This window comes from Adlercreutzia sp. CNCM I-6216, from assembly GCF_977113345.1.
Genome location: NZ_CDSBIE010000002.1, coordinates 343,451 through 401,121, shown reverse-complemented (window position 1 = coordinate 401,121; position 57,671 = coordinate 343,451). Strand labels below are relative to the sequence as shown.

45 protein-coding genes and 1 pseudogene (2 of these 46 running past the window's edge) are annotated in these 57,671 nt (G+C 61.3%); 30 read left to right on the top strand and 16 right to left on the bottom strand.

The annotated features are described in order from the left end of the window. Positions 1-47: the 3' end of an Abi family protein gene (locus tag ACYVRU_RS03490; protein ID WP_288219600.1), read on the top strand. 943 nt of this gene lie to the left of the window's left edge; only the last 47 of its 990 coding nucleotides appear in the window; its start codon lies beyond the left edge, outside the window; the stop codon is at positions 45-47. Here ACYVRU_RS03490 and ACYVRU_RS03485 read toward each other — a convergent pair. The 3 genes from ACYVRU_RS03485 to ACYVRU_RS03475 all read right to left on the bottom strand — a co-directional run bounded on the left by ACYVRU_RS03485 (position 16) and on the right by ACYVRU_RS03475 (position 2,681). After that, a complete protein-coding gene (locus tag ACYVRU_RS03485) occupies positions 16-507 on the bottom strand; it encodes a hypothetical protein (RefSeq protein ID WP_461185722.1) in 492 nt (163 codons plus the stop codon). The genes ACYVRU_RS03490 and ACYVRU_RS03485 overlap by 32 nt on opposite strands. 80 nt (positions 508-587) lie before the next feature. After that, complete coding sequence (locus tag ACYVRU_RS03480; protein WP_461185721.1) at positions 588-1,997, bottom strand: RNA-binding domain-containing protein; 1,410 nt, start codon at positions 1,995-1,997, stop codon at positions 588-590. A 159-nt stretch (positions 1,998-2,156) separates the two neighbouring features. Next, positions 2,157-2,681, bottom strand: coding sequence for a ferredoxin domain-containing protein (locus tag ACYVRU_RS03475; protein WP_461185720.1), 525 nt, complete (start codon positions 2,679-2,681; stop codon positions 2,157-2,159). 81 nt (positions 2,682-2,762) lie between these two features. On the opposite strand from ACYVRU_RS03475, the pseudogene ACYVRU_RS03470 reads away from it, so the two are divergent. The 4 genes and pseudogenes from ACYVRU_RS03470 (at position 2,763) to ACYVRU_RS03455 (ending at position 7,601) form a co-directional block, all read left to right on the top strand. Continuing rightward, positions 2,763-4,492 (top strand): annotated as a pseudogene (locus tag ACYVRU_RS03470) (helicase HerA-like domain-containing protein). 98 nt (positions 4,493-4,590) lie between these two features. Continuing rightward, positions 4,591-5,382, top strand: coding sequence for a glycoside hydrolase family 25 protein (locus ACYVRU_RS03465; protein WP_461185719.1), 792 nt, complete (start codon positions 4,591-4,593; stop codon positions 5,380-5,382). A gap of 185 nt (positions 5,383-5,567) precedes the next feature. After that, complete coding sequence (locus ACYVRU_RS03460; RefSeq protein WP_114549349.1) at positions 5,568-6,629, top strand: nucleoid-associated protein; 1,062 nt, start codon at positions 5,568-5,570, stop codon at positions 6,627-6,629. Positions 6,630-6,743: 114 nt separating this feature from the next. Further along, positions 6,744-7,601, top strand: coding sequence for a pyridoxamine kinase (locus ACYVRU_RS03455; RefSeq protein WP_114549348.1), 858 nt, complete (start codon positions 6,744-6,746; stop codon positions 7,599-7,601). A 348-nt stretch (positions 7,602-7,949) separates the two neighbouring features. Here the strand turns inward: ACYVRU_RS03455 and ACYVRU_RS03450 are convergent, their stop codons facing one another. Beyond that, entirely contained in the window at positions 7,950-8,489 is a 540-nt protein-coding gene (locus ACYVRU_RS03450; RefSeq protein WP_114538972.1) for a winged helix-turn-helix transcriptional regulator, read from the bottom strand. 127 nt (positions 8,490-8,616) lie between these two features. On the opposite strand from ACYVRU_RS03450, the gene ACYVRU_RS03445 reads away from it, so the two are divergent. The 5 genes from ACYVRU_RS03445 (at position 8,617) to ACYVRU_RS03425 (ending at position 13,500) form a co-directional block, all read left to right on the top strand. Continuing rightward, positions 8,617-9,018, top strand: coding sequence for a pyridoxamine 5'-phosphate oxidase family protein (locus ACYVRU_RS03445; protein WP_114538973.1), 402 nt, complete (start codon positions 8,617-8,619; stop codon positions 9,016-9,018). A gap of 131 nt (positions 9,019-9,149) precedes the next feature. Further along, on the top strand, positions 9,150-9,704 hold the full coding sequence (locus ACYVRU_RS03440; protein WP_114538974.1) for a flavin reductase family protein: 555 nt from the start codon (positions 9,150-9,152) through the stop codon (positions 9,702-9,704). A gap of 130 nt (positions 9,705-9,834) precedes the next feature. Next, complete coding sequence (locus ACYVRU_RS03435) at positions 9,835-11,358, top strand: ATP-binding protein (protein WP_461185718.1); 1,524 nt, start codon at positions 9,835-9,837, stop codon at positions 11,356-11,358. After that, positions 11,345-12,088: a response regulator transcription factor gene (locus ACYVRU_RS03430; protein WP_173114898.1), complete on the top strand. Its 744-nt coding sequence runs from the start codon at positions 11,345-11,347 to the stop codon at positions 12,086-12,088. The genes ACYVRU_RS03435 and ACYVRU_RS03430 overlap by 14 nt, the downstream gene beginning before the upstream one ends. Before the next feature lie 152 nt (positions 12,089-12,240). Next, positions 12,241-13,500, top strand: a complete 1,260-nt coding sequence (locus tag ACYVRU_RS03425) for an ammonia-forming cytochrome c nitrite reductase subunit c552 (protein ID WP_114538977.1) — start codon at positions 12,241-12,243, stop codon at positions 13,498-13,500. A 119-nt stretch (positions 13,501-13,619) separates the two neighbouring features. Here the strand turns inward: ACYVRU_RS03425 and ACYVRU_RS03420 are convergent, their stop codons facing one another. From ACYVRU_RS03420 to ACYVRU_RS03410, 3 genes are read right to left on the bottom strand one after another with little or no spacing between them, the layout of a single operon-like run. Continuing rightward, positions 13,620-14,789 carry an ABC transporter substrate-binding protein gene (locus ACYVRU_RS03420; RefSeq protein WP_461185717.1) on the bottom strand — a complete coding sequence of 390 codons (1,170 nt, stop codon included), beginning with the start codon at positions 14,787-14,789 and terminating at the stop codon, positions 13,620-13,622. A 33-nt stretch (positions 14,790-14,822) separates the two neighbouring features. Further along, complete coding sequence (locus tag ACYVRU_RS03415; RefSeq protein WP_418914770.1) at positions 14,823-15,608, bottom strand: ABC transporter ATP-binding protein; 786 nt, start codon at positions 15,606-15,608, stop codon at positions 14,823-14,825. After that, on the bottom strand, positions 15,605-16,585 hold the full coding sequence (locus tag ACYVRU_RS03410; protein ID WP_302222730.1) for a FecCD family ABC transporter permease: 981 nt from the start codon (positions 16,583-16,585) through the stop codon (positions 15,605-15,607). The genes ACYVRU_RS03415 and ACYVRU_RS03410 overlap by 4 nt, the downstream gene beginning before the upstream one ends. 216 nt (positions 16,586-16,801) lie before the next feature. On the opposite strand from ACYVRU_RS03410, the gene ACYVRU_RS03405 reads away from it, so the two are divergent. Next, positions 16,802-17,665: a Rossmann-like domain-containing protein gene (locus ACYVRU_RS03405; RefSeq protein WP_461185716.1), complete on the top strand. Its 864-nt coding sequence runs from the start codon at positions 16,802-16,804 to the stop codon at positions 17,663-17,665. Between the two features lie 91 nt (positions 17,666-17,756). Then, positions 17,757-18,440, top strand: a complete 684-nt coding sequence (locus ACYVRU_RS03400) for a hypothetical protein (RefSeq protein ID WP_461185715.1) — start codon at positions 17,757-17,759, stop codon at positions 18,438-18,440. A 39-nt stretch (positions 18,441-18,479) separates the two neighbouring features. On the opposite strand, the gene ACYVRU_RS03395 is transcribed toward ACYVRU_RS03400, so the two are convergent. Then, the gene (locus tag ACYVRU_RS03395; RefSeq protein ID WP_270356826.1) at positions 18,480-20,153 is read right to left on the bottom strand and encodes an FAD-dependent oxidoreductase; all 1,674 of its coding nucleotides are present in this window, start codon (positions 20,151-20,153) and stop codon (positions 18,480-18,482) included. Between the two features lie 158 nt (positions 20,154-20,311). Next, positions 20,312-22,243, bottom strand: coding sequence for an FAD-dependent oxidoreductase (locus tag ACYVRU_RS03390; RefSeq protein ID WP_022741461.1), 1,932 nt, complete (start codon positions 22,241-22,243; stop codon positions 20,312-20,314). A 59-nt stretch (positions 22,244-22,302) separates the two neighbouring features. Between ACYVRU_RS03390 and ACYVRU_RS03385 the strand changes: the two genes are divergently transcribed. From ACYVRU_RS03385 to ACYVRU_RS03375, 3 genes are all read left to right on the top strand, one after another. Further along, positions 22,303-23,367: a LysR family transcriptional regulator gene (locus tag ACYVRU_RS03385; protein WP_461185714.1), complete on the top strand. Its 1,065-nt coding sequence runs from the start codon at positions 22,303-22,305 to the stop codon at positions 23,365-23,367. Between the two features lie 1,769 nt (positions 23,368-25,136). Beyond that, positions 25,137-26,780: an FAD-dependent oxidoreductase gene (locus ACYVRU_RS03380; RefSeq protein ID WP_223901340.1), complete on the top strand. Its 1,644-nt coding sequence runs from the start codon at positions 25,137-25,139 to the stop codon at positions 26,778-26,780. A gap of 152 nt (positions 26,781-26,932) precedes the next feature. Then, entirely contained in the window at positions 26,933-27,478 is a 546-nt protein-coding gene (locus ACYVRU_RS03375) for a hypothetical protein (protein WP_181869648.1), read from the top strand. Positions 27,479-28,017: 539 nt separating this feature from the next. On the opposite strand, the gene ACYVRU_RS03370 is transcribed toward ACYVRU_RS03375, so the two are convergent. Next, positions 28,018-29,334, bottom strand: a complete 1,317-nt coding sequence (locus ACYVRU_RS03370) for an MFS transporter (RefSeq protein ID WP_223901342.1) — start codon at positions 29,332-29,334, stop codon at positions 28,018-28,020. 610 nt (positions 29,335-29,944) lie between these two features. Between ACYVRU_RS03370 and ACYVRU_RS03365 the strand changes: the two genes are divergently transcribed. The 5 genes from ACYVRU_RS03365 to ACYVRU_RS03345 all read left to right on the top strand — a co-directional run bounded on the left by ACYVRU_RS03365 (position 29,945) and on the right by ACYVRU_RS03345 (position 38,379). Next, the gene (locus ACYVRU_RS03365) at positions 29,945-31,303 is read left to right on the top strand and encodes a C45 family autoproteolytic acyltransferase/hydolase (RefSeq protein ID WP_223901344.1); all 1,359 of its coding nucleotides are present in this window, start codon (positions 29,945-29,947) and stop codon (positions 31,301-31,303) included. Positions 31,304-31,390: 87 nt separating this feature from the next. Continuing rightward, entirely contained in the window at positions 31,391-32,737 is a 1,347-nt protein-coding gene (locus tag ACYVRU_RS03360; protein WP_223901345.1) for a C1 family peptidase, read from the top strand. 178 nt (positions 32,738-32,915) lie between these two features. After that, positions 32,916-35,204 carry an APC family permease gene (locus ACYVRU_RS03355; RefSeq protein WP_461185713.1) on the top strand — a complete coding sequence of 763 codons (2,289 nt, stop codon included), beginning with the start codon at positions 32,916-32,918 and terminating at the stop codon, positions 35,202-35,204. 75 nt (positions 35,205-35,279) lie between these two features. After that, positions 35,280-36,797, top strand: a complete 1,518-nt coding sequence (locus tag ACYVRU_RS03350) for an APC family permease (RefSeq protein WP_114549425.1) — start codon at positions 35,280-35,282, stop codon at positions 36,795-36,797. A 688-nt stretch (positions 36,798-37,485) separates the two neighbouring features. After that, positions 37,486-38,379 (top strand): hypothetical protein, encoded by an 894-nt coding sequence (locus ACYVRU_RS03345; protein ID WP_241521399.1) that lies wholly within the window; start codon positions 37,486-37,488, stop codon positions 38,377-38,379. Between the two features lie 468 nt (positions 38,380-38,847). Here ACYVRU_RS03345 and ACYVRU_RS03340 read toward each other — a convergent pair whose 3' ends face one another. Further along, the gene (locus ACYVRU_RS03340; RefSeq protein WP_114538992.1) at positions 38,848-39,885 is read right to left on the bottom strand and encodes a threonine aldolase family protein; all 1,038 of its coding nucleotides are present in this window, start codon (positions 39,883-39,885) and stop codon (positions 38,848-38,850) included. Between the two features lie 84 nt (positions 39,886-39,969). On the opposite strand from ACYVRU_RS03340, the gene ACYVRU_RS03335 reads away from it, so the two are divergent. Beyond that, complete coding sequence (locus ACYVRU_RS03335; protein WP_114538993.1) at positions 39,970-40,452, top strand: YbaK/EbsC family protein; 483 nt, start codon at positions 39,970-39,972, stop codon at positions 40,450-40,452. Between the two features lie 80 nt (positions 40,453-40,532). Here ACYVRU_RS03335 and ACYVRU_RS03330 read toward each other — a convergent pair whose 3' ends face one another. Beyond that, on the bottom strand, positions 40,533-42,086 hold the full coding sequence (locus ACYVRU_RS03330) for a helix-turn-helix transcriptional regulator (RefSeq protein ID WP_114549426.1): 1,554 nt from the start codon (positions 42,084-42,086) through the stop codon (positions 40,533-40,535). Between the two features lie 357 nt (positions 42,087-42,443). On the opposite strand from ACYVRU_RS03330, the gene ACYVRU_RS03325 reads away from it, so the two are divergent. Beyond that, positions 42,444-44,111: an FAD-dependent oxidoreductase gene (locus tag ACYVRU_RS03325; protein WP_114549427.1), complete on the top strand. Its 1,668-nt coding sequence runs from the start codon at positions 42,444-42,446 to the stop codon at positions 44,109-44,111. Next, positions 44,111-44,704 carry a hypothetical protein gene (locus ACYVRU_RS03320; RefSeq protein WP_114549428.1) on the top strand — a complete coding sequence of 198 codons (594 nt, stop codon included), beginning with the start codon at positions 44,111-44,113 and terminating at the stop codon, positions 44,702-44,704. The genes ACYVRU_RS03325 and ACYVRU_RS03320 overlap by 1 nt, the downstream gene beginning before the upstream one ends. 598 nt (positions 44,705-45,302) lie before the next feature. Here ACYVRU_RS03320 and ACYVRU_RS03315 read toward each other — a convergent pair. Both ACYVRU_RS03315 and ACYVRU_RS03310 read right to left on the bottom strand, forming a co-directional pair. Next, complete coding sequence (locus ACYVRU_RS03315; RefSeq protein ID WP_114540579.1) at positions 45,303-46,184, bottom strand: Fic family protein; 882 nt, start codon at positions 46,182-46,184, stop codon at positions 45,303-45,305. Between the two features lie 60 nt (positions 46,185-46,244). Next, positions 46,245-47,711 (bottom strand): helix-turn-helix transcriptional regulator, encoded by a 1,467-nt coding sequence (locus ACYVRU_RS03310; protein ID WP_114540578.1) that lies wholly within the window; start codon positions 47,709-47,711, stop codon positions 46,245-46,247. 218 nt (positions 47,712-47,929) lie between these two features. Here ACYVRU_RS03310 and ACYVRU_RS03305 point away from each other — a divergent pair, with 218 nt between their 5' ends. Together ACYVRU_RS03305 and ACYVRU_RS03300 are read left to right on the top strand one after the other, a co-directional pair. Next, positions 47,930-49,447, top strand: a complete 1,518-nt coding sequence (locus ACYVRU_RS03305) for a molybdopterin-dependent oxidoreductase (protein WP_114549431.1) — start codon at positions 47,930-47,932, stop codon at positions 49,445-49,447. 12 nt (positions 49,448-49,459) lie between these two features. Then, entirely contained in the window at positions 49,460-49,951 is a 492-nt protein-coding gene (locus ACYVRU_RS03300) for a hypothetical protein (protein WP_114540576.1), read from the top strand. 137 nt (positions 49,952-50,088) lie between these two features. Here the strand turns inward: ACYVRU_RS03300 and ACYVRU_RS03295 are convergent, their stop codons facing one another. After that, on the bottom strand, positions 50,089-50,454 hold the full coding sequence (locus ACYVRU_RS03295) for an arsenate reductase family protein (RefSeq protein ID WP_114549432.1): 366 nt from the start codon (positions 50,452-50,454) through the stop codon (positions 50,089-50,091). Positions 50,455-50,731: 277 nt separating this feature from the next. Between ACYVRU_RS03295 and ACYVRU_RS03290 the strand changes: the two genes are divergently transcribed. Beyond that, on the top strand, positions 50,732-51,478 hold the full coding sequence (locus tag ACYVRU_RS03290) for an SOS response-associated peptidase family protein (RefSeq protein ID WP_461185712.1): 747 nt from the start codon (positions 50,732-50,734) through the stop codon (positions 51,476-51,478). Here the strand turns inward: ACYVRU_RS03290 and ACYVRU_RS03285 are convergent. Then, on the bottom strand, positions 51,475-52,071 hold the full coding sequence (locus tag ACYVRU_RS03285) for a TetR/AcrR family transcriptional regulator (protein ID WP_173114840.1): 597 nt from the start codon (positions 52,069-52,071) through the stop codon (positions 51,475-51,477). The genes ACYVRU_RS03290 and ACYVRU_RS03285 overlap by 4 nt on opposite strands. 273 nt (positions 52,072-52,344) lie before the next feature. Here ACYVRU_RS03285 and ACYVRU_RS03280 point away from each other — a divergent pair, with 273 nt between their 5' ends. The 4 genes from ACYVRU_RS03280 to ACYVRU_RS03265 all read left to right on the top strand — a co-directional run. Continuing rightward, positions 52,345-54,744, top strand: a complete 2,400-nt coding sequence (locus ACYVRU_RS03280) for a molybdopterin-dependent oxidoreductase (protein ID WP_114549435.1) — start codon at positions 52,345-52,347, stop codon at positions 54,742-54,744. Between the two features lie 2 nt (positions 54,745-54,746). Further along, positions 54,747-55,364, top strand: a complete 618-nt coding sequence (locus ACYVRU_RS03275; RefSeq protein WP_461185711.1) for a 4Fe-4S dicluster domain-containing protein — start codon at positions 54,747-54,749, stop codon at positions 55,362-55,364. Positions 55,365-55,373: 9 nt separating this feature from the next. Then, positions 55,374-56,534 carry an NrfD/PsrC family molybdoenzyme membrane anchor subunit gene (nrfD, locus tag ACYVRU_RS03270; protein ID WP_114549436.1) on the top strand — a complete coding sequence of 387 codons (1,161 nt, stop codon included), beginning with the start codon at positions 55,374-55,376 and terminating at the stop codon, positions 56,532-56,534. Positions 56,535-56,983: 449 nt separating this feature from the next. Beyond that, positions 56,984-57,671: the 5' portion of a MerR family transcriptional regulator gene (locus tag ACYVRU_RS03265; protein WP_231699535.1), read on the top strand. The gene runs 68 nt beyond the window's last position; only the first 688 of its 756 coding nucleotides appear in the window; the start codon lies at positions 56,984-56,986; the stop codon falls past the right edge of the window.

Here is a 57,671-nt window from a genome sequence, read left to right as displayed (position 1 = left end):
ACGAGCCGGATCGACCTATATGGACGAGGAAGGTGCGGCGGGGGTAGCCGTTCGACGGTAGGCGATGATGGCGGCGAGGGTGATGTCGGCGAAGTGCTGGATGGCGCCGACTTGGACCCAGCGGCCGTCTTCGCGGTAGCGCAAGGAAAGGTTGGCGTCGCGGCCACGGCGCAAGTGCCCGATGGAAAGCGTCACGTTGCCGGGGATCTCCCGCGTGTCGATGTGGGTTTCAATGCTCGTGCCGCCCAGGGCCCAGGCGGCGAGACCTGCGTCGGTGAGGCTGCCGGTCTCCTGGTAGACGGCGAGCGCCGCCCACAGGCCGAAGTCGTCGTCTTCCTCGGTTTGGTAGACGTGCTTCTCGGTGCGCCCGGGCAACCCAGCGCATACGATATGGGACCGCTTGGTGAAGTAGTAGCGCTGGCCGTTGGCGATGATCCCCCAGGTGAAAACCTCCCACCGGCCCGTGCCGTCCTTCGCTTCAAAGCTTGCGAGTGCGTATTCTGCCATGGCTGGCCTTTCTGATCGTTTCTGCTTGCGCGGGAAGGTTGGCCGCTGCGGGCCAGGCACCTCGTCTTCTCAGATCGCATCTACTCACGGGTTCGGCGATAAACACGACTCGGGCCGTTGCCCTGCGGGACAAGTAGCCCCTGACTAACAAGCTCCCCTATGATGCGCTGGGCCGTGCGGCGAGAAACGCCCGCACCGACCAAGTCAGCAGTTCTCATGCCACCACTGTTTTCGGCCAGTTTCAAGGCAAGAGCTGAGGCTTCATCGGCGTTCTTTGCTTGGGCGTCGTATCTGTCGGATGTGCCGCCCATCGGCTCAGCCGCAGGAACGGTCGGCACGAATGCCCTGAAAATCAAGCCCTCTTCCAGTTCGGGGTCGCGTCCTGTATAAAGGCGAGAGTTCCTGAACAGCTCGCGCGTGCCGCTGCCCAGCTCTTCGGCCAGACCAATGTACACGAAGAAGGAAGCGATGAGGGGATTCTTCGGAAGGGGGCAGAAAGTGTCAGGTTCCAAGGGACCTTCGAAAGAGGCGCGGCTGGCGTTCTCGGTTCGGATACCCTCGTTGTCGATGATGACCTTCGCCGGGAAGGGGCTGGTGAATTCGCGATGGATGAGACAGTTGACGACCAGCTCGCGTACGATGGTATCGCGGGGGCTGACGGCAAAGTCGCCTTCCATGAGGAAGCGGTCGGGAAGGTGCTTCCTGCAGAAATCGGCAATTTGAGCATAGGCATCTATGAGGTTGGTGGTTGTTACGAGCCGGTCGTCGTGGCGATCCGTGTCGTGCTGGCGCACAAGTGCGTCGGTTTTGTAGGCGGGGCACAGCGATCGAATGACCTCGTCCTTTCCGAGAAGAACGACGGCCGCCAAATTGTACCCTTGCTTTCCTGTTGAATAGTCTTTGCCGAAAAGTCCCGCTGATTCGACGAGCTGCTCGTTTGTCATGGCGCCCCACGGATGATCTTTCCTCTTCGCAAGGGCGAGTTGCCGGGCCTCATCAATGAGGTCTTCTCGCAGATCGTCGAGGGACACATGCTCGAAGATGCGCTGTTCGGTATAGATTCCCTGCTTGCGAATGCAAAGCTCGGCGAGCGGGGCGCTTCCGCGCACAACGACATCGGCATCACCGCGCCGCTCGTATACTTTGCCTTTGTAGCTGTGCATCTGCGGACTGTTGGGAACGTCGACCTTGATGATTTGGCGATCATCGATCTCGATGTGCTCGAACTCCAAGGAGACAGGTACATCGAAGGCGTTGGGATTGCTGACGACGTTGAGGATGTTTCTCGTGACGGGAAGCACCTGCGCCGAGTTGACACCCGTGAGGGGGCCATCATCCTCTACGCCAAGCAGGATGGTGCCGCCGAACGTGTTAGCGAATGCGCAGATGGTTTCAAAAAGATCCTTCTCTGGTTGATTGCCGCAACGCTTGAATTCGATGCGATCGCTCTCTCCCTCTTCGATGATGTCTCGCAGTTGATGCGCGTTCACGGTGACCACCCCTTCGGAATCGTGCCATGGCGCGATTATGGCGCGATTATGGCGCGATTGGCGCGATTATGGCGCGATTGGCGCGATTATGGCGCGATTATGGCGCGATTCTGGCGCAGTTTCTCTGGAACGTGTTGGCGCGGATGGAAGCGCAGGATCTTACCCGCGGTCGAAGAACGGGCTTTTGGAGCTGATGCTCACGGGGATGGCGTACACCTGGCCCACGCCCTCGCCGAGCAGGCCCAGCTTCCAAGCCGCCTGGCCGGCGGAGAACACGATGCGGGTGTCGACGCCGAAGGCCTGGGCGCGCGACACGGCCGCACCGAGGGCGATGCCGACGTCCACGGCGTTAATCTCGCAGGGCGCCTCCTGCGGTTTCTCGGCGCACGTGGAGGATCCGCAGTAGCCGCAGTTCAGGCCTTGCGGTTTGGTGAGCGTGCCCACGAGCGCCACACACAGGCTCTGGCGCACGCAGTTGGCGTCGCGCAGGAAGAACGCATGGCTGCGCTCCTGCCCGATGACCTCCATGGCACGTGCGAGCGCTTCCAAATCGTCGCCGTCCACCACGGCGCATTCCACGACATCGACGCCCTTGCCCTTGGGAGCCGTTCGTGCCGCCACCAGCATCTTCTGCGCAATATCCAGCGCCTGCGCCTTCCGAATATCCCGCTCGTCGTAAATCATGCCGCCTCGCTTCCTCGCAATGAACGGCTCCGTTGCCGCACCCTTTCATCTTACTGCGACGGGTTCGTTCACGGTTGCAGAATGCCGAAAAGGCAGCACCCTCGGCAACGCTACGGTATGCCAACGGGTTGGCGGGGTGCGGCCGGGCGGCGAGGGTGTTCCCGTACTATGGGGGCAACGTTCGCTCCGACCACTGAGGAGGCCCCTATGCTCGAAGGCGACAAGATCAAGGTGGCGCAGGGGGAGAACCCCTGCTATCTGCTGCTGAACCAGGCAAACCGCCACGGGCTCATCGCGGGCGCCTCGGGTACGGGCAAGACGGTCACCATGAAGGTGCTGGCCGAAGGATTCGCCCAGGCCGGCGTGCCCGTGTTCATGGCCGACGTGAAGGGCGACGTCACCGGCATGGCCCAGCCCGGCGACGACGCCGAGAAGGTGCGCGAGCGCGCGGCCGCCTTAGGCGCCGACGGCTGGGAGCCGCGAGGCTGCGATGTGCGTTTGTGGGACATGCTGGACGACGCGGGTATTCCCGTGCGCATCACCATTTCCGACATGGGGCCCGAGCTGCTGGCGCGGCTTCTGGGGCTCACCGACGTGCAGCGCGGCGTGTTGGCCATCGCCTTCCGTCTGGCCGACGACAACGGCATGCTGCTGATCGATCTGAAGGACCTGCGCGCCATGCTCGGCTACCTGTCGGAGCATGCCAGCGAGGTGGAAACGCTCTACGGTCGCGTGTCGTCGCAGTCGGTGGGCGCCATTCAGCGAGCGCTGCTCACCCTGGAAGATGCGGGCGGCGACATTTCTTCGGCGAGCCGGCGCTGGACATCACCGATTGGCTGGTGGTTGACGAGGCGGGCCAGGGCACGGTGAACATCCTGAATGCTGCGAAACTCATGGCATCGCCCCAGGTGTACGCTATGTTCCTGCTGTGGATGCTCAGCGAAATCTACGAGCTTCTGCCCGAAGCCGGCGATCTTCCCAAGCCCAAGCTCGTGTTCTTTTTCGACGAGGCGCACCTGTTGTTCGACGATATGCCCAAGGAGCTGACCGACAAAATCGTGCAGACGGTGAAGCTCATCCGCTCCAAGGGCGTCGGCGTCTACTTCGTCAGCCAGTCGCCTGCCGACATTCCCGACGAGGTGCTCGCGCAGCTTTCCAACCGCATCCAGCACGGGCTGCGCGCCTACACGCCCGCCGAGCAGAAGGCGGTGCGCGCGGCGGCTGCGGCCTTCCGCGAGAACCCGGCCTTCGATTCCGCGGAGGCGCTGCTGGAGCTGGGCACCGGCGAGGCGCTCGTGTCGCTTTTGAACGAGGACGGCCAGCCGTGCGTGGTGGAACGGGCGCGCGTGCTGCCGCCGGAGTGCCGCATGGCCGCTGCTGATGCGGCGACGCTGGAGGCGATCGGCGTGGCCCAGGCGCATCTGGTGGAGAAGTACGGCGAGGCCATCGACCGCGAGAGCGCCTACGAGAAGCTTGCCGCCGAGAAGAGCGCCGCTGCCGAGGCCGACGCGCTGGCTGCCGAGCGCGCCCAGCTGGAAAAGGAGCGCGCCGAATTCGAGAAGCAGAAGGCCGCCGAGGCCGACCGAGCTGCCAAGGCTGCGGCCAAGGAGGAGGAACGGGCCGCTCGAGCTGCCGAAAAGGAGGCCGAGCGCGCTCAGAAGGCGGCCGAGAAAGAAGCCGAGCGCGCCGCCCGAGCTGCCGAGAAGCAACGCGAGCAGGCCATGAAAACGGTCGGCTCCGTCATCGGCCAGATCGGTCGCGAGACGAGCCGGCAACTTTTGCGGGGGTTGTTTGGGAACTTGCGGAAGTAGGTTTTTCCTGCCGTACAATATGGTCCATGATACTGAATGGCCGCAACATAGATGGGGCGCGGGCGCCCCGGATTGCAGCGTTGACGCGGCGGCGCTTCGTGGCCGGTGCGGCGTGCGCAGTGGCGTGTGCGGCGGCGGGGCTGCTCGTTGGCTGCGGGCCGGCATCGGGGTCGGCCGACGTGGCCGCTATCGAGCCCTACGTGAGTCCCTACGACTGGTCCGGCCTCGTGCGCGACGGCGAAAAACTGGCGTACTACGAAAACGATGCGCTCTGTTCGCGCTGGGGCATCGATGTGTCGGAGCACCAGGGCAAAGACATCGATTGGGCCGCCGTGGCCGACGCCGGCGTGCAGTTCGCTTTCGCCCGCATCGGCAACCGAGGTGCCACGGAAGGCGCGCTTTCCGCCGACGAGTTCTTCTTCCAGAACGCCATTCGTGCCGGGGAGGCGGGCATTCAGGTGAGCGCCTACTTCTTTTCCCAGGCGTTGACCGAGGACGAGGCTCGCGAGGAGGCCCAGTTCGCCCTGGAAAACCTGCGCGAAACCGAGGCCTCCGGCGCCACCTTTGCCTATGTCGCCTACGACCACGAGCCCGTGGAAATCGAGGGCGCCCGAGCCAACAATCTTTCCAGCGACCAGCTGACCGCCAATGCCCGGGCGTTCTGCGAGACCATCGCTGCGGCCGGCTACGCGCCCATGCTCTACGGAAACCAGCGTGATCTTTTGCGCCTCACGCCCGATTTGCGTGCGGCCTATCCGGTGTGGCTGGCCGAGTACGATGTGGAAGCTCCCACCGCGCCGCTCGATTTCATCATTTGGCAGTACACCAACGCCGGCACCGTCCCCGGCATTTCCACCGACGTCGATTTGAATGTGTGGCTAGAGCCCTAGCGGATGGCCTTTTCCTATCTCTCCCCTATAATAGGTTGTGCAATCTGATCGGTTCCGACCGATCTTTCGTCATTTTGCAGCCATTTCAAACAGGGTGTTTGAGCTGGGAAAACTAGGGTTTTACCTGGTCAGAGCGTGGCTTGAAAATGACGAAAGATCGGCGTTTTCCACGAGAAAGAGCTTCTGTGAATATCAACAACGCCATTTTGCATGTGTTCGATTTCGTGTCCTGCGTGAACGTGTTCGCGCAGGTGCCCATGGATCTCGGAAACAAGGCCGCCAAGCGCTACGTCGCGTCTCAGGCCAAGCGCACCTTAAGCAACCTGGACAGCAAGCGCGGAACGTTCGCGGAGAACAGCCTGTTCGCCGAGGAGCTCCGCTCCTATTTTCGGGGCGAGCGCGATTTCGTGGGGCTGTCCCAGCAGATCGGCGAGTTTGTCGTCGGCGAGCTGTCGCGCATGGAAAAGACGCCCTCCACTGACCTGCTCGTCATCGATTTCGAAGGCGACGCCGATCAGACGGTGCGCGAGATGACCGACGAGGAGGCCGAGGCCGCCTACAAGGCTCGCGGCCCGCGCTACTTCGCCATCATTTTGCTGGAGAGCCGCCAGGCCTACATGCACGAGGTGGGCAGCAACGATTTCGGCGACACCGCCACCACCATCGCGCGCCATCACGCCATTCTGCCGAACCCGTCTCAGAAGGTGGCATCCTTCGCGCTCATCTCCGCCGACGACATGGCCGTGTGGTTCGTGGATAAGGAACGAGAGATTGCTGGCGAGAAACGCTGGATCATCCCCGATGGTCTGCTGCAGTGCTCCATGGAAGCTTCCAGCCGCGAAGTGCTGCAGGCGGTAACCACCGTGGTGGAAGAGGTGGCCGAGGAGTTCGGCGCCAACACGGCCGTGGCGCTTTCGCGGGCAAAGGCCTACGTGGCCGAGAATGCCGAGGAATCCGACGAGGTGGACGCCCGCGAGCTGGGCCGCGAGGTGTTCGCCGACCAGCCCCGCGTCGCCGAGCGCTTCGAGGCCGCTGTGGAAAAGGGCGCCCTGCCCGAGCGCGTCGTGGTGGAAAAAGCCGTGGCCAAGCGGGTCACCAAGAGCCACAAGATTCGCACCGACACGGGCATCGAACTCACCTTCCCGGCCGAGTACGGCGAGAACTCCGACTTCATCGAGTTCTTCAGCACCCCGGATGGGCGCATCGAGATCGCCCTGAAGAACATCGGCGCCATCGAGAACCGCTAGGATGTCTATCGGAAAAACCGAGGGCCGTGCGCCTGCAAGAGGGCTAGAATGGGGAACGATTCAACGAACGCCCCTTGCCGGCCCGCGCGGTCGGCCGATTTCGAAGGGAACTTTATGACGAACCTCTACGAACGCGAAGACGCCTACATCCCCCGCGTGGCCGCTATCCACGATTTGTGCGGCTACGGCAAGTGCTCGCTGGGCGTGGCCATTCCGGTGCTGTCCGCCGCCGGCTGCGACGTGTGCCCGGTGCCCACGGGCCTGTTCTCCAGCCACACGGCCTTCCCCGGATGGTACATGCACGATACCACCGACATTCTAGGCGATTATCTGGCTGCCTGGGCGGGTATTGGCGTGGAATTGGACGCGGTGTATTCCGGGTTCCTCGGCGCCCCCGAGCAGGTAGACATCATCAAGCAGGTGTGGGAGACCTACCCGAAGGCCCTGCGCGTGGTGGATCCGGTCATGGCCGATCACGGCAAGGTGTACCCCACCTACACGCCGGAGCTGGTGGAGGCCATGGGTACGCTGGCCAACGGTGCCGACATCCTGACGCCCAACCTCACCGAGGCGGCCATCATCTTGGGTCGCGAGTGGCAGGGTGCCGACGTGGACGAGCCCACGGTGCGTGAGATGATCCTGGAGCTGCGCGAGCGCGGCGCGAAGAACGTGGTGCTGAAGGGCATCGAGCACGGCGACGGCCTCATCCACAACTACGTGTGGGGCGACGCCATCGACTTCACGGAAACCACCAACGCCAAGCTGCCCTACATGCTGCACGGCACGGGCGACGTGTTCGCGAGCACCCTGCTCGCTGCGGTGATGGCCGGCTCGAACCTGGCCGAGGCCACGGCCTTCGCCGCCGACTTCACGGCCGACGCCATGCTCATCTCCGCCAAGCAGCCCAACTTCGAGGACCGCGGCGTCTCCTTCGAGCCTTTGCTCGGGAAGGTGACAGCCCTGCTGGGGTAAAGGTTCGTGCTTTCGCGCGGCTCGCACCGGGAAGAGTGTGGGCCGCGTTGCAGAGCAGCACATCTACCGCAAGGGTTCGCTATTTTGCGAAATGATGCCGTAGGGCTGATTGAGGCTTCTCTGTATTTCCCCTATTTTTTCCCTTATTTCCCTATTTCTTCCCTTATTCACTTATTCCTTCTCTTATTTTGGGTTCTGAAGGGAAGAGAGGCACGGAAGGGGCTATCTCGTCGCCCATTCGGCCCGTCGCAGCGAAGCCCAGTTCTTCATAACGTGTGGCAAGAAGCTGGTGGAGCGCTGCCCAGTTAAGGCTCTGACCGTCGCCGAGCGGCCCTTCTCTTTCGAATGCTAGTCTTGTGTGAGGACTTCGGCGGCGGCAATGAGAGCCGCTCCATCTACGTGCGTCCGATATGAGTTGTTAATCTCAGCTTCCCAAGTTGCATCCGTCGGAACAACGCGGGCTACTTCATCGCCCTCTTCGTTTAAAGCAACGTAGGCATCGTCCTTGCGACGCACTATGAGCACCTCGCCGGTGTCGCAGCGCACCGAGCTCCGATGCTCGTGCAGCCGCGCGTACTGAGAGCCCCATTCCACCATTGAAAGCAGCACGGGTCTCAGGCTTTGGCCCAAGGCGGTAAGCGTGTACTCTACGCGAGGGGGCACTTCGGCGAAGGTCTCGCGGGTAAGCAGGCCGTTCTCCTCCATGGTACGCAAGTTCTGCGTGAGTACCTTGGTCGACACGCCGCCGAGGGCCTTGCGAATCTGCCCGAAACGTCGCGTTCCGTAGATAAGCTCTCGCAAAATAAGCACCACCCAGCGGCTACTGATGAGCGAAAGGGTAACTTCAACGGGGCAACGAGGAAGAGAATGAGCAGAAGGCGTGGTCATTTTACAGCTCCTACCTTAATAGATTCAAAATGAAACTATATAACAAAATAGTTCCTACTTTCCATAATACTGTACAGCATTATATACTCTCTCCGGCAAATCGCAACCGAGAGAAAGAGAGCGAACCATGCAGGAAGTCGTTGAGTTCCTTACCGCAAATCCCGTCCAGTATCTGGCTACGGTCGGTGCCGATGGGAAGGCGAAGTGCCGCCCCTTCATGTTCCTGATGGAGCACGAAGGAAAGCTGTGGTTCGGCACCAACAATCAGAAGACCGTGTTTGCCGAGATGCAGGAAAATCCGTACGTGGAGGTTTGCGCGTCCACCCCTGATTTCCGGTGGATCCGCTTGGGAGGGAAGGCGGTGTTCGAGGACAATCGCGCCGTGAAAGAAGCCTGCATGAACATCCCCATGCTGAAAGACCAGTACCAGACGGCGGATAACCCCATTTTCGAGGTGTTCTACCTGACTGATGGAGAGGCGACCATTGCCGATATGACTGGCAATGCGCCCACGGTGGTGAAGCTGTAGGCTGCTTTATCGAGAAAAGGAAGCGGATCGGGCTTTCACCTAGCCTCCCCTGTGAGAGCCCATTCGACGCATGAACGATGTGAGAGAAGCCGGTGCTGTTGGGGCGCCGGCTCGTATGAGAAAGTGTCGCTATGGATATCACTCCTTTCGCCGTGAATCAGTTTATTCCGCATCCTATGATGGTGTTTGCTGCGAGCACCTACAACAAGGACGAGTCGCCCCATCTTGCCCTTGTCAGCTGGGTGAACTTCTATTGGGACGACGGACTTGGGGTTACGCTGTGCATGGATGGCGATAAGGCGGTGAAACGGAACTTCGAGCGTGAGGGGGCGCTAGTTCTCAACGCGCTGTCGCGCGATATGTTCGATGCGGTAGAGGCCCTTGGTCGCGCCTCGGGGGCGGAAAAGGACAAGGCCATCGCACGCTTCGCCCTAGAGGCTGCCGAGCACGTGCATGCGCCTCGGCTGTGCGAGAGCCCTCTGCGCTATGAACTCAGCTTGCGGGAGAATTTTTCCTATAAGGGCAGCAACCTCTACCTGTGCGCTATAGACAGCGTCTCGGCAGCCGATGACGCTGTGAGCGACGATGGCTCCTCTTACGATATCGTCGCGGCAAATCCGCTTTTGGTGTCCCAAAAGAACTACTGCTGCTTGGGCGCGCAAGATGTGCTCGGCGCATGGTGCTAGGTGCTGCCCCTTCGCAACGTATTTCGACGTTCATGTTCGACTATTGCGATTTTGCAACAGCTGTCAGATCGCAGCGCGAAGGCCGAATCGCTACAATGGAACAGTCGTCAGTCCATGAGAAGGGGTTTGGTTGGAGCGGCGTCGCCTTGCAAAAAAGTTCTTTCTGCTTGCCGGTGTGGTAAGCGTGCTTGTGCTGTGCGTGTATCTCGCCTGGTTTTACCACGCCCAAAGCATTGAGAACGATCGGCGCGCCCTCGCTGAAGCCCGTGTGCTGTCCGCAGAGATTGGGGCTGCCTGGGATTACATCGATGCCGTCCAGCCGCAGATCAACCGCGCGACGGGCGAAACCTCGGGAATTTATTGCGCGGTGGCGGCCAAAGACATCGCCAAGCGCTTCTCCGCCGGATCTGCCTATTCGATTCGCTACATTCGTGGAAATCCCCGTAACGCCGAGGATGCCCCCGATGACTTCGAGCGCAAGGCGCTTGCCGCCTTCGAGGAGGGCGTCGTTGAAGAGTGCTACGGGCTCGAGCATCAAGGAGACAGTTCGGTCTTCCGCTATGTGGGCCTGCTTGAAATAGAGGATGGATGCCTGCCGTGCCACGGTGATCCGGCGGGTGAGAAGGATATCACCGGCTATGCAAAAGAGGGAATGGCCGAAGGAGACGTGGCGGGCGCGGTGTCCATTGTTATGCCCATGGATTCCATCATTGCCGACGCGAAGGCCGATTTGGTCAGCACGGTAGTATTTTTCTGCGTACTGATGGGGTCGGTTACCTTGGTTCTTGCCTTGGGCCTGCGTACCTGGATTACCGCTCCCATTGTTGACGAGAACAAGAAGCTGCGCCATGAAGCCGAGGATCAGTCGAACTTCCTTACCATTATTACCCATGAGCTGAAAACGCCGCTGTCGTCTATTCTCGCTTTTACGGAGCTATGGAAAGAACGCATGCCCGATGACTCGCCAGAAAGCCGTGCGCTCGTAAATGAAGTGGAGACGAACGCACGCGTACTGCTGGCGATGATCAACAACGTGCTCGATGCGGCCAAGTTGGAGGCGGGCACGCTCAGTCTCGCCCAGGACGAGTTCGACGTATACGATTTAGCTGGCCAAGTGAAGGCTACTATGGGCCCGCTGGCCAAGAAGAAGGATGTGTCCTTTAAGGTGAAGGTGAGCCCCGATACCCCCTTGCTTTTGGGTGATGAGGAAGTGCTGCGTCGCATCGTCGTGAATTTGGTGAACAATGCGCTGCGGTTCACCGATTCGGGAGGTTGGGTTGAATTGCAGCTTGCCTATCGAGAAGGACGGTTCGTCATTTGCGTGTGCGACAACGGCTGCGGTATTCCTGCCGAACAGCTCGATCATGTCTTCGATCGTTTCGTGAGCGCTCCCCATTCGGAAACAACGAGCGAGGGGGGCACGGGCCTCGGTCTGTCCATTGTGCGTAACTTCTCCACCATGATGGGCGGCAATGTTTCAGTGAAAAGCCTGGAAGGAGAAGGCAGCTGCTTTACGGTGGAACTGCCTCTGCCGGCCATTCCCGACGAGGTCGAGGAAGGCGATGATGCCGCCGATACGGGGCTTCCCTTGGCCGATGAGCCTTCAGCCGATTCGTTGTGTTCACGAGAAGGAGGAAACCATGAGCCGTCGTGACGCGTTGGTCCTCGTTGCCGACGACGACAATAGCTCGAGCAGCGCTATTGAGAAGATGCTCGCCAAAGATGGCCATCGCTGTCTGCGTGCAAGGAATGGGCAAGAGGCGCTGCGTCTGTTTTGGGATGAGCGGCCCGATTTGATCATTCTCGACGTAATGATGCCGCTTCTCGACGGCTTTCAGGTATGCGAACGCATTCGCGAGCATGATCGGGCTACACCGGTGCTGTTTCTTACGGCTAAAGGCGATATCGTGGACAAGCGCATTGGCTACGGCATTGGCGGCGACGATTATTTGGTAAAGCCCTTCAGCGGAGAAGAGCTGCGGTTGCGGGTGGGGGCTCTCTTGCGTCGCGCGCAAATTGCGGCAGAAGCCGCAGCGTCCGCGCCCCAAAGCGAGCTATACCACGTAGGCGACCTGGAAGTGAACGTGCGCACGGGGAATGTGCGCCTGGCGGGAAAACGAGTCGAGCTTACTCCCAAGGAGTCGAGGATCATGGCGGTGCTGGCATCGCATCCGGGGGAGGTATACAGCAAGCGCGATCTTATCGAGGAGATTTGGGGAGAGGAGTATCTGGACTCGTCTATCGCCATTTCCGTGTACATACGACGCATTCGAGCCAAGTTGGAGCCGGATCCGAGCGAGCCGCGCTACGTGCAGACGGTATGGCACTGCGGTTACCGGCTGGCAGATGAGGAAGACGAGAAGCGGGACAGCTCTGGGGAATAATCTCGCCTATAGCTTGCGCAAAAATTGCAATAGGGCGAGGACGCCCATTGCGAAAGCGCAATAGTATCGGTTTACGGCTGAGCTTCTTCTAAGATGGTTCGTAGAAGGTTGGAAGGTTGCATCGTTCGAACGACCGATGAGAGGAGGAAGCGATGAAAACCATAAAACCGAGAAAAATCGCCCTTGCCGGTACGGTGGTGGCAGCTGTAGCGCTGGTCGGCTGCCTTGGCTGTGCAGCCCAGACTCAAACGGCGGACACAGGCGCCGCGCAGGAGCCGGTTCAGCAAGAGCAGACGGAGCAACAGGCTGCTGCTCCGGAGAAGGTGGCCAAAAAGACGCTCGCTGAGTGGGTAACTACTTATCCCAATCAGGGAAACAGCTATATGGAAGCGAAGATGGCCCACACCTATGACGCCTTTGCGGGGGCGAGTCAGCAGGCGTTTGGCGGGGAGGATGCAGCAGTGGCTTGCGCCGCCTGTCATGCCCGTGAGGACTTCCAAACGGTTTATAATGAGCAAGGCGAGACGATTCTTGACAAAAACGCCTCTGACTACGAGATGGAATGGTCCAATTGCACCAATTGCCACGTAGGCGATCCTGGCGAAGGTAAAGTAGAGGGTGGCAACGCCTATGGTGATGCTACTTCCGTGAGTGCCAAGGCATTGTTCCCCGAGGAGGACTATGTATGCGGTCAGTGCCACGCCATGTTCCCCGGCGCGGCCTATCTTGAGGATGCGAACAAGGGTATCGATCAATACAAGTATGGCTTCGAGCCTGAAGAGATGCTTCGTGCCATGAAAGAGTATTACGAGGCGAATCCAGTTACTGAAACAACGATTTGCGCCGGCATGGTAGGGGTTCCCATGCTTGATCCCGAAATTGATACGATGCTGTACCTCACGGACGCTTGCACCGAATTGGAGCTCTTCCAGGACGGCAACCATCAGAAGATGGGCCTCACCTGCACGGACTGCCATATGCCCCAGACCGAGGCCGCCGATGGCGCCACCTACACGCACCACAACATGACGCAATCGCCGCTTGAGAACCCGGCCGCGCTGGAAAAGTGCCTCACGTGCCACAAGAGCCAGGGCGTTGAAGATGCTGACGCCATGGTTACGTTCGTCAAGGGCAAGATGGACGAACTCGCGCAGATTCAGCAGGCTACCAAGACCAAGCTGGACGAGTTCCATGCTAAGCTGGCCGAGGTTGTGGCCGCTGGCAACGCCGATGAGACAAAGCTGCAGGCCGCCAAGGATGCTTACAATCTCGCTAACGTGTACTTCCTGTACCAGGGCACCGCGATGCGTCCCACCGACGGTTCCATGGCCGCCATGAACTTTAGCAAGAGCGTTGAGCAACTACAGAAGGCCGACGATGCCATTGCCGAGGGCATGGCTCAGATCGCCTAGCTTTTGCTAGGGGCGCGTGAAGCACGTAGCTGAAAGACAAACTGCTCCTTTCCCGAAGGGCCGCCGCAATGGCGGTCCTTCGGCGTCTTTCGCATTCGGATTGGGTGTGAGGCTGGTTCTTAAGCCTTGCCGGTGGCGTCCTTCAAAAGGTCGGCGAGCTCGGCGTCGGTGAGGTCGTAGTGGTACATGGTGTGGAAGTACGTGCGGGTCACGTCTTCGATGGAGTCGTCGAAGGCATCGGGGTACAGAAGGCGCGGCAGCCACTGCAGGCCCATGAGCTGGTTGACGGTGGGCGGGTTGTTCAGCCAGCAGTAGGGCACGTTGGGTACCTGGTAGTAGTTGCCGGAGTCGATGGTGGCAATGCCCTTCCACGCCGGGTCGTTGCCCACGGTGTCGTAAATGCTGCCCGTCTGGAACACGATGAGGTCGGGGTTCCACAGCGCGATCTGCTCGAGGCTGATCTCGTTGCCGTTGCCCTTGCCGGACACGTCGTCAACCACGACCACGTTGTCGGCCACCATGTCCACCACAGCCGCCTGGAACGAAGTCTTGGCGATGGCGTTCAGGCCGTTGTCGCCCAGCAGGTAGGCCATGCGCACGCGCTCGTTTTCGGGAATGTTCTCCATAGTGGTGACCGTCATGTTGTACACGTCGGTGCAGTAGGTGGACAGCTCGCTGCCGCGCTCTTCCATGCCCAGAAGCTCGCCGAGGCGCTCATAGGCCGCGCCGTAATCGGACAGCTTCGCCTCGATGAAGATGACCGGAATGCCCAGCTGCTCCTGAAGCGCGTCCAAGTCCTCCTTGGCGCCCTTCTTCGCCTCGCCGGTGTCGATGATGACCTGGGGCGCGGCGGCGGCCACGGCCTCGCGGTTCAGGTCGTCCTTGGCGCCGAGCACCGCGCCGAACACCGGGTAGTCGGCGAATTTCTCACCGAAGATCTTCAGCTGGTCGTCGTTGAGCTCCTGGGCCAGGCCCACCATCTTGTCCGGGGCCATGGTGAGCAGCACCTGCTGGGCCGTGAAGCCCGACGGGCAGATCTTGTCGATCTGGGCCGGCAGCTCCACGGTGCGCCCGAGGTCGTCGGTGAAGGTGATGGCGCCGCTTTCGGCCTCGGTAGCGGCCTGGGCGTCGGCGTTCGCCTCCTGCTCGGTGGCCGGTGCAGTGGGCTCGGCCGCTCCATTACCCTCACTGTTGGCGCATCCGGCGAGCCCCAGGGCCAAGCAAGTGGACAGGGCGAGCGCTCCAGCCAGAGCCGCGATGCGCCGTTTGTTCCTCGTCGGTTTCAGCATTCGTTTTCCTTTCCTTCCAAGGGGTGCCAGGTTCTACTGGCGTTCTATCTCGCGTACGGGCACGCAGACGCGCACCTTGTCGCCATAAAGGGAATTGACCTCCACCTCGATGCCGTACAGCTCGCTGATGAGCTCGGAGGTGATGACTTCGCGGGGGTCGCCGAACGCCGCAAGGGCGCCTTCGGAAAGCACCATGGTGGCATCGGAATAGAGAAAGGCGTGGTCGGGGTTGTGGGTCGATTGCACGATGGAGAGCCCCTCGCGGGCCAGCTGCCGCACGCAGGACAGCACGCGCATGGTGTTGCCGTAATCAAGCGCGCTCGTGGGCTCGTCCATGATGATGGTCTGGGCGTTTTGCGCGAGCGCCCGAGCGATGAGCACGAGCTGCTGCTCGCCGCCGGATATCTGCGTGTAGGTGCGATGGGCCAAGTGCTCGATGCCGATGCGGGCCAGCGCCTCGTGGGCTCGCTGCAGCTGGGCCTCGCCGGGCGTGGCGAGCATCTTCAGGTCGTTGCCCGTGGCCATGAGTACCACGTCGACCACTTCGTAGTCGTACACCGGCGCGTGCGACTGGGGAATGTAGGAGATCTCGCGAGCGCGCTCCCGCACCGAAAGCGCGCGCAGATCCTTCCCGTTCACCAGAATCGTGCCGCTATAGTGCGGGGAAAGCCCCAGGATACAGCGGAACAAGGTGGACTTGCCCACGCCGTTGGGCCCGAGCACGTTCACGAGGCACCCGTCGGGAATGGAAAACGAAAGGTCGTGCAAGATCTCGCGGCTTCCGTAGGAGAAGCTCAAGTTGGTCACATCGATGCTCATAGCTTCTTCTTCCGCGTTATGAGGTACAGGAAGAACGGCGCGCCCACGAAAGCGGTGAGGATGCCGATGGGGATTTCGGCGGTGGTGGCCAAGCGGGCGACGTCGTCCACGATGAGCAGGAAGCTGGCGCCCATGAGCATGGATGCGGGAATGAGGCGGCGATAGTCGGCGCCGACGAGCATGCGGCACAGATGCGGAATGACGAGGCCCACCCAGCCGATCATGCCGGTGACGCAGACGCTCGCGGCGGTGACGAGCGTGGCGGCGATGATGACGACGATGCGGGTGCGTCGGGCGTTCACGCCCATGGTGGCGGCCTCGTCGTCGCCCATGGTGAGGATGTTGATGCGCCAGCGCAGGGCGAACAGCGTAGCGCAGCCGATAAGCATGATGGGGAACACCATGCCGATGTCGCGCATGTTCGCGCCGGTGAGTGAGCCCATGAGCCAGTAGGTGATGTCGGCCAGCTCGTCAGTGGGGTCGGCCACCAGTTTGGCGTAGGAGACGCCGGCTTGGAACAGTGACGACACCATGACACCGGCGAGCACGACCACCATCATGTGGTTGCCGCGGGCTCGCGTGCTGATAAGCAGCACCAATAACACGGTGATCAGGGAGAATCCGAAGGCGAAGAGGGATGTTGTGAAAGAGCTCACGCCGAGAAGAATAGCCACGGCCGCGCCGAACGCGGCGCCCTGGCTTGCGCCCAAAATGTCGGGGGAGACGAGCGGGTTTTGGAAGGTGCCCTGGTAGGCGGCGCCGGCGCAGGCCAGGCAGCATCCCACCATGAGGGCCAGCAAAATGCGCGGCAGCCGCACGTTGAAGAAGAGCGTCACCTGCTGTTCGGTCCAGATGGGGTCAAGCGGGACGATCTGGTTGACGAGCATGGCCACAGCTTGAGCCGGATCGATGGGGTAGCGGCCCAGCAAAAGGGAGATCGCGGTCGCGCCAATGAGGATGAGGGCAAGGGCCAGCACGACAAATCGAGCCCTCCGAGAGGCGGCCGAATGAAGCATGGGTTTTACAGTGCTCGTTTGCATGGCATCTATTATATTCTCAGTCATGAATGATTTACAAGAGAGAATTATTCATGAAGTAAAATGATTTACAAGAGAGAACAATTCGGTAGGATGAGTACTGAGCAAAAGCGCCCGGAATGTCGGGTCGCTATCATCTGAGAAAGGACGAAAGCCATGGGTTGCGCCGAGAAAGACTGCTGCACGAAGGGGGTTGCGACGGGGGCCATTGCGTTTCCCGGCACAAACGAGCCGAATACGCCCTGGAAGCTGTACAACCACCTGATCGCCGGCATTCCCGAGGACGTCGTGGTGCGCGACTATTGTCTGGGTACCCACTGGTCCTACGTGGAAGCCGACAGTGGCATGGGGGTGAGCTTCACCACCACCGGCGGCGCGCGTCGTGGCTACACGGGCGACCTGAGAGGGATGTCCCTGCGCGAGGTGGCGGAGCTTTCTAAGTCCTGGTGCTTCGAGGAGGCGAGCCTGGGCGTGGCGGCGCTGAACGCCTGGTACTCGCAGCGCACGCTGCTGGACCCGTTGGGGTGCACCTACGATGCGGCGGTGGAGGTGCCCGACGGCACTATTCGCAAGATGGACGCTTTCGAAATGTACCGCCCGCAGATCAGCGCCGCCGGCGGGGATGCGCGTGTGGTTGTGGTGGGGCACTTCCCCCATGTGGAACGCATCGAGGAGTACGCGCGCCTGACGGTGCTCGAGCGCAAGTGCTCCCAGGCGGGTGACGTGCCCGATCCGGCTTGCGAGTACGTGATCCCCGGCGCCGACTACTTGTTCATGACTGGTGTGACCCTCATCAACAAGACGGCTCCGCGCCTGTTGGATTTGGCCGCGAACGCCACGACGGTGTTCGTCGGGCCAAGCGTGATCATGGCGCCGTTCCTATTCCGTTGGGGCGTGGATATGCTGGCCGGTAGCGTGGTCGCCGACCCCGAGAAGGCCCGCTTTGCCGTGAAGAACGGTGCTGGTCAGTTCTTCGGCGAGGCCCTCACGATGGCCGCCCTGTGCAACCCGGAGGCGTAGGGGGCGTTTCGTGCAGAGGATCGTCTAGGAGCGGCACAGCGGAGACGGTGATGGTGCGGTCGTGCGCGATGCGCTAATGGAAGAGGTTCGAATGCTGTTTCTCTTAACGGGCGAGGTGCAGATTGGGAAGACGCGCTGGCTGGAATCGCTGGTGACGGAGCTGGCCGATTGCGGGGTGTCCTGCGTCGGCGTGCTGGCGCCGGGTCAGTGGGTGCCTTCAGAAGGCGAGCATGCCGATGCGAACGGCTTCGAGAAGCTGGGCATCGACAACGTGCTTCTGCCCAGCGGCGAGCGCATCCCTTTCGCCCGTCGGGGTGACTTGGCCCGAGCCGACGGCACCTTCGATGAAGAGAGCCAAGCGGCGAAGGCGGAGTTGGCCTGGCACATCGATGATGCTGCTATCGACCGCGTGAACGCCCACTTTGATGAGCTTGCCGTGCGCGCCAGCGTGGCGGTGCCCACCGATGCCAAGTCGCATTCCGGGCGGAGTGCCGAAGGCGCGGAGTCGAAGGATCCCTCCCGCGCCCCCGGCCTCCTCATCGTAGACGAGCTGGGCCGTTTGGAAATCTGGCGCGGCGGCGGCCTCACCTCGGCCATGGCCCTCCTCGCCCAAGGCCCGACGGCCGCCTTTCCCCATGCGTTGGCCGTCGTGCGCGACTACCTCCTCGACGATGCCGAGATCTTCCTCGCCGAAGCATGGCCCGACCACTGCCGCATTTCTCCCGATGATACAGGTCGAGCCGTTATCCTGTCCGCCTGTGAGTTTGGGGCGTAAGGGATAGCGGCTCGACAAAACGGGTTTTGGTCGAGATGGCTACTGGGCAGCCAGATTCTGAGCAATCATTCGTGCGAAAGTTACTGTCCTGCCGCAAGCGTTGCCGGTCGACAGGTTCGGATAAGTCATGGAATAGTATCCTCCGGAATCGTTGCCTGTGACATACAGGCCTTCAATGGCGCTTCCATCTTCGCGCAGTGCTTGACCTTGGGTGTTTATCACGATGCCGTCCATGGTGCATAGCAAAGCGCCTGTGGTACGTACGCCGAAGAAGGGAGGTTTGCGTACAGGGGAAAGCCGGAATGGTTCCTTGCCGAAGTCGTCATCGCGCTGGTTGTCGTAATTCTGGTTGTTTCGTTCCACCGTTTCCGCGAGGGCTTCTGCAGGAAGACCAAGCTTTTCGGCGAGCTCCTCGATGGTGTCGGCTTGCTGAATGTGTCCGGCTTTAAGTGCCTCCTCGTTCATGGCCGTCACCACTTCGATAGGCAGGTTCGGAGCCGCTCCATTATCAAAGGGGAACATGCGCGAGCAGCCATGCATGTCGAACTGCTGGGCGTAGGTCTGCCAGTCTGCATCCCAGAGGCACACGTGGATGTTTCCTGGTTGCGATGCATCGGCGTGCAGGATGAAGTCATAGGTGCCGGACTCGTTGCAGAAGCGCTCGCCATTGAGATTGACTTTCAACCAGGGTTGGCTTCCCATCCAGAATACCATGGCAGTACCACAGTCGGCGCCTCCCAGGGAGTCGGCGGGAACGCTTGCTCGGTCGAAAAGCATGCTAGAATGTGTTTCGTCCATTTTTGCCCCAACGCGAAGGCACGCCTTTATGCCGTCTCCCTCACAGCCTGGCTGCGCTGAGTTGTAAGCGTAAATGCTGGTCGTGTGAGGCTGGAGCTGCTTAAGAAGGTCGAGATTCGCGGCGTAACCGCCTGTGCATACAAGAACGCCCTTGCTTGCGTTGACACGAATGTAGCCGTCAGCGCCCTGCCCTATAGCACCGGTCACGCGATCGTTTTCGACGGTGAGGCTCACCATGGGCGTTTGGTAGCGGAACGTTACATGGCCCGTCTTCTCTGCGTAGTCAGTCAGCACAGTGAACCCGTCGAGCGATCCATCGACTGGCCAGGCGGGAGAATGCCCTGTAGCCCAATGTCGGTAGTTGACTTCATGCTTTTCCTCGGCAGCCTCATGCCAAAGCGCGATACCGTAAGAGGAGAGAACGTTTTCGTACCAGTCGATGGTCTCGCCCGATCGCTCAAGCCAGACCTTGTGTAACGCGAGATTGCATTGGCCCGCAGCGTAATGATCCATATCTCGCAAATAAGCAATTGCGTCGATTTCATAGCCGCTCTCCTGCTGCAAGCGAGAGTTGACGCCTGCAAGATCGTCACGCACGACGCCACCGTTGAACTTCTCCATGACGAAGGTTTCCATGCCGGCATCTCCAGCAGCGCAGGCCGCAAAAAGACCGCCCGTGCCAGCGCCGATCACCAAAAACTCCGTGTCAATGGTTTCGACAATCTCATCATCGGAGATGTTCGGGGCATCTCCGATCCAGTCCGAGGAATCTTGCGATCCCGCCTCAGGCGAAGTGTTTGCTAGGGGATCCGCAGTCTGCGGGGCGCATCCTGCAAGGCCGAACAAGGCGCCGGCTCCCGCGAAGGCGCTACCTGCCAAAAACCCTCTGCGGCTTACAAGTCCATTATTGTCCATTTCAGTTCCTTCCTTTTCTCCATGAAAGTGTGGGATTGCGCGGCAAAAGCCTTTGGAGCTCAAGTCCGCACTGAGCTTGTTGCTGTTTAAAAAACGGTCGGGCGGTTTTACCCGCCCGACCAGGGAGGGGAGGGCTTGATCTATCGTAACGCGTGTTCTTAGACGTTGTAGATTGATTGCGCCACCGCATAGCCTGCGCCGAGCGATCCGACACCGCGGCCGCCGCAAGCTGCTTCGCCCACAACGTAGAGTCCCGGTACAACATTTCCGGCCGCATCGAGCGCGCGGTGAGATGAGTCGGTCGAGATGCCGTCCATCGTGATATGCATCGCCCAGGTGCGGGGTGATGCATAGAATGGAGGATTATCCAGGGGGGCATTGGGCCCGAAGCTGGATCGGCCGAATTCTGGGTCGTTGAAAGTACGAGTCATCTCGTTGTAATCGTCGACAGTTTTCAGGAATGTCGCCTCGTCGACGCCCATGAGGCCCGCCAGTTCTTCAAGTGTGTCGGCGCGGTAGAGGATGCCCCGCTCAATGGCGTACTCGACGTCCATGCCTGTGTGGGTCTTGCCGTCCGTGATCATGGAGCTGTCGTGGTCGACCACCTGGAAACCCACACCCCCATCCTGCTCCATCAGGGCGATCGTCATGTCAGTTCGACTGCCGCCCTCGTCGCAGAAGCGTTTGCCGGCCTTGTTCACGTAGATGCTCTCATTGGTGGTTCCGACGGTTGTTTCGGTGGCGTAGAGCACGGTGTCCACGAAGGGGAAGACCATCTGGTTAAAGGGCAATTCGGCGAAGGCGGCGCCTGCTTCTGTGGCCATGCGGATGCCGTCTCCAGTGTGTCCGTAGTTGTTGTCGCAGTGGAAGGTGTCGAGATCTTTCCAGTTCCACATCTTGTCGTGCTCTTTCAGCATATCCTGGTTGTCGGCATAGCCTCCAGAGGCGATAACGACACCGTCTTTAGCGCGCACGGTGTACGTGCTGCCGTTTGCGCTGCTGCCAATGACGCCAGTCACGCGACCGCTTTCAGTGATGAGCTCGGTTGCCGGCGTGGCGAACAGGATGCGAAGATCGAGTCCTTCCATCTCTCGTTCGAACACGTTGAAATAGCCTTCTCCATTCACGTCTTCTGAGGAACCCGAGAAATGCGCCCAAGAATAACCGGGAATTGCGACGAGTGGCATCCAGGGAAACTGCATGGTGTCGAGCCATGCCGTGCCCCCCTCCACATCCGTTGCATAAGTGTGTTGGAAGTCGTAGGTGTTGCCCTCAAGCATGCAGAGTTGCAGCGCAAGGAATTCGGGCGAGCTAAAGAGTTTGGTGTTCCCGTTTGCGTAGTAGTCGTCCCATTGTTGCTGCACCTCATCTACCAGAGAGGCGTCAAGCCCGGCGTCTCGATTGAACTGAAGAACTTCTTGGAAGATCTTCAGGTAGCCGTCGTTCACTTCGACGCGTAATTCTTCGGGTGCGTTGGCATACTCGATGAAACCGCCACTCACGAGGGCGTTGCCGCCCATGCTCGAGGACTTCTCGAACACGACGACCTTCGCTCCCTGCTGAGCAGCTGCTAGTGCAGATGCCATTCCAGAAATGCCGGCGCCTATGACGGCGAGGTCGCATTCGATCTCCTCGTCGGTTGGCTGCTCTTTGGGAACCTCCGCACGCTTCAAAGCGCTCACGTCGCCATCGGCTTGACGCGCGCAGTCTTCTACGGCCGAGAGCAGCGCGAGGGATGAAAGCGTCGCTCCTGTCACCGCGTCGACGGCGAGTGATTGTGATGCTACGATGATCTCAGGGATCTTCTCAAACGCCGGTGCGGCGATGCGTTCGGTTTCTCCGTGATCGACGACGCGGACGCTGTCGATGGCAGTGTCGGAGAAGACGACCTCGACGGTGATATCGCTCTTCTTGCCGAGTGCCGTGGCCTGGTAGGTTCCTGCGACAAATTGAGTTGTCGTGCCGCCCGTCTCTGCGACGGGGTGTGACGAAGCGCATCCCGTCGCGCCTAAGGCCAGAGCTGCCGCTGCGACCGAGCTTGCTTGCACAAACCGTCTGCGATCGATGACGTGGTTCTTTCCGTGTCCCATGTTCCCTCCTATGTTCGAATCTTGTCGGCGAGACGCCCTCGCCCCTGCTGTCGTTCATTATGGGATCGGTTCGCCCGAGGGTCTTTTGCAAGTTGTTGCGTGATTTGTGCACAAACCGTACAATTCGCTACAACGACAAAGGGGATCAGGGGGTTGTGGTGCTCAACATGGAATATGTGCCCGAGTTGCTCGTGCTGGCGGAAACACTCAGCTACACGGAGACGGCGCGAAGGCTGCACATGTCTCATTCGGCTGTGAGCCGTCACGTTGACGCTGTGGAGCGGGCGCTGGGGGCTCGGCTATTTAATCGTACGACTCGCAAAGTGGAGCTGACCGATGCGGGACGAGCGGTTATTGCCGACTTCTCTGCCATGCAGGCCCATTACACTCATGTGCTTGATGAGCTTGGTCGACTCGCGGAGGATGTGCCAGTCATACGACTGAGCTGTCCGGATTTTTGGATACCGTGTTATCTTGAGCCGTTGTTGGCGTTTCTCTCCCTCGAGCAATCTGCTCTTCGTGTCAAGTTGGAATCGAATCCTCCTGTTGTGGGTTTGAGCGCGGTGGAGGAGGGCTGGTGCGATCTTGCCTTTGGTATCGGGCTTCCCGCGGAACTGAAGCCCCCGATGAACATGAGGTTGTTTCTTCGTGAGAGAATTGTGGCAACGATTCATGAAGACAATGCGTTGGCGGGATGCGAGACGCTAGCGTTGGAGCAGCTTGCTGGTGAGCCTTTGGTGGTTCTCGACGATCGGGCCGAAGGATTCAGCCGCATGAACGAAGAGATATTGAGATTTTTTACGCAGCGCGGTTGTGCTCCCTGCGACATACGACGTACTGAGCAGATTGAGACGCTCGGGCTTAAGCTGAGCGAATGCAAAGGATATGCCCTTACGCCTGCGTCGCTGCAGTTTCCTCATAGGGATTACCTGCGGGCGATCCCCCTTGAGGAAGAGGACATCTCTTTCCCACTGTGCTTCTTTTTTCGCACAGATCGCTTGAGCCCTGCGCTGACCAGATTTTTCGAATATGCCGAGCAATTTGTCTTGTTGTCGGGGGAGCGCGCCGGAGACCTTGCTACTGCTCCGTCATCAGCAAATCGAGCAATTCTTGACGGGTATTGATGCCGAGCTTCTCGTAGATGTGGCGGGTGTGGGCCTTCGCGGTGCCCTCGGCGATGATGAGTTCGTGGGCCACGCCGGAAAGCGACTTGCCCTGAGCAAAGCAGCTCCATCACCTCCCGTTCGCGTGGCGTGAGGCGGCGCGCTTCGGCCACGGTGGCGCAGCGACGCGCCAGACGCGTGCGCTCGTTCTCCTCGGGTGGTCGCTTGCCCATGAAGGCGATGCCCCAGCGCTCGCCGATCTCGCGTTCGTTAAGCACGAGAGTTGCCACCGCCACAATGGCCGCAATGGCGACTACGGCACCGATGGCCGGTCCCGTGCCTCCGAACAGGCCGGATCCATCGAAGAGGAGCGCCCCCTCGCGGCCGACCCAACTCACGAGAATCAGCGACTCCTCGATGCCGAACAGCAGAAGCGCACTCACGCCGAAGCGCTTGGAGATGTCGCAGAGGAACAGAAACACGATGGCGTTGAAGAGCATCACGCCCAGGGCTGTGCAGAAACTGCCGGCCAAATTGCCGCCAAGGCCGAATAGCGGCACGATGAGGAGCCCGCAGCAAAGGAGGATGACCGGCGCCCGGTACAAGGCGGACAAGGGCGGTCGGTTAGAGAACCACCACACCCACGCGAACAGCACAAGACCGCCGACCAAGGTGGTCGCGGTGGAATGGGAGCCGACCAGCAGGGGGTAGGCGCTGCGAATATGGGCGGAGCTGTAGCTGGCCACCAGCTCGAAGAGGGCGAGGATAAGGAAGAACTTCCAGGGAATGAGCCGACGGTTGGCGGCGATGGGCCGATCTTCTGCCGGGACGTAGAGTCGGTAGGAGCGATGGGCCAAGGCCGCCGAAAGCGCTGGCAGCACGAGCAGCGCCCCGTAAAGGTACTCATCGCTGAAGCCCTGAAGCGCAAAGGTGAGCACGACTCCACCGATGATGGCGAGCGCGTAGTACAGCGCCACGCGGGTAGGACTGAGGCAGCTGTAGATTTCGCACCACAGCAGAATGAGAAGCGCCGAGCCGATGCCGCCGGCCAGGGTTGCTGGCGCAACAAGGGCGTCGGTGGTTGCGGGCAGTGCCAGAGCCGCCACGTTCGCGGCCACGGAGAACCCAAGCAGAAGAGCGATGGTCCCATAGACCCAGCGTCGCCCGGCCAAAGGCGCGATGCGGCTGGAGAGCAGGGCGATGACGATAGCGCTGCCGGCGAGCACCACATCGTAGGCGAACTGGCCGGCGGTGCCGCTGACGGGCATGGGCACCGAGGGATTCGCATAGGTGAGCGACACCCAGGCGCGCCACAGGGCAAAGCCGAGGAAGGCTTGGGGCATATCGAGCAAACGCATGAGTGAGTGCTTTGGTGCAGCTTCATTGTGGGCCATGGCGTTACCCCCTCTTGTCCGCCTTTGGCTGCAAGGGTCGTGCTTTCGCGGTGTCAACAGCGACCATTATAACGTGACGGGTTCTCTGCGGGGGCGAATGGCCGTGGCCGCAGCTGGTGCTCTCGTTGTGAGAAGAGTGCGGGGCACGTCGGCAACCGCTCAGAAACATGGAACGCTAGTGCCGATAAGATTGACGGTAGGGCTGGCGCTTCCCCAGGAAAACAGGGTGTTTATGCCACCTGTTTACAAAGATAAACAGCGAAAGTGCTGCGCGGTAGATGTGCGGTGGAGCTCGAGCAGGCATAGCGAGAGCCAGCAAAGCCGTTCGGCGCCGCGAAGTCGCAAGGAACGCTCGGGGCCGGCGGAAGGGAAAAGAGAACACATAGGAGGGTTCCCATGAACAAGATCGCCAACATGCATGTCGCCAGTTCCACCGCCGGCTCGCTCAGCCGGCGTAGTCTGTTCAAGCTCGGCGGGCTCGCTACAGCCGTCGCTGCCGGAGCTTCGCTGGCCGGGTGCGCGCCTCAGCCGAAGAGCGCGTCTATGGCCGATACCGGCTCGGGCGCGACGCGCGCTGCCGACGGTACGCCCAGCTTCCTCATCGCGCCTGAACCCATTACGGAGTTCGATGAGACGCGCGACTTTGAGGTCGTCGTCGTGGGCGCCGGCGTCTCGGGCATGGCTGCCGCCATGTCGGCCGCTGAAGCTGGTGCCAAGATTGCCTGTGTGCAGCGCGAGGCCACGCCTTCCTCCCAGGGCAACATGGCCGCTGGCGTCGATTTGAACCAGACGAGCGAAGCAGGCAAGCAAGCCCTTATCAGCTATCTCATCAAGTTGGCCGACCACCGCAGCAACCGCGCTCTTCTGGAAGCCTGGGCCGACAACTCCTTCGAGGCGCTGTCCTGGTTCCGCGAGGCCGCGTCCGCCGGCGGCATCGAGGTGAATCCCGATGAGCCCCAGGCCGACCGCGTGCTGCACATCAGCGGCTACGACGTGTACCTGCACGCCAACACCTACTTCCGCATCGGCCACGACGAGGTGGTGAAAGCCATCGCCCCCATTGCCGAAAGCGCGGGGGTGGAGTTCTTCTTCAGCTGCCCGGCCCAGCAGCTCGTTACCGACGAGTCCGGCCGCGTGACCGGCGTGGTGTGCGAGGAGGACGGCAAGAATGTGCTGTTCAACGCTAGCAAGGGCGTCATTCTGGCTACGGGCGACTACCAGTGCGACCCGGAGATGGTGGCTTACTACTGCCCCGACATCAAGGAGTTCCCGCCCTGCCAGATGAACCGCACCGGCGACGGCCACAAGATGGGCGTGTGGGCCGGCGGCGAGATTGAGCCGACGACGCACACCAAGATGATCCACGACGCCCGCGTGGGCCGCGTAGACACGCCGCACTTGCTGGTGAATGCCAAGGGCGAGCGCTTCATGTGCGAGGGCCCCATGCAGGGCTACCTGAACAACTACGTGCGCGAGTACATCCACGAGGCCGGCGGCGATGCCAAGGCGGGCAACCTGTATACCATCGTGGATGCGAAGTGGCAGGACCAGATTGCGGAGTGGAAGGCCATCGACCCGGAGATCGACGCCTCGAACTGCAAGTGGTTCTACGAGGGCAACACCATCGAGGAGGCCTGCGCCGCCATGGCCGCCGATACGGAATCGGGCGCCTACGAGTTGGACGCCGCCGCGGTTCAGGCGACGGTGGATCGCTACAACGAGCTTTGCGCCAAGGGCTCCGATGACGACTTCGGCAAGAACCCCACGTTCATGCGCGCCATCGACACCCCGCCGTTCATCGTGGTGCCCCACGAGTTCGGCATGGGACTTTCGGCCATCATCGGCGGCCTGCTCATTAACGCTGACAACCAGGTGCTGAAGGCCGACGAGCACACGCCCATCGACGGCCTGTTCGCCGTAGGCAACGTGTCCGGCTGCTTCTACGGCGGCGTCGACTACCCCATGGACGTGCTGGGGCTCTCCATCGGCCGCGCCATCACCGGCGGCTACCTCGCCGGCAAGCACGTAGCGAGCCTGTAGCGACGTTTCCATACCCACACCCTCCCCTCGAGAGCCCGCCGACACGCGGGCTCTCGTTTCTCTTACAACAATGAAAGTCGATTCGTAAGGCGTGGGGGGCGGAGAAGGGGCTATACTGGCAGCATGACATTTCGAAACAGGAGGTATCTCCCATGACTGACCAGCAGAATCCCTTCAGCACCATGCCCGAGCCGCCCGCTGCGCCCGATCCGGCCCAGGCTTTCGACAACGCGCAGGGCCAGGGGCAGGCCGCGCAGTCCTACGACACCGACCAAACCGCTCAGCAGGCTTACGACCCCTACCAGGCGCAGCAACCCTACGGCGCCGGCCAGGGCTATGACCCCTATCAGGCCCAGCAAACCTACCAGCAGCCCTATCAGGCCACCTACGAGCAGCCGCAGCCGGCCTACCAGCAGGTGTACGCCCAGCCCGTGGCCCCGGCGGCCCCTGCAGCTCTTTACCCGATGACCGACACCGACCGCAATCTGCGCCTTGTGGCGTTCATCTTCTGCATCCTGTCGCTGGTGGGCTCGTGTTGGCTCATCATCCCGCTGGCGTGGATGATTCCCATGTCGGTCATCTCCTGGGGCATCTACAAGGGCACCAAGGCCAACACCGTCGCCTTCGACGTATGCACCCTCATCTTCTGCTCGCTCGTGGCCGGCATCTTGCTGCTGTGCTCGAACAAGGATCGGTAAGGCGCTCTCTGCAGAGCTTGTCAGTTCGCAAGCTGGTGAGTCTGGGTGCCCTGGCATTTTGTGCGCACAGCTTCATAGCCCACGATTTCGCGCGTACGCAGCTTCGCGGCCTGCAAACTGCGTAGTCTTGTGATTTTGAAAACGCGTCGTCGCCAAACACGTGGCCGCTCAAAGGCGCGCCGGGCTAGCAGCCCCGGTGCGCCTTATTTTGTTCCACGTCTCTTTCGTTTCCACGGTCTCCGCCGTTTCCGTGACAAAACAAGGCCTTCTCGTGCACAAAAATCGACTTATATAGACATTCGGGGATGCGGAAAGGGAGAAAGAACGCTATATAAGCCTCAAAATGTGCTCCCCGCTGTTTCAAAAGTCTATATAAGTCGATTTTCGTGCACGAAGCTCCCTCATTTTGTCACCGTTGGAGCTGGGTCGGCAGCGCGCTGGGCAGGTTTCTCCAACGAGTATGGAAAGATTTTCCGAGTACTTCATCTACCTATGGATTTGGCCGCACGGCCGATGCAGGTTTGGAAGCGCTCGCTGCGCTACGCGGCCTTCGGGGGCTTGATGAACAGCGAAACGACCAGGGCCGCGATGGCCACGCCGAAGAAGACCCAGAAGGCGCCGAGGTAGCTGCCCGATCCCATTTGCGAGAGGGCGAGAATCTGCGGGCCTACGATGGCGGCCGGGATCATCTGGCAGGTGGCGATGGCGTAGTTGATGCCGTAGTACTTCGGGCCGAAAAACGTGCCCACCATGGCCGACATCGAGCACATGTTCCCACCGTACATGAGGCCGAGCAGCATAAAGCCAGCTACGAGCAGCGGGAAGTTGCCGCCCATCATGGCGAAGGCGCAGCAGAGCATGCCCGCGGCGAAGGCCACGGCGATCCAAGTGAGGCACACGCGATAGCCGAACTTGTCCCAGATGAATCCGTTGATGAGGCGCCCGAGCCCGTTCATGGCCGACACGCTGCCCATGGCCGCGGTAGCCAGCATAAGCGCCTCGGCCTCGGACAGCACGGCGCTGGCGCCAGCGTCGGCCGCCCCCGCGCCAGCCGCCGCAGCGCCTGCGCCCATGAGCAATTCCATAGCCGCCGGCACTGCTTGGCTGATGAGCGCCAGACCGCCGCAGGTGACGAGCATCAGATACACCATGAACACCCAGAACGTGGGCGTACGCACCATTTGGGAGCCGGTCATGTCGACAGCTGCCACGGTGGCGTTCTGCCGCGCTTTCTCTAGAAGAGGGCGAACATACTCTGGCGTTGGCAGCTTCATGATGAAGGCGCCCGCCCCCACCAGCACGACGAAAACGGCCCCCAGCGCACCGAAGGTCATGCGCCATCCGAGCGCGCCCAGCATCGTAGTGACAACGGGGGACAGCAGCATGGTGCCGCCGCCGAAGCCCATGAGCATGGCACCGGAGGCCAGGCCCTGCTTGTCGGGAAACCATTTCAGCGTGACGGACATGACCACATCGGTGCCAAGGCCCACGCCGGCTCCCACCAACACGCCGTAGGTGGCGTAAATGAAGGGCAGCGATTCCGTGAAGGCCGAAGCGATAAGTCCCAGTCCCAGGCAGGCGGCCGTGATGAGCATGACCGTGCGCGGGGACGTGCGCTCTTCCAGTGCGCCCGCCACGAGCATGCCGGCGCAGAAGGTGATGATGGAGAGCGTGAACACCACCGAGGTGGCCGAGCGATCCCAGCCGAATTCCGCCTCCAGCGGGTCGACGAACAGCGACCAGGCATAGATGAGCCCGAAGAACATGAGCAGGACGAAGGCGACGAAGAAGTACAGCAGACGGTGCGGCGTTGTTTGAGTCGCTGTGGTGTGCGTCTGCGATGTTGCATGGGACATGGCTCCCCCTTGGAATTGCGTGGGTCGGGATTCCAGTGCCAGCCACTGCTCAGTCTATCAACTGCACAAAAAAGAGCAAGAGGAAAATGGTGCAGCAACAGCTTAAAAAGCTAGCCGCAAAATCACGTCCTTTACGTAAAAAGGGTGATTTTGCGGTTATTACTATAATGAAAAACGATAAATTCAGGAAGAAGGTAGCCACAAATGAACGGTTGTCACGGCAAAACCGTTCTTTTGTGGCTTAAGGCCGAGGAAGGGGACGCGTATCCTCGCGGAGTTATCCCAGTGCGCACGCTCTTGCAAGGAGTTGCCCTGTGCGTTCGTTCTTGCAAGGAGCCAGTTGCGAAGCGGAGCTTACCCCTCGTACAGCGAGAAGTCATCCCTGTTGACGGCTTCGGGAAACACCCAGCTAGAACTTAGAAAATCAGCGGAAAACTAATCTATAACGGCGCAGCAACGAAAACCGCCCCCGTCACCAAAACGCCGAGCAAGAGCGCAGGATATATCACGAATCCGCGAGTTCGTGCGTTGAAGCTCGCTCGCGGGGCGGCTCGAAAAGAACGGCTCCGCACGCCCGACTGCCCCGGCGCACCTGGAAAGGAAGACGACAATGGTCACTCAAGAGCAGCAATCAATTATCGATCACGCTCAGCTGCAGAAGATCAACGGCTGGCAGCATATCAAGGTGAAGGGCACCCCCTACGAGTGCGGCTTCCAGGAGGGCTACCTTCTGGCCGACGAGTACCAAGACGCCCTGCGCGTGTACAAGTTCATGACCTTGGAAACCTTCGGCATGACCTACGAGTGGTTCGCCGAGCAGGCGCTGAAGTTGCACCGCGACAAGATTCCCACCCGCTGGCTCGAAGAGCTGCGCGGCATGGCCGAGGGCCTGATGGCGGCGGGCATTCCCACCACCACCGACGACATGATCGCCTGGAACGACTGGATGGAGATCACCGGCTACTGGTGGCCGCAAAACGCCGGCAAGGTCATGAGCCGCCCGCTCATGAAGACCCACCGCAAGGAGCACTGCTCCGCCATCGTGGCCACTGGCTCAGCCACGGTGGACGGCAAGCCCTACCTGGGCCACGAGAGCTTCGACGAGTTCTGGAGCGGCCAGTACTTCAACGTTTGCAAACGCGTGGAGCCCGATGACGGCTACGCCTTCATCATGCAAGCCTCGGCGCCGTGCATGCTGTCGTCCATGACCGACTTCTACGTGACCGCCGCGGGCCTGAACATCACCGAGACCACGCTGGCCGGCTTCGACCGCTACGACGATGCGGGCATGCCCGAGTGGGTGCGCATCCGCGACGCCGTGCAGTACGCGGCCACCATCGACGAGTTCGTCGAGCGCCTGAACAAAGGCAACAACGGCGGCTACGCCAACGCGTGGCTCATCGCCGACCACAACACCGGCGAGATCGCCCGTTTCGAGCAGGGCTTGGAATTCACGAGCCTCGAGCGCACCTTCGACGGCGCGTACTTCGGCTGCAACGCTGTGTTCGATCCGCGCATCCGCAACCTGGAGTGCAAGGACAACGGCTTCAACGACCCGCGCCAGCAGACCGGTGCCCGTCGCCAGCGCTGGATGGAACTCATCGATCAGTACTACGGCAAGATCGACCTGGAAGTCGTGAAGAAGATGCTCGCCGACACCTATGACGTGTACCTCGGCTACAACTGCCCGTCGAGCCGCGACATCTGTGCCCACTACGACGTGGATCCGCAGTACTACGCCGACGACCCCGATGCCGTGTGGAACATCCCGTTCTACCCGGCCGGCTCCTGCGACGCCAAGGCCGCTGGCCCCGACGACGTGAAGCACCTGAAGATGTGGGGCCGCTACGGCCGCGCCGACGGCGTGGAGTTCGTGGCGAAAGACTTCATGGGCCAGCACCCGCTGTGGAAGTGGATGGACGGCTACCTGGAAGATCGCCCGACTCAGCCCTGGACGCTCTTCGACTAAAGGGAATTCGAACCGGCGCTTTTCCACGGCGCCGCGTTCCTTCCATATAGATCAACGCTAACCAATCGAGGATAAGGAGCATAGATTATGGAAATCTCAAAGGAACAAATCGCGAAGATGGCCGAGTCTTACAAGAAGGCCGAAACCCAGCACGTGGCCCAGCGTGCGGTGACCAAGAACGGCATTCTGGAGTCGGCGGAAAGCGTGGAGGTGCTCAAGCGCATGAGCCCCAAGAGCTTCGCGTTTTCCATCGACGTGGACGATCAGGCCGTGGCCAACCAGAAAATGTCGGGCCGCTGCTGGATGTTCGCCTGCCTGAACGTGCTGCGCTTCCACATTGAGAAGGAGCTCGATCTGCCGAAGGGCACCTTCGAGCTGTCCCAGGCCTACCTGGCGTTCTTCAACAAGCTCGAGCGCGCTGCCTGGTTCCTCGAGCACGCGGTGGCCACGGCCGACAAGCCGCTGGATAACCGCGAGGTCGACTGGCTGTTCACGACGCCCATGGCCGACGGCGGCGACTGGGATATGGTGTGCGCCCTGGTGAAGAAGTACGGCGTGGTGCCGCACGAGGCCCAGGCCGAGACCCACTGCACCAACAACACCGCCGAGCTGAACACGGTGCTCTCGCACCTGCTGCGCCAGGACGCCCTGAAGCTGCGCACCATGGCCCAGGAGGACAAGGACACGAAGGCCGCCCAGGAGGAAATGCTCAACGAGGTGTACCGCGTGCTGGCCGTGTGCTTCGGTGAGCCGGTGCAGAAGTTCGACTTCACCTACAACGACGCCAAGGGCCACTACCATGCCGACCTCGGCATCACCCCGTTGGAGTTCCTGAAGAAGTACGTGCCCATCAACTTGGACGACTACATCGGCGTCATCAACGTGCCCGGCGACGACAAGCCCTACGGCCGCATGTACGCCATCCAGGATTCCGACCAGATTCCCGAGCGTCGCAACCTGTACCTGAACGTGCCGATGGAGGAGCTGAAGGGTTACGTCATCGACTCGCTGAAGGACGGCGAGCCTGTCTGGTTCGGCTCCGATGTGCTGCAGCACTGCGATCGCAATGCCGGCGTCATGGACTTCGATCTGTACGACCTCGAGGCTCTGTTCGGCGTGAAGTTCACCATGGACAAGGCCGAGCGCTTCGCCACCCACGAGAGCCTGCCGACCCACGCCATGACCATTGCCGGCGTCGATATCAAGGACGGCAAGCCCACGAAGTGGAAGATCGAGAACTCCTGGGGCACCGAGAACCACGGCATGAAGACCGGCAACAACGGCTACTTCGTCTGCAGCGACGAGTGGTTCGACAACTTCGTCTACGAGGTGGCCATCCGCAAGGATCGCCTGAGCCCCGAGATGCAGAAGGCGTTGGACTCCGATCCCATCGTGTGGCCGTTCTGGAACACCTTCAACCCGGTTTCCGCCTAGGCGGCAATCGGGCGCCGGCCGCAGGGGTTCCGCACGGGATGCCCCAAGGTCGGCCCTTGCGGGCGGCTTGTGCAAGTCGCCCGCGGCAACTATCCGCTGTCCGGCGGGGTGCCTTTTCCGGGAATGGCGTCCCGGGAAGGAAAGCCCGCCCCGCCGGGCCCTTTCGTGAGGGGTAACTATGAGCTCCCAAACTACAACTCATGCGGCCAAAGCGCCGGCGAAGGGCGCAGCGAAGGCCAGCAGTGGAACCTATATCAGCCTGATGGCTCTGGTCATGATGAACGTGACCATCATCGGCAGCGTCGCCAACGACGTCCAGCAGGCTTATTACGGGCTGTCCTCCGTCACGCTCTTCATCATCGGCGCTCTGGTGTTTTTCCTGCCCACCGGTTTGGTGGCGGCCGAGCTGGCTTCCGGCTGGGGTCAGCGCGGCGGCATCTTCCGCTGGGTCGGCGAGGCTATGGGCCCTGGGCTGGCATTTACGTGCCTGCTCATTCTGTGGTTCCAGACCTCCATCAACTTCGGTATGGGCGTTGCCTCGGCATCGGCCACCATCGGCTTCTACACGCCTGATTGGGACTGGGCCGTGCAGTTCATGAACCATCCGGAGAACCAGTTCTTCATCATTCTGGCGTGGTTGGCCTACTACTGGGGTCTGACCTTCCTGTCCACTAAGGGCGTGAAGGCCTTCGCCCGCTTGACCAAGTACGGCGTCATCATCGGCACGTTCATCCCGCTGGCGTTCATCGTCATTTTCACGGTGGTATGGCTCGCCCAGGGCAACGTGTCCAACGTGACCCCCACGCCCGAGGCGTTCAATCCCTTCGCTGACGGCTTCAGCCTCACCAACCTGGCCTTGGCCGCCGGTGTGTTCTTCAGCTTCGCGGGCATCGATATGAACGCTGCCCATATCAAGCAGCTGAAGAAGCCGCAGAAGGAATTCCCGCTGTCCATCTTCATCGCCATGATCCTGACGCTGATCATCTTCATCGCTGGTACCGTGTGCATCGCCATCGTCACGCCGAAATCCGACATGAACTTGGTCTACGGCCTGTACCAGACCTATAAGATCCTCGGCGCCACGTTCAACTGCCCGTGGATTTACGTGGCCTTCGTGTGGGTCGGCCTCGGCGCTTCCATGGCGTCGCTCGTCACCAACATGGCAGGTCCCTCGTTCATGCTCGGCCAGGCCGGCCGCTCCGGCTTTTTGCCGAAGGTGCTGCAGAACTCCAATAAGCACGGCATGCCGAGCCGCCTTATGTACCTGCAGATGACGTTCATGACCCTCATTGCCTTCCTTTGCTTCCTCATTCCGAACATCGAGGGCTTCGTCGTGCTCATCACCCAGGCCATCACCATCCTCTACATGATGTACTACGTGTTGATGTTCGTCTCGTTCTTGAAGCTGCGTCACGACCAGCCGAACCGTCCGCGTCTGTTCAAGGTGCCCGGCGGCAACGTGGGCGCGTGGCTTGTGGCCGGCCTTGGTCTTCTGGCCTGCCTGTTCGGCATCGTGCTGGCCATTATCCCGCCGGCCCAGGTAGCCGAGGAAGTGGGCAGTCCGGTGACCTACGTGGTGGTTATCGTGGCCATCATCGTTGTCACCTTCGCCATCTGCTTCGGCGTGTACCAGGCCTCCAAGCGCCATCATTGGGCCGACCCGAACAATGTGTTCGCGCCGTTCACCTGGCAGATCGAGGGTTTGAAGAAGCCCCAGAAGGTTCTGTCCAACGTGCCGTCCGAGCTGATGAGCGAGGGCCAGAACCCCATGGGCATGCCCATCAAGAAGCTGTGGAACCCCAGCGAGCAGATCGTGCTTCCCGACGAGTACGTGCCGGGCAAGCATCATCCGTCCTCTCCGGCTATTGAGGCCGGCGACGATCCTGCGGCCATGAACCACCCGGTGAAGACCAGCGGTACGTCCATCGGCGCGCTGGGTGCCATTCCCTTAAGCCAGCCGGCGATGATTTCGGAGAAAGCCGGTATTGGCACGTCGGCCACGGTGGGCCTGAAGAAGACGGCCCCGGTGGAAGGCACCGAGCCCGTGCGGCTTGATGCGAAAGTGCCGGCGGCGCCTGCTGACGAAGTGGCTGCCGAACCGGTGCCGCGCGACCCGGCGGCCGACGCCAAGCGAGCGGCTGCGGCTGAGGTGGCAGCCTTGGCGGCCGAGAAGTCCTCGCAGGCCAAAGCCCATGCCGAGGCGGTGGCTGCCGAGGCGCTCGAGCAGCAGGTGGAAGCCGACAGCGACTTGGCGTCCGCTCGCCGCGAGGTGAAGGAGGCCAAGGCTGCGGCCGACCAGGCGCGCAAGGCTGCGCGCGGGGCTGGTGCCGAGACGGCTGCTGCGCCGGAGAAGGCTGCCGGCACCGCCTCCGATGCGGGCGCGACCAAGGGCGGCGATGCTGCCGACGGCGCTGCCGGTGCGGCAGGCGCCGACGACGCCGGTGCTGCCAAGGGGTCTTCTAAGTAAGTGTTTCGGAAGGGGGCCGCGCCGCAGGATGTGCGGGCGGCGCGGCCCCCTCGAGGGTAAAAAGAGGTGTTCTCAATGAGTGCAAACGGAAAGACAAAAACGGGCGCGCCGCCGAAGGCACCCGTAGCCGTAGCCGCGGCTGCATCCGGTGCGGCGACGGGCGCCCCCGATGACGCCACGGTCGCCCGCCTCTCCATGCCGGAAAACAACGGAGCGAAGGTGACCAAGCCGACCGTGGCCACCCAGCAGAAGTCCGGCGACGACTTCAAAGCCACCCTTACCGTGAAGGACATGGTGGTATGGGGCCTCATCACCATGGTGCCCATCTCGCCCATGGCCGTTTACGGCGGCGTGTTCGCCGACTCCGGCGGCATGCCCACGCTCGCGTTCCTCATCGGGTTCGTGGCCGTGCTGTTCTCGGTGTTCTCCTTTGGCATCATGATTCAGCATTTCCCGTCTTCGGGATCAATCTTCACCTATGTGAGCCACGTGTTCGGCAAGCTGCCCGGCTTCATCGCCGGCTGGCTGATGCTGTTGCAGTACTTGGTGAGCCCGGCCATGGTGTACCTCATCGCGGCTATCGCCATTCACAGCATGCTGCCGGATGTGCCGATTCTGGCTCTGTGCTTTGGGTTCCTCATTATTGTGGCCATCGTGTCGCTTATCGGCATGAAGACCGCCATGGTGGTGAACAAAGTGGCACTGGTGGCTCAGCTGGCGATTCTCGCGCTGTTCGTCGTATGCGGCGTGGTCTTCGTCGTGCAGCATCCCGAGAGCGCGAATTTCTCGCCGACCAACCTGTTCAACCCCGCCAAGTTCGAGTTCGGCGGCACCATGTCCGCTGTGTCGCTGGCTGTGATGTCCTACGTGGGCTTCGGCGCCATCGCCACGCTGACCCAAGAGGCGAAGGACCCCAAGCACGGGCCGTCGCGCGCCATGATGGTGATGGCCATTCTGCTGTGCGTGCTGTACGCGCTGCAGTGCTTCATCGCCACGTGCATCGATCCGTCGGGCGCGGCCTTTGCCGGCAACACTGACAACGCGTTCTACGCCGTGGCCAAGATGGCCGCCGGTCCCTGGCTCATGATCGTGTGCGCCGTGGGCGTGGCGCTGGCCCAGGGCGTGTTCACCGCTATCGCGCAGCAGAACTCCATCGCCTTCGTCATGTTCACCATGGCCAATGGCGGCTGCCTGCCGAAGTTCATGGCCAAGATGAACAAGCGCACGAACTCGCCGTTGAACGCCGTCATCTTCATCATCGCCCTGTCCGTGGTGCTGACGCTGCTCTTCCATTTCAGCGGCATCGACATGAACACCGTGGTGAAGATCTCGAACTTCGGCGCGCTGTCCACCTACGTGATGCTGAACGTGTCGGTCATCGTGTTCTGCTGGTTCCAGCTGAAGCAGCGTTCGGGCGCAAAGGCCGTGTTCATGCACCTGGTGTTCCCGGCGCTCGGTGCGCTGGTGTGCTTCGCGATTCTGATGTCTGTGGGCACGGTGGCTCTGGTGACGGGCGTGGTGTTCATCCTCATCGGCATCGCCTACTACCTGGTGCTGACCCGCGTGCTGCATCGTCAGATTAACCTCGGGTAACGCCCGGTTGGCTGACAGCACCGTTGGTTGACGACCTGAACGATCTAAACGGGCCCTGACCTTGTGCGTCTGGGCCCGTCTTGTGCTTTGGGTATGGTGCCCCGCAGCATACAGCGGTACTCCGATGCGGGCGCGCAGGTGCCCGTGACAGGGTGCTGCGCAGATGTGCGCAGGTGGTTTTGCTCTCCATGGCGTATTTTGGCGTTTTTGGTGCACATGCTCGGGGATAATCATTTCCTTGCCGAGAAAAGTAGCGCAAATTTTTCGCTTTCGGTGCAGATAAACGAGTTCTGAGGGCAGATGCTGGCCTTCTCCTCGCTTGCTATGCACCGATTTCGAAATTAGCGGCCAAAACTCAAAGGAAAGACCCGTGGAAGTCCGTGACAGGCGTTTGTGCTCATGGTACACTGCAATGCTTACGAGCCAGTGCGAATCCTGTTTCCAACAGTCCGTGCTCAGAGGCTGTGTCCGGGTCTCTGCATACCAGATTCGCAAGATCCTCTCACGACGGGCCCGAGAGGAGTGCGTCATGGTTCGGCCATCTTCCCCCGTCGCTTCCCGGCGGATCGTTTGCTTTAGCCACAAGACAGCGCTGGAAATACTGACGGCATTGCCCCCGTCCCAAAAGCCCCAGCCCATGCGTAGCCGAAAGTTCCCCGACCAAGCACCGTCCTTAAAGGATGCGCAGTTGGCAAGCGATCGCATTTTGGAGCAGTGCCCCGCGCTCTCCCTTTCTCGGCCCCTCCATGTTACAAGCGCTTCTACGTCTCACAACCACCGCACCGATGTTGTCGAATTTCATCGCAGCGGGAAGCCGTTTGGCGGCACGGGCTTGCTTTCGCTGGGTGAAGGGACAAGGGTGACCAGCGTACCGTTCACCTTTGTGCAAATGGCAACGTCGCTTTCGTTGATCGAACTGCTTGAGTTGGGTTATGAGCTTTGCGGCACCTATCGCAGAGGAAAAGCGGGTGAGCCTACGCGATACCATGCCGACCCTTTGATGACTACGCGACAGCTTGCCCAGTTCTTGCGCATGAATCCCGGCATGCATGGAGCAAAGCGTGCTCAGCGCGCATTGTCGTACATTGCCAAAGGGGCGGAGTCGCCGCGTGAGGCGAAATGTGCGTTGTTGTTCGGGCTGCCAGTGGCGTTGGGCGGATACGGTCTGGGCATTCCCCTTATGGGCTATGAGGTTGAATGCACGGGTGAGGCTTATGCTATCGCCGAAACACGAATGCTGCGATGCGACCTGTTCTGGCCATCAGCTCGTTTGGCCATGGAGTACCAAAGCAGGGCTTTTCACGAGGGGGAATTGCACCGTGCTCGAGACTCGCGCCGCGTGAATGCGTTGCGAGCCATGGGCATCGACGTGGTGCTAGTCACCGACAACGAGCTTGAGAGTTTGTTTGCTTGCGACACGATAGCGCAGTCGATGCTGCGGGTTTTGGGCAAGCGCAACCGCACATGTGTAAGAAATGCTCGTGATCGAAAACTGAAGCTACGTCGGCAGCTTGGCCTGCCGCTTGAGCCTCGACGCACCTTTGAAGCGGTAGGGAGTCCCTCTCATTTTGGCGAGGAATAACGTTTTTGGTGCAAAACCGCATAGTGCGAGAGGCTATTCCGGCGAAGTTTGGCGAAAAACTGCAGAATTGGTGCAGCCGGGGGAGGCAGAAGCAAGGCGAATGAGCGCTTGTCGGGAGTCGTGGTGCACCTGCTGAAAGCCGAGGCACCAAAAACGCAATAATGTTCCACCGGAGTTCGATGGAAACTACGCTAGATAGCAAGACCGGCTGGAGTGGGATGATTTTGGTTCGGTTCGCTCACGGCGCTTGGGACGGTGCGTCCGCAGCGACCGCAGTCCGCAATGCTCGCAACGCCTGAAGTGCCCGCGGCCTGGGGCTCGCAATGCTCGCAACGCCTGAAGTGCCCGCTGCCTGCAGCTTGCAGCCCTGCAGCCCTGCAGCTTGCAGCCCTACAGCCCTGCCTTTCCGTGGCGCCTGAAACGATATGCATGTCGCGCCTTGATAGCTCCGCTGCCGCAGTTGTGCGTCTACAGCACTTCGTGCAGGGCCGCTTTCAGGGCTGCGAGATCGTCGGGGGTGGTGGACCAGCTGGTGACGAGGCGGATGACGGTGCGGCCGTCCCCGAGCTTTTCCCAGGTGCTGAAGCGGACGCGCTCGGCCAGTGCCTCGACTTGGGCGTTGTCCAGAACGACGAACTGCTGGTTGGTGGGGCTTTCGCGGAAGAAGGTGCAGCCGGCCTCGCGCAGGATGCGGCGCAGCTCGTCGGCCATGGCGATGGCGTGGCGACCCAACTCGTCATACAGCCTGTCGGTGAACAGCGTGTCGAACTGCACGCCGAGCAGACGCCCCTTGGCCAGCAAGGCACCGTGCTGCTTGGCGTGGGTGAGGAAGTGGCGGGGCATGCCGCCGCGCGGGAACACGACCGCCTCGCCGCAGAGCGCCCCGCATTTGGTGCCGCCGATGTAGAAGGCGTCGGTGAGGCGCGCGATGTCGGCCAGGGAGACGTCGGTGTCGGGAGCGGCCAGGCCATAGGCGAGGCGCGCACCGTCCAAGTACAGCGGGATGTCGTAGCGGCGGCAGAGGGCCGACAGCTCCTCCAGCTCGGCCAGAGAGTACAGCGTGCCCAGCTCGGAGGGGTGCGCGATGAACACCATGCCGGGGAACACCATGTGGGTGAAACTGGCGTCGGCGTAGAAGGCTTGCAGGTAGGCTTCCACGTCGGCGGCGCGCAGCTTGCCGTCGCATTCGGGCACGGTGAGCACCTTGTGCCCAGTGGCTTCAATGGCACCGGCTTCATGAACGGCGATGTGCCCCGTATCGGCAGCGATGACACCCTCGTGCCCGGCCAGCAGAGCCGAAATGACCACGGCGTTAGTCTGGGTGCCGCCCGTGAGGAAGAACACGTCGGCGGTCTCGTCATCGCAAGCCGCGCGGATGCGGGCCGCCACACTTTCGCAAAAGCGGTCGCTGCCATAGCCCGGCGCCGGCTCCAGGTTCGTCGCCGCCAGCGCTTCCAGAATGCGCGGATGGGCGCCGGTGGAATAGTCGTTCTCGAACGAGATCATGAGTCCTCCTCAGGGCTTCCCGGAGATGTGTGTCGTGCTATTATTCCACAACGTCGAAGATGGTGGCGAAAGGCGGTACGCGAGATGGCGATCGATAAGGTGAAGGCGTATTTTGCGGAATTCGGGCGCGAGGGGGATGTTATGGAATTCCCCACATCCAGCGCAACCGTGGAGCTGGCGGCTCAGGCCGTGGGCTGCGAGCCGGCGCGCATTGCCAAGACGCTGTCGTTTGCCGTGGGCGACCGAGTGGCGCTCGTGGTGTGCGCGGGAGATGCCCGCATTGCGAACCCGAAGTTCAAGGCCCAGTTTGGAACCAAGCCTCGCATGCTTCCTGCTGAAGAGGCCGAGGAGCGCGTCGGCCACGCGGTGGGCGGCGTGTGCCCCTTCGCGGTGAACGAGGACTGCGACGTGTACCTCGATGAATCACTGCGCCGCTTTGACGTGGTGTACCCGGCCTGCGGCAGCTCCAACAGCGCCATCGCCCTCGCTCCCGACGAGCTGGCCGCCTGCACACCGGGCAGCACCTGGGTCGACGTCTGCAAGTTGCCGGAGGAAGCTGTGGCGTAGAATTCCGATGCCGTTCGACATCCAAGCACCTCGCGACACCGCGGCATGGGTTCGATAGCGGCCAGGGCATTCAGTGAACGTTACGCCCGGGTGAGCTGGTCGTCTAGGTCGACTAGCTCTTGGCGGGAGTGGATGGCGAGTTTCTTGTAGATGCTTTTGGCATGGCCGCGAGTGGTGTTTTCCGAGATGAACAGCTTGCCGGCGATGGCCGATACCGTATGGCCCTTCATGAGCAGCTCGGCCACCTCAATCTCGCGCGGAGAAAGGCCGTGCTCCTCAAGGTAGCTGCGAATGCGGCGCTGTTGCTCGGAGGGGCCGTCACTGGGAACTCGTGTGGCGTCTGCTGCTGTCGCATCCGGGGAGTGCAGTGCGTCTCCCCGTTGACGCGCGCTGCCGTTGGCTGGCTTAGCACCTTGGCGGCCATCCCGGCGACTATCGCGCCGTCCCCGCCGTAACGTTGTGCCGCGGTTCAGCAGCTCCGCGTCAGTCATGGAGGCCAGCGCCTGGCCCTTTCCGCGCGTGACCAGAATGAGTGCGACCGACAGCAGCACCACGCAAAGCAGGATGACGTTCGTCCAATGGGCGAGGTCATCGGAAAGCGCCGGCCCCAGAAGCTCGGCCAGCCCGCTGCCCACGGCCATGGAAAGCAGGACTGGCCCGATGCACAGGGCGTACAGCGGTGAGGAGGGCAGTCCGTTTCGGATGGTATACACCGCGCAGGTGATGATGAGCAGCAGGTTCACCACCTCGAAGCCGAACATGAGAAACGCCACGAGCAGCGTTGTGTACTGCTGGCCGAACAACGACGGTAGCAGGAATACGACGGTGAGCGCGGGAAAAAGTACCTGACAGATATGCAGGATGTCGAAGCCCTTCGAAAGAAACAGCTCGAGGGCCACCACCAAAAGGGCCGCCGTCGCGAATCCGACGAGCACCGCGGCGCCGCCGGAGCTTTGGGCCGGCTCGATGCCGGCGATGAGCTTCCACGAAAAACCGAGGATGCTGACGCAAAGCGCGGGGCGCCATAGGTCGCCCACGGCGCGTCTCAGGGCGGGGCGCGTGAGGGGCGCCGTGGCGTCGGCCTCAATTTCGGCGAGGCTCTTCTGAAGGCAGAGAAGTGCTAAGAAGGGGAGCACGCAAACGGCAGCCAGGGCTACGGCAACGGGCGGTAAAAGGCGAATGAGCAAATACAAGGCCACCGACATGGCGGCCGAAAGGGGAATGCAGATGAGGGCGCGCTGCTGGCCTTCGGTTACGTAGAACATCTCCCAAAGCAGGAAGAACAGAGCGCAGGAGCCGCCCATGAGCACGCCCGCGACCGTCGCGATGGCGCCGTCGCTTTGGCCGAAATGAAACGCGAGAAAGTAGAGAAGCGCGGCTCCGCTGAGCATGAAGCTCGCCGCCGAGGCCGTCCAATGGGGAAGCTCGCAACGGCGGAAGGCGCACAGGGCGCCCAGGGCTCCTACGGCCAGGGGCATGAGCGTCTGTTCGGTGAGAATGTAGATCTGCCAATAATCGGCGACGGCGCCTGCGCCTTGGAACCCTGCGAGCACGATAAAGGTGACGGTCCAGAAAAAGCCGAAGCCGAGGTGGTGTATTCGCAGACCTTCCAAAAGCCTTTTGGCGCGTTGCATGTGGCATCCTTCCTCCCTGGTGCATTTTAGCAGCCGCAGCCGGTGGCCGGAGGCGGCGCACCCAACAAGTTTGCGATGATACTTGGCTATGAACTGGGATTTTTCAAAAACAACCCAAAATATGTCCCCCTCAAAAGCGTGATGCTGCGCCACGTTTCGGGTTCCCGCTGCTGCGAATTTACCCAATTTGGTGGCTTACGCGAAAGGGCGGAAGAGGGCATAGTGCTTCTTGCGTTCCGCCAATGAGAGGGCCGGGGCGTCGGTTCCGGCTTCGTGTGGACAGCTTGGGTGAAGGGCCCAGGTAGCTGCCGCGAAAGCTTCGGAACCGTTCAGTCACCGAGACTATGGAGGGAAAACATGACTGGAATTTCTCGTCGCAACTTGCTCAAGGGCGCTGCCTTTAGCGCCGCCGGCGTGGCCGCGCTCGGCCTGGCCGGATGCGCACCGCAGACCGAGGCCACCAAGGCCGACGCGGCGCTGGCCGAAACCGGCGAGGCCGCCAAGCACACCTGGGAAGTGAAGCCCGAGCCTATCGCGGCCGACCAGATCTCCCAGACCGTCGACACCGAGGTGCTCGTCATCGGCGGCGGCTACTCCGGCACCTGCTGCGCGCTTTCCGCGGCCCAGAACGGCGCCAAGACCATCCTCGTGGAGAAGGATGCCGTGCTCAACGGCCATGGCGTGGGCGGCACCGGCGCCATCGCCTCGCGCGCCCTGGACGATTTGGGGCTGAAGTTCGACAAATCCCTGGAGATGGAGCGCTGGGTCTCCACGTGCGGCAACCGCTGCCGCGAGTCGCTCGTGGGCAAGTGGTTCCGCGAGTCCGAGCGCTGCATGAACTGGTTCCTCGACATGGCCGAGGCCAACGGCGCGAAGTGCATGGTCACCGTGGGCTCCAACTCCACGGTGCACCCCGAGATCGCCTGCTACCACTTCATGAGCGGCGGCCCCATCTTCGAAGAGCACACCATGGCCGACTTCGTTGAGTACATGTTCGAGGCCGAGGCCCTGAAGGCCGGCGCCGAGTTCGTCTACGAGATGCCCGCCGTGCAGCTGGTGCAGGACGAGTCCGGGAAGGTGACCGGCGCCATCTGCCAGAACAAGTCCGGCGAGTACGTGCAGTACAACGCTTCCAAGGGCGTGGTGCTTGCCACCGGCGACATCAGCTACAGCGACGAGTACATCAACGAGTTCGCCCCGGTGGCCAACCGCGTGTTCACCCGTCTGTGCTCCGACCAGGGCAACGTGGGCGACGGCCACAACATGGCCGCCTGGGCCGGCGGCGCCTTCCAGGAGGGCCCCTGGCCGACCATGATGCACCCGCAGGCCGCCGCCACCTTCCACGGCCCCTTCCTGTTCGTGAACCCCGACGGCAAGCGCTTCATGAACGAGGCCACCTGGGTTCAGGGCAAGTGCCTGGGCGTCATGTACAACGGCGGCGCCGACCATGCCTGGTCCATCTTCGATGCCAACTGGCAGAACGACCTTCTGGGCTCGCTTGAGCACGGCGGCGGCATGTTCTGGGACACCTTCCGCCCCTACGGCTCCGACTACCAGGCGGCCGTGGACGGCCACACCAAGACCGTGGAGAACGGCCTGACCGAGGTGCCGGACTACTACAAGCGCGCCGACACCCTGGAGGAGCTGGCCGAGCTGATCGAGGTGGATCCCGCCGAGCTGAAGGCCACCGTCGAGCGCTACAACAAGCTGTGCAAGGCCGGCGAGGATACCGACTTCTTCAAGGAGGACCACTTCCTGTTCCCCATCGAGCAGGGCCCCTTCACTGCCTGCATGGTGGCGCCCGGCCTGCTCTCCGTCGTGGGCGGCATCCACATCTCCGATAACTTCGAGGTGCTGAACGAGAACGACGAGCCCATCCCCGGTTTGTACGCCATCGGCAACTGCGCCGGCGACATCTACGCCGTGGACTACCCGATCAACATCCAGGGCAACAGCCACGGGCGCTGCCTCGTGCAGGGCAAGTGCCTCGGCGAGCAGCTGGCCGGCGTGTACCAGGAGATCTAGTGTCTGCGAAGACGCTGAAGTCCGAGGTGGCCGCTGCTGCGGTGGCCACCTCCGGCTGTGGGCCGGAAGGCGTGGAGGTCGTGGAAGGCGCAGAGGTTGAGCAGGCGTTCGGGCGCTTGGAGCATCTGTACGCCCAGCTGCCGGCGATGGAAGAGAAAGGCGCGGCCTTGGCGCGCGCCCGCTCTGCCGCCACGGTGGACGGCCTGGCGAAGGCGGCGGCCTATCGGGCGGCCGAGCTTGTCCGGGCCGACGCGTTGGTGACCGAGGCGGAGGCCCGCGTGAGCGCGGCCGAAGCCGAGGGAGAGCAGGCAGCAGGGGAGGCGCGTCTGGCGCTCATGGCCGCAGGCACCCAGCGAGGTCTGCGCGTGGGGCCGGCCCAGAACGCCGAGCAGGCCCTGGCCCGAGCGTTGGAGGCGAGTCCCTTCGACACGGTCGAAGAAGCCCGCGCGGCTCTGCTGCCAGCGGAATCGCTCGCCGCGCTGTCCGCCGAAGTGGAGGCCTACCAGGCCGCCTACGCCGCAGCGTTGGCCGTATGTCAGCAGCTGGAAGACTGCGAAGAACCGGAAGGTCTCGAGCAGTCGACCGCTTCCTAGCCGTTAGAAGGCCGCGAGGTTCCAAAGACTCCTCGATCTACGAGGGCCTGCGGAGCCTTAGTTCGCCGACCTCCGACCAATTCCGCGCGGGCGCTTCCCTCCCTGCGCCCGCTCCCTTTACGAGCCGCCCGCCTCCCCGGGCGGCTTTTTTGGTCGGCATGACCTCCTCGCCCGCTTCGACATCACCGGCTTCAGCGGCGCCGATGCAGCCGCCTTCTCCGAAGCCCCGAGCCCCCAGCGTCACCCAGCCCGCCCACGCTTTCATGAGGTTAAGGGTTGCGCGAGAATCCTGGCCAAAAAAGGGTCATCAACTGGCATTGCGGGCTCCTTTTTTGGCCACCGCATTGCCTTTCGCGAAAGTTGGTTGCGCCTGTTCTGTATTTCCCCTGATCAGAGGATTGCGATTGGTTGCTCGTCGCGGAGATGCTAGGCGCTGACGCAGCTTGCAGGCGATTTTTGGCCAGAATGTCGTTCCGAGGCTCTGGCAAGAGCAGTTGGTGGCTCTTATTTGCCCATCGGCGTCGACGACTTCTGATGCTTCGGGCGCGACCTGGATCCGACGTTCCCCTGCGCCGAGGCGTGGGACTGCATTTGTTTTTTACCCGAGTCGTCGGGGGCTTTCCTCTTGCGGAGGGATGAGGCCCTTGGAGCGGAACAGCTCGGCGGCGGCCATGTCGCGGTTGCGGTAGGGGAAGGGGCGACCCGCGATGAGGCAGCCTATGAACTCGTTTAAGAACGTCGGATCGGGTTCGACGCCGAGCGGGATGTTGCGGTAGTTGGCCCGCACGAGCGCGTTGCGGAACTGCAGCGACGATCGGTCGAAGGCCTCGCTGCAGTCTTGGGGAAACCCATGGAAGTGCAGCAGCTGCTGGAGGAACACGGCGACGGTGCGCGTGTTCCCTTCGGCGAAGGGGTGAATCTGCCAGACGCGCGCGATGAAGTCGGCCACCGAGGCGATGTAGGCGGTGTAGTCGCCGTCCTGCGCGGGCGCGGGGCTGAACTCCGAGAAGGCGGTTTCCAAATCGTCCTCGAGGGAGGCGTAGTCCCCGTAGGCCACCGACTCCCGTGCGAGGACGAACTCGCGCTTCGAGATGTTGTAGTCGCGGTAGTGCTGCTCGTAGAAGGGCTCTTCCATAAGGCCGCGGAAGAGGCGACCGTGGATGGCGCGCAGGGTGGCGGGGGAGAAGGTGAACCCGTTGGAGTCCAGAGCGTCGCAGATGCGGGCGCTCACGAGGTCGGCCTCCTGGGAGTAGCGGTTGACGCCGCGCTCGACCTTCTGGTCGTAGTAGTCGTCTACGATGTCGCTCAGCTCGCGGGCGCTGATGTCGCCGGCCACGTAGCGCTCGGCCGCCTCGTCGAAGGCGGCGCTGGTGGTGAGCCCGTCGACGGCCTGCAGGCCCCGGGCTCCGCGCACGCGTCGGTCGCGCACCTCGTGGGAGTAGGGCTCTTCGTAGCGCTCGTATTCCGATCCCGTGCCCACGGGCCTCCTTCCTGCTGATGGCTTCGGGCTATTGTAGCATGGGCCGCTGTTCTCTCTCCGCTACCGCACGTCGCCTTGCGTGGATCTCAGCAGATCGGATAGCTCGTTGCGCGAGTGGATATCGAGCTTTCTGTAGATATTGTTCATGTGCGTGTTTACGGTTCGGACGGAGATGATCAGATCGCCAGCGATATCGCTCACGGTACGGTTATGGGCAAGCATGACGATGATCTCGTGCTCGCGTGGGGTGAGTCCATAGGTTGCGGTAATGGCGTCGCAGCATTGGCAAATACGTTCGTCGTGAACAAGCTGTGCTGGTTTTTTGTCGAGGCCCCAAAGAGTATCGACTTTTCGGTCATCGATCATCCAGAAGGCGATCCAGATAATGGAAGTGACAACGATGAGGGCGATTATCGAGAACAAGAGCGGCGATGGGTTGGCCATCATGCAGATGGCTTTCCCTGCGAACGCTCCCAGTGCAAGACCAATGCAATTGCTGGCTATACCCTGGGCGAGAAGCGGGCGAGCAGGTATTTGGACTCGCCGAATGATCTGACAGAGAAGCGTGAAGAACGTCAAGACAAAGTAATCGATGCCAATCCACGTGATCGTGCATGAGATGGCGGGCACCTGGAAACCAATGACGGGGAGGGCGAGGAAGCCCATGGCAAGTGAGGGCGTCACGATGAATTTGAGTCCCCAGCTCAGACTGCCTCTTTTGTGCAGGATGTTTTCTATAGTGATAAAGAGTGCGGCCGAGGCTAGAGGTCCTAAGAGGCGCAGGGACTGAAGAGCAGACGCGCTTTCCGGGATCGACGAGATACACTCAAGGAGCAAGGCGAAATCAAACGCGAATAGAAGCGATCCTGCGAGCAAGATCCAAGGAGTTGCGCCGTGGGGGGCATGCTCTTTCGCAATGGTTTGGGCATAGGGTTTGTTGCCAGAGGAAATTGGCTTCGTTTTTGCAAAGACGACAGCTGAGACAAGGGGTAAGACAAGTTGAAGTACAGCGTATTTCGCAGAAGGTAGGGTGGCGCCGAGCAAGTATGCCAAGCCGTTGACCGCAACATCGACAACGAGGGCGAGAGGAACAATAAGTGATGGTTCGTCCGAGTTGCCGGCGATTTTCGACAGCCACTCGAGGAAGAGCGGCGCGGATGCGAATCCGGCAACGAGTAGCAGAAGAACTCGCCATGATGATTCCTCTGTATAAAGGGGGATGACGCGCGCTATGAAAGGCAGCACGCTCATGCACAGCGCAGATGCCCAGACGATTCCCCTGGGCGCTCTCTCCTTTTGGCGTCTTTGTTTCAGCAGGAGGGCGATGAGAGCCAGGCCGCAGCCTAGAGAGATGAAGCATCTCTCGGAAGGAATCATGGAGGTGGCTGAAGGGCTTGCTCCCGGCGATGCCAAGTAAAACGAATCCGTCCAAGCCCACCAAAGGCCAAAGCCCATGGCGAGCAGCGCAGACGATGCGCTAATAGGCAGTGTTATTCTGGCTTCCTTGTCTTCCGGTTGTTCCGCCATGGCTCCCCCTCTGCTTCAGTTGAACGATTCCGAGTATACGGGTTGTTTTTTTTCTTCGCCTACGTAATGGTTGCGTAGATGCGTGAAAAGACCCGTCTGTTTTGCTCAAGACGAATGCGTTAGCCGAGGTTAGGGTTGATAGTGCAGCGAAATAGTAAGGAGGTGGTTCCGCAGGAGGCTGTGTCTATGAACAACTTCTATGAGAAGGAGGAGAACTAATGAAAAGAAAACGCATCGTCGGAATAATCGTTCTGATGCTGTCGTTGGCTGTCTTCTGCCTGGCAGCTTGCCAGCCGCAAACGCGCGAGGTGGAAGCTGTCGAGCCTGAGCCAACCACCTTGGCTCAATCGGGATCGACAGAGCGTGACCCGGGTTTTTTCCCCGAGGCCGACTATACGACAAACTTTATCAATGCTGGGAATCGCGGTTGCGGGTCTTGCCACGGCGACGATTTGTACTCGTTCGTTTCAGGGTATCGGCAGCATCTGCCCTACAAAGATCTGGCAACCTATGGGCAGGGGACGAAGGTCACCGACTGCATGACGTGCCATCGGCCGCAAGCTATCGGTGGCGGCCCCATGATTGGGGAAGCGATTCATCAGGCCCATTACAATAACCAGGCATTCACGGGCAACTGCTTCACGTGTCACGCGACCACCAATGATGGGGAGTTGGTTCTCTTCGACGAGTACATCTACACCGGTGAGCTGGGTGGTTTCCCTGAGAACGTCGGTAGTCCCGAATGGCAGGAATGGATTGCCCTGCGCGGAAATGTGTCGGGAGGAGACACCATCGCGGGCATCAACGTGGTCAATGATTGGCAGCTTGACAAAGTTGAGCTAGACCAGCGCACATCTTCTCTCGAGGACTTGTTTTGCAGCGTCAACGGGCAGGTCGAAAATATCGATGTTGCTTCCTACGAGTTGAAAGTAGGCGGTGGCGTGAACAGCCCTCGCACTTTCACGCTTGATGAATTGAAGGCGCTTGGAGAGGTGACCAAGGGAACTTGCGCCATCTGCGCCGGCAATGGATTCGATTGCACCCAGGTAGGTAATATCGAGTACACGGGTGTTCTGCTCGAAGATGTGATTGAGGCGTGCGGTGGCTTGAAGGACGGCATGGTCACGGTGCAGCGCTCGACGGCCGACGGCTTCATGAACGGGTTGTACAGCCAGATTGAAGAGGATCTTGCCGAGGGGGCCATGCTCGCCTGGGCCCAGAATGGAGAGCCTCTTTCCCCGGAAGAGGGCGCACCGTTGCGTTACGTGGTTCCCGGATGGCCCGCCTATTCATGGACGAAGTATCTCACGCAAATTGACTTCATTGGGGAGGAGCGTCCCGACAAGACGGGCTGGAACGATTGGTACACAGGTTTCCCGCCCGAGGGATCCGATATCTACAACCAGATTTGCGATCCGCTGGACAGTGCCTTCTGGACTCCGAGCAAGGACGGCCAGACCTACAAGTTAGGCGATACGGTAACGTTGGAAGGCTATGTGTGGGCGGCGCAGTGCGACGAGCACCACACCTCGGCAGTGCGCTTCAGCGCCGACTACGGCTACAGCTGGACTGATATCGAAGTTCCTGCCGATTTCGATGGAGACCAATGGGTGTATTTCACGGCAAAGTGGACGCCTACGGAGCCCGGCGTGTACATGTTGTCGGTGAAGCCTGGCGATGCGGGCGGCTTCGATACCCAGACTGCCGCGTCGGTGTATGTGGTTGTGGAAGAGTAGGAAGGGGAGATCATGAGCAAGACTGTGAAAAAGGCCACGGCAGTTGTTGGTTGCGCAATGCTTGCGAGTAGTGCCATAGTTGCGCCAGCCATGGCCATTGAGTCGAATGGGACTTGTGACGCGGTCGCGATCCAAGATGTCTCGCAGGAAGCTGTTGCGACGGAGAGCCATGATGCTGTTTCCAAAGTTGTCGGTACGTTCGTCTATACGCAGGATTCGCTAAGTTCGAACGAGTACATTAGCGGCATCTTCTCCAAGGCCGCTGCGACACTTTGTGCGTCTTTGCCCGACTACGCGGTTCGCAGCGTGGCAAGCGATCTGAGAGTGAGCGGCATCGACGGGCTTTCGTGGACGGTTCCCGAGCAGATGCTCGAGGAGGGGGACTCGGCCAAGATCATCGGGTGCTCCTGCGCTTCCAATGCTCCGGGTGGCGGGGCGGTAGCGCAAGCTGAAGTCTCGGGGGTGAGCCTTGAGGCTCTGGTAGCACTTGCCCAATCTCGGTAAATAGCAAGCCTCCCCTCTACTTGCTATTTCATGAATCGGCCCGGTCGGCCCGCGTTGGCGGGAAGGTCGGGCCGATTTAGCTGTCGGCTTTGCTTATCTGAGATGCCTGCGGTTTAGCCCGCAGTTTCGCCGCTGCACTAAGCCCCCAGCGCCTCTTCCCAAGCGGTTTCCTTGAAGCCGGGGATGACGGTGGCGGCGGTGATGAGCAAGGGGCGCTTTACGAGCATGCCGTTGGTGGCGAGCAGGGCGTATTGCTCGTCTTCGGGCATGTCGGGCAGCTTCTTCGACAGCTCCATCTCGCGGTAGAGCATGCCGCTCGTGTTGAAGAAGCGCTTGAGAGGAAGCCCGCTGCGCTCGTGCCACGTGCGCAGCTCATCGGCGGTGGGATTGTCTTCCACGATGTGCCGGTCGGCGTAGGTCACGCCGTGTGCGTCCAGCCACTTCTTAGCCTTCTGGCAGGTGGAGCACTTCGGGTATTCCAAGAACAGAACATCGGCGGCCATGACGCCCTCGCTTTCTCACGCGCAGCCCGATGGGTTGCGTTCGCTCTACTTCGCTTGAGAATTATATTTGCTATACTTCGTCCGAAAAATAGATTTGCTATATTTACTATACTTGGTATATTCCTACGACCTGTCTATATTCAATAGATTTCGCTACAGTGCGGGTTTTGCAGATCAAGCTCGCGCATATTGCAAAACAGTGTCTTCCGGATAGGTCTTATTCAGCTGCGAGTTTGGGGCGAGAAAGCGTGCGGGCGCGAATCCGAAGGGGGCCGTTGTGTGTCATCGGTTTGAGATGGTGAGCGGGGAAGAGGCCGATGCGGTGCTCGATTGGCTGCGGGCCGTGCGGCGGCCGCTGGCGAGCGGCACGGGGGCGGCGATGGCGGTGCCCCCAGCGTTCGGGAAGCCGATGGACGTGCCCTTCGACGCGCTTGATTGCTATCCCGGCGCGGAAAGCTCGGTTATTGTGATGGATGGCGAGCGGATCGAAGGCGATTGGGTTTCCGACGGCGAGGGAGCCTCCTTCGTCGGTGATCGCGGTGGCGATCTGACGAGGGTCGACCTTTTGTGGGGCGTCGATGTTTCCTGGAAGCGCGGGCTCGTGTTCAACGCGCGCATCGAATCGGCGCTGTCGGGATCGGGCCTGTGGAGTGAGGCGGTCGAGAACGGCCGCTGCATTGTGCCCGTGCGCGCCTTTTACGAGACGCGGAATGTCGATGGCGGAACAGGCGGTCGCAAGCCCCAGTATCGGTTCGCGAGTGCGGGCGGTACGGCGCTTCTGCTGGCGGGACTGCGTTTGGGCGACCGCTTCGTGCTGGTCACCTGCGAGCCCGACGCCGTGGTGGGGCGCGTTCACAGCCGCATGCCCCTCTCGCTGACGGCGCCGGAAGCCTTGGCGTGGCTGGATCGTTCCACCACCGCCCGCGACCTGCTCGCTCGTCACGCGCCCGTGCCTCTGGAAGCCCAGGAAGAACCCGCTCCCACCCGTCGTCCCTCCGACTCCGACCAAATGTCGCTGTTCTAATCGCTCTCGGGCCGGGGGCTCATGAGGTGCTCGACGCTGTGCAACGTCATGGAGCCGAGAATCTGGGCCGCCTCTTCCATGGGAACGACCTTTCCCGCGCGCACCCATTGGCGGTAGCATTCCAGGGCCATGTTGCGAATAAGCGCGCATATCAGTTCTTCGCTCTCGGACGTGATCCCCTCGCGCCAGAACAGCTCGTCGGCAAAGGCCCGGTAACGGTTCATTTGGGTGGCATAGATGCGCTCTCCGAAATCGTAGAAGCTCGGCGAGCACACCAGCTGCTCAATCATGGGAGGCTGGGCGGCCAGATAGCGAAAGAAACGTCGGGCGTGACCGTCCATATCCCAAGGGTCGTCCGGCGTTTTCTCGTAGTACTCGAAGAACTCGTCCATGATGCCGTTCATAATTTCGTCGTAGAAGGCCTCGATGGTCTCGTAGTGCAAGTAGAAGGTTTTGCGGTTGATGCCGGCCCGGTCGGTGAGGGCTTTCACGGTGATCTTGTCGAGGGTCGTCTCGGCGATAAGCTCCTCGAAGGCCGCGCGCAGGGCATTGCGCGTGCGCACGACGCGCAGATCGCTCTTCTTGTCCGCCATCGTCCCTCCTCGTCGTTTCATTGGCTGGTTAGCATCTTAGCGGTTTTGCGCTTGCTCGGAGGCCTACGTTAATGCCCACTTTCCGGAAAGTGGGGCTTAAGCCACGGGGTCGGGGGAGTGGGCAGTGCTTTTCCTGTTGACGCTTCGTAGACTGCACCCAGAAACCGATTCCGACGAGGGGTCGGAACGGAATCGAGGGCATCGGCTGCAGGCAGGCGACTATGCGGCGCCGGCCGAGGACGCCGATTGCGCACGAGAGAGCAGGAGGATAGTATGGAGCAGAAACCGAGGGGCGCCATGCTCAGCCGTCGCGGCTTTCTGAAGGCCGCTGCGGCCACGGGAGCGGCTGGCTTTGCGGGGGCGAGCCTGACGGGCATCGCTGCCAGCGCGGCTCAGGCCGAGCCCGCGGCCAGTGAAACGCTGGGCTTTACGTACCACAACGAGCACTGCCTGTGCAACTGCATGCTGCAGTGCACGGTGCGCGACGGACGTTTGGCAATGATCCAGCCGCGCGAGAACGAGGACAAGCGCTTCCAGAACGTGTGCCTGAAGGGCATCTCCGAAGTGCAGAACATTTACGGCGACGCCCGCATCCAGCGTCCCATGAAGCGTGTGGGCGAGCGCGGGAGCGGCGAGTTCGAGGCCATCAGCTGGGACGAGGCCTTCCAAATGATTGCCGAGAACTTCAAGGCCATTCAGGACAAGTATGGCAAGGAGGCGCTGTGGATCCAGTTCTCCACGGAGGCCTCCCAGCGCTTCCCACCACTTTTGGCCAGCGTGCTCGGCGCTCAGGCCGGTGGCTTGAACGGTTACGACATGGGTCAGGGCAATGGCCAGATTATGGCGTTCTCGCCCTGGATCGGCATGTTCGCGCAGAATACTATGTGGGAGTGGCCCGAGGCCAACGTGGTCATTTTAGCCAACACCAATCTGGTGGAAACGAGTCTCACCTGGTCGCGCGGCATGCTTGACGCCCAGGAAGCGGGCACGAAGTTCATCTGCCTCGACCCGCGCTTCAGCCCCACGGCGGGCAAGGCCGATCAGTGGGTGAACCTGCGTGCCGGCACCGACCCGGCGTTCTTCCTTGGCATGACGAAGTACATCCTGGACGAGGAGTTGTTCGATCGCGAGCATGTGCTGGCCCACACCGCGCTGCCGTTTTTGATCGACGCCGAAACAGGCGCCTGTTTGGCCGACGTGGTGACGGGCACCGATCCGGAAACCGGCGAGCCGGTGGAGCTGAAGACCTTTTATATGTGGGACGAAGCGACGAACGCGGCAGTGCCCCATACCGCCGAGGGCGCGGTCCCGGCGCTGGAAGGCGAGTTCACCGTAAACGGCAAGCGCTACGTGACCCAGTTCACGCGCCTTCGCAAGGACATGGAGCCCTATACCCTGGAATGGACCGCTGAGACCTGCGATATCCCCGCCGAGATGGTGGCCGATGTGGCCGAGCAGTATGCGGCCGGCCCCTCCATCATAGACAACGGCGTGGGCGGCATCGACAAGTTCGGCAACAACGACGTGGCCGGTCACTGCTACGCGCTCATCGCTTCGCTGACGGGCAACTACGGCAAGCGCGGCACTGGTTGCGGCATCTACGGCTACCACGTGACTCCCTACGAGGCGGCGCTTGGCGCATGGCCGCTGCCCGAGGGCATGGCGCCGGCGCCGAGCCCCCAGGGCTTCTACGACGTGGTGAAGGGCGACGCTATCCACGGCGCGATGTTCTTCGGCGATATCCCCACCCAGAAGGCCGCGAACTGGAACAAGACGCTGGAGTGGCTCGACTCGCTGGATTTTGTGTGCCTGGCCGACATCTACCACAGCTCGGTGACCGACTTCGTCGATTTGGTGCTGCCCGTGTGCAGCAAGTTCGAATGCGCCGATTCCGTGGGCGGCATCAAGTGTGCCAATGCCCACATCTTGGCCAATTTGAAGGTGCTCGATCCGCTGTTCGAAAGCAAGTCGGACTTCTACATCGAGAAGGGCATCGCCGAGGCCATGGGGCTGGGCGACCTGTTCCCGGCCGATGGCGAGGAGTACGCCCGGGCGCTTCTGACCACCGATGATCCGCAGATGGCTGGCTTCACCTTGGAGAAACTGCAGGAAGCCGGCGGCGCGCTGCGCCTCATCGGCTCGGAGGATCTCATCGCCCCGGAGGTGGGCTTCACCTACGGCACGGCTTCGGGTCGCCAGGAGCCCTATTACGAGGCGCTGCTGGAGTTCGGCCAGGCCTTCCCCGCTTGGGAGGCGCCTTGCGAGGCCTATCCGGAGAACCCGCTGCGCGAGAAGTACCCGCTGCAGTTCAACCAGGCGCGCTCTCGCTTCCGCGTGCACTCGGCCTACTCTGGTGCGAAGTGGATTCAGGAAGTGGCCGAGCCCTGCATCGAGCTGAATCCCGCGGATGCTGCCGCCCGCGGCTTGGAAGACGGCGATGCGGTAGAGGTCTTCAACGACCGCGGCTCTTTCCGCACGGTGTTGCGCGTGAACGAGGCCGTGCGGCCGGAGAGTGCCTTTATGGTGGAGAGCACCTACCGCCAGTACCTGGACGGCACCATCATGCAGAGCGTTTCCAACGACACGTTGAATCCGCGCGGCTATGCCCTGCCGTTCGGTCCCATGATCCCCTACAACGACACGCTCATCGAGATCAAGAAGGTTGGTGAATAGCCATGACGAAGCTCGCTATTGGCATTGATTTGCATCGCTGCATCGGCTGCAACACCTGCGCGCTGGCCTGCAAGATGCAGAACAACGTGCCCGATGGCATGCTGTGGAACCGCGTGCTCACCGAGGGGTGCGAGCGCTTCGATAGCGCCGAGGGCACGTATCCGAACCTTTCGCGCACCTATCTGCCGCTGGCGTGCCAGCATTGCGAGAACCCGGCGTGCGAGCGTGTGTGCCCCACGGGCGCCACTTGTAAAGACGACAAGGGCCGCGTGGAAATCGACTACGACAAGTGCATCGGCTGCCGTATGTGCATGGCCGCCTGCCCCTATAACGCCCGCACGTTCAACTGGAACGATCCGGTGCGCGCCACCGGTGCCTCCTACGGAGATGCCCGCGTGCCCGAGCGCGCCCGCGGCGTGATGGAGAAGTGTACCTTGTGCAAGGAGCGTACCGACGAGGGCGACGAGCCTATGTGCGTGCGCTGCTGCCCGGCCGATGCCCGCATCTTCGGCGACCTGGACGACCCGGATTCCGCCGTGTCGCGCTTGCGCCGTGATCAGGGCGCTGAGGTGTTGTTGGAAGATAAGGGCACGCGCCCGCAGGTCTTTTACGTTCGCTAGGAGGGTGCTATGACTTCTGTGATGAAAAACCCGCTCGTGGTGGGTTCGGGCGCCATCGCCCTTGTGGGTATCGGCGTGTACGTGTACCAGCTTCTGTTCGGCCTCGGCATCACGGGCATGAACAACTCCACCAGCTGGGGGCTGTACCTTACCTGCTTCATGTTCTTCGTGGGCCTGTCGGCCGGCGGCCTCATCGTGGCCTCGTCGGCCTCTATCTTCGGCATTAAGAAGTACAAGGCCGTGGCGCTGCCCGCTGTCATCCTGTCGCTCGTGTGCATCTGCTGCGCCGGCATCTGCGTGCTGGTGGACCTCGGCGGCATCCAGCGCATCTGGCGCATGTTCACGGGGCTGAACTTCCTGTCGCCTCTGGCCTGGGACATGATCGTCATCACCTGCTACCTGGTCATCAATCTGGTGTACCTGTATTTCATGTGCTCGCGCAAGGCCGATCCGGCGAAGGTGGCCGTGGTGTCGCGCTTCGCTCTGCCGGTGGCCATCCTCGTGCACTCCGTGACGGCGTGGATCTTCGGCTTGGAAGTGGCCCGCGAGGCGTGGCACACCGCCATCTTGGCGCCGATCTTCGTGGCCTCCGCACTCGATTCCGGCCTGGCGCTTCTGGTGCTGGCCCTGCTCGGCCTGCGTGCTCGTGGCGTGTTCGAGACGACCGACGAGCTCCTCACGAGCTTGGCCGGGCTCTTGTGCACCTGCATCGCCGTGGATGCCTACTTCATCGGCTGCGAGATCCTGACGACGGCCTACAACGGCACCGAGGGCGGCATGGCCGTGATCAACACCCTGCTGTTCGGCGGCACGGCCCCGTTCTTCTGGTTCGAGGTGATCTGCGGCTTGATCATTCCCTTCTGCCTGCTGGTGTTCGCGAAGAACCGCCGCAACATGAAGGTGGTCGGTGTGGCTTCCGCGCTGGTGGTGGCCGGCGTGTTCTGCAAGCGCTGCTGGCTCATGTTCACCGGCTTCGCCGTGCCCAACATCGTGGGCGGCAACGGCATCACCTTGGGCACCACGGCCGCGCAAGCGGGCGGCGCTGCCGACATGTGGACGCTGATGGGCACCTACGCGCCGACGGTTCCCGAGATCGTGCTCACCGTGGGTATCTTCGCTTTGGGCATCTGCGCCTTCACCGTGCTCTGTCAGAAGCTGCTGAAGAAGTAGCGCTGCGCCGAAGTAGCGTTGAGCTGTGGCGCAAGAGGAGCGCTGGGAAATTTTAAGCCCCGAATCGACGGTTTTTACGGAAGAACCGTCGATTCGGGGCTATCTTTTTGCCCGTTTGCGAGAAGATGGGTCTTTTTTAGCCTCAAAATCACGGTTGTTCCGTAAAAACCGTTGATTTGCGGCTACAAAATCTTCTGAAAGCCCTTGACCCTTACGGAACGTGAGGGTTTATGCTGGTCTTGGCAAGGCGAGATGAGCGATCTCGCGAAGAAGCGGAAGCGAAGGCGCTGGGAGCAAAAACGCTGGGAGCGAAGGCGCCGAAAGCGAAGGCGCTGGAAACGGAAGCGCTGGAAGCGAAGGAAGACGAAAGGGAGGCGGAGGTGGGAGCGGCCAAAATGCCACGTGTGCAAAAGAAGCGAAGGACGCAAGCGGAAGGGACCTCGTATACCGTGGGTTCGCTGGCGAAGCTGGCCGGCGTGACCGTGCGGGCGCTGCACCATTACGAGGACGAGGGGCTGCTGCATCCCGAGCGCACGGCCAGCGGCTATCGCCGTTACGGTGCGGCGGATGTGGAGCGGCTGCAGCAGATTCTGCTGCTGCGGTCCTGTGGGCTCTCTCTCGGCGCCATTCGCGACGCCTTCGCTGATGACCGTTTCGACTTCCGTGCGGTGCTCACCGACCACCTTGCCACGTTGCGCGCACGGCAAAAAGAATTGGAAACTCTGATGGGAACGGTGGAGAAGACCATCGCGTCCCTGGAAGGAAGATGCACTATGACCGATAAGGAACGATTCGAAGGCATGAAGGCCCGGGCCATTGCCGAGAACGAAGAGCACTACGGCGCCGAGGTACGCCGACGTCACGGAGATGCGGCCATGGACGCGGCCAACGAGCGCATGGCCGGCATGACCGAGGCAGAGTGGAACGACGCCAAGGCCTTGGAGGCGGCCATCCTCGAGCAGCTGGTGCAGGCGAAGGCGACGGGCGACCCGACAGGCGAAGCGGCTCGGGAGTTGTGCGCCATGCACGCTCGCTGGCTGCAAATGCACTGGGGCGAGGGGACCTATTCTCCAGCGGCCCATGCCGCCCTGGCCGAGGGCTACGTGGCCGATCCGCGTTTCACGGCCTACTACGACG

Excerpts from the sequence above, each read along its gene's own strand:
- ACYVRU_RS03395 (WP_270356826.1), bottom strand. The coding sequence starts at position 20,153 with ATGGACAATAATGGACTTGTAAGCCGCAGAGGGTTTTTGGCAGGTAGC.
- ACYVRU_RS03340 (WP_114538992.1), bottom strand. The coding sequence starts at position 39,885 with ATGATCTCGTTCGAGAACGACTATTCCACCGGCGCCCATCCGCGCATT.
- ACYVRU_RS03415 (WP_418914770.1), bottom strand. The coding sequence starts at position 15,608 with ATGAGCATCGATGTGACCAACTTGAGCTTCTCCTACGGAAGCCGCGAG.
- ACYVRU_RS03370 (WP_223901342.1), bottom strand. The coding sequence starts at position 29,334 with ATGTCCCATGCAACATCGCAGACGCACACCACAGCGACTCAAACAACG.
- ACYVRU_RS03275 (WP_461185711.1), top strand. The coding sequence starts at position 54,747 with ATGACGAAGCTCGCTATTGGCATTGATTTGCATCGCTGCATCGGCTGC.
- ACYVRU_RS03405 (WP_461185716.1), top strand. The coding sequence starts at position 16,802 with ATGGGTTGCGCCGAGAAAGACTGCTGCACGAAGGGGGTTGCGACGGGG.
- ACYVRU_RS03335 (WP_114538993.1), top strand. The coding sequence starts at position 39,970 with ATGGCGATCGATAAGGTGAAGGCGTATTTTGCGGAATTCGGGCGCGAG.
- ACYVRU_RS03445 (WP_114538973.1), top strand. The coding sequence starts at position 8,617 with ATGCAGGAAGTCGTTGAGTTCCTTACCGCAAATCCCGTCCAGTATCTG.
- ACYVRU_RS03450 (WP_114538972.1), bottom strand. The coding sequence starts at position 8,489 with ATGACCACGCCTTCTGCTCATTCTCTTCCTCGTTGCCCCGTTGAAGTT.
- ACYVRU_RS03475 (WP_461185720.1), bottom strand. The coding sequence starts at position 2,681 with ATGATTTACGACGAGCGGGATATTCGGAAGGCGCAGGCGCTGGATATT.
- ACYVRU_RS03355 (WP_461185713.1), top strand. The coding sequence starts at position 32,916 with ATGAGCTCCCAAACTACAACTCATGCGGCCAAAGCGCCGGCGAAGGGC.
- ACYVRU_RS03365 (WP_223901344.1), top strand. The coding sequence starts at position 29,945 with ATGGTCACTCAAGAGCAGCAATCAATTATCGATCACGCTCAGCTGCAG.
- ACYVRU_RS03430 (WP_173114898.1), top strand. The coding sequence starts at position 11,345 with ATGAGCCGTCGTGACGCGTTGGTCCTCGTTGCCGACGACGACAATAGC.
- ACYVRU_RS03300 (WP_114540576.1), top strand. The coding sequence starts at position 49,460 with ATGAGCAAGACTGTGAAAAAGGCCACGGCAGTTGTTGGTTGCGCAATG.
- ACYVRU_RS03420 (WP_461185717.1), bottom strand. The coding sequence starts at position 14,789 with ATGCTGAAACCGACGAGGAACAAACGGCGCATCGCGGCTCTGGCTGGA.
- ACYVRU_RS03280 (WP_114549435.1), top strand. The coding sequence starts at position 52,345 with ATGGAGCAGAAACCGAGGGGCGCCATGCTCAGCCGTCGCGGCTTTCTG.
- ACYVRU_RS03360 (WP_223901345.1), top strand. The coding sequence starts at position 31,391 with ATGGAAATCTCAAAGGAACAAATCGCGAAGATGGCCGAGTCTTACAAG.
- ACYVRU_RS03285 (WP_173114840.1), bottom strand. The coding sequence starts at position 52,071 with ATGGCGGACAAGAAGAGCGATCTGCGCGTCGTGCGCACGCGCAATGCC.
- ACYVRU_RS03485 (WP_461185722.1), bottom strand. The coding sequence starts at position 507 with ATGGCAGAATACGCACTCGCAAGCTTTGAAGCGAAGGACGGCACGGGC.
- ACYVRU_RS03305 (WP_114549431.1), top strand. The coding sequence starts at position 47,930 with ATGAAAAGAAAACGCATCGTCGGAATAATCGTTCTGATGCTGTCGTTG.
- ACYVRU_RS03330 (WP_114549426.1), bottom strand. The coding sequence starts at position 42,086 with ATGCAACGCGCCAAAAGGCTTTTGGAAGGTCTGCGAATACACCACCTC.
- ACYVRU_RS03380 (WP_223901340.1), top strand. The coding sequence starts at position 25,137 with ATGAACAAGATCGCCAACATGCATGTCGCCAGTTCCACCGCCGGCTCG.
- ACYVRU_RS03295 (WP_114549432.1), bottom strand. The coding sequence starts at position 50,454 with ATGGCCGCCGATGTTCTGTTCTTGGAATACCCGAAGTGCTCCACCTGC.
- ACYVRU_RS03440 (WP_114538974.1), top strand. The coding sequence starts at position 9,150 with ATGGATATCACTCCTTTCGCCGTGAATCAGTTTATTCCGCATCCTATG.
- ACYVRU_RS03425 (WP_114538977.1), top strand. The coding sequence starts at position 12,241 with ATGAAAACCATAAAACCGAGAAAAATCGCCCTTGCCGGTACGGTGGTG.
- ACYVRU_RS03390 (WP_022741461.1), bottom strand. The coding sequence starts at position 22,243 with ATGGGACACGGAAAGAACCACGTCATCGATCGCAGACGGTTTGTGCAA.
- ACYVRU_RS03400 (WP_461185715.1), top strand. The coding sequence starts at position 17,757 with ATGCTGTTTCTCTTAACGGGCGAGGTGCAGATTGGGAAGACGCGCTGG.
- ACYVRU_RS03350 (WP_114549425.1), top strand. The coding sequence starts at position 35,280 with ATGAGTGCAAACGGAAAGACAAAAACGGGCGCGCCGCCGAAGGCACCC.
- ACYVRU_RS03385 (WP_461185714.1), top strand. The coding sequence starts at position 22,303 with ATGGGATCGGTTCGCCCGAGGGTCTTTTGCAAGTTGTTGCGTGATTTG.
- ACYVRU_RS03310 (WP_114540578.1), bottom strand. The coding sequence starts at position 47,711 with ATGGCGGAACAACCGGAAGACAAGGAAGCCAGAATAACACTGCCTATT.
- nrfD (WP_114549436.1), top strand. The coding sequence starts at position 55,374 with ATGACTTCTGTGATGAAAAACCCGCTCGTGGTGGGTTCGGGCGCCATC.
- ACYVRU_RS03455 (WP_114549348.1), top strand. The coding sequence starts at position 6,744 with ATGACGAACCTCTACGAACGCGAAGACGCCTACATCCCCCGCGTGGCC.
- ACYVRU_RS03375 (WP_181869648.1), top strand. The coding sequence starts at position 26,933 with ATGACTGACCAGCAGAATCCCTTCAGCACCATGCCCGAGCCGCCCGCT.
- ACYVRU_RS03325 (WP_114549427.1), top strand. The coding sequence starts at position 42,444 with ATGACTGGAATTTCTCGTCGCAACTTGCTCAAGGGCGCTGCCTTTAGC.